Source organism: Motilibacter aurantiacus, from assembly GCF_011250645.1.
Classification (GTDB): Bacteria; Actinomycetota; Actinomycetes; order Motilibacterales; family Motilibacteraceae; genus Motilibacter_A; species Motilibacter_A aurantiacus.
Genome location: NZ_JAANNO010000015.1, coordinates 1 through 57,671, shown reverse-complemented (window position 1 = coordinate 57,671; position 57,671 = coordinate 1). Strand labels below are relative to the sequence as shown.

Sequence of the window (57,671 nt, the reverse complement as noted above, 5' to 3'; positions counted from 1 at the left end):
AGACGTAGCCCAGCGAGTCCGCGCCGATCGACTGGCGCACCTCGTCGACCGACAGCCCGTTGGCGACGAGCTCGGCCGGGCTCGCGAAGTCGATGCCGTAGAAGCACGGCCACTTGACCGGCGGGCTGGAGATGCGCACGTGCACTTCGGCGGCGCCGGCCTCGCGCAGCATCCGCACGAGCGCGCGCTGGGTGTTGCCGCGCACGATCGAGTCGTCGACCACGACGAGCCGCTGCCCGGCGATGACCTCGCGCAGCGGGTTGAGCTTGAGCCGGATGCCGAGCTGGCGGATGGTCTGGCTGGGCTGGATGAAGGTGCGCCCGACGTAGGAGTTCTTGACCAGGCCGACGCCGTAGGGGATGCCGCTGCCCTGGGCGTAGCCGATCGCGGCGGGCGTGCCGGACTCCGGCACCGGGATGACCAGGTCGGCCTCGACCGGAGCTTCCTTGGCCAGCTGCTTGCCGAGCGCGACCCGCGCCGCGTGCACGCTGCGGCCGGCGATGCGGGTGTCCGGGCGGGCGAGGTAGACGTACTCGAAGACGCAGCCCTTGGGCTCGGCCGGGGCGAAGCGCGAGGAGCGCAGCCCGTGCTCGTCGATGACGAGCAGCTCGCCGGGCTCGACCTCGCGGACCAGGCTGGCGCCGACGATGTCGAGCGCGGCGGTCTCGCTCGCGACGACCCAGCCGCGGTCGAGGCGGCCGAGGACGAGCGGGCGGATGCCCTGGGGGTCGCGCGCGGCGTACAGCGTGGTCTCGTCCATGAAGACGAGGGAGTAGGCCCCGCGCAGCTGCGGGAAGACGCGGGCCGCGGCCTCCTCCAGCGGGATGTCGGGGTGCGACGCGAGCAGGGCCGCGATGAGGTCGGTGTCGTTGGTGGCTGAGATCGCGCTCTCCGGCCGGCGCGGGTCCGCCTCGGGCTGCGGCAGCTCCGACACCAGGCGCGCGAGGTCGGCGGTGTTGGTCAGGTTGCCGTTGTGCGCGAGCGCGAGGTGGCCGTCGGCGGTCGACCGGAAGGTCGGCTGGGCGTTGGCCCACGTGCTGCCGCCCGTCGTCGAGTAGCGCGTGTGGCCCACCGCGAGGTGGCCGCGCAACGTCTCGAGGTCGGACTCGCGGAAGACCTGCGACACCAGGCCCATGTCCTTGAGGACCACGATGGAGGACCCGGAGCTCACGGCGATGCCCGCCGACTCCTGTCCTCGGTGCTGGAGGGCGTAGAGCCCGAAGTACGCCAGCTTGGCGACCTCCTCGCCGGGGGCCCACACGCCGAAGACGCCGCACGCGTCCTGCGGCCCCTTCTCCCCGGGGAGGAGGTCATGGCTCAACCGTCCGTCGCCACGACCCACCCGGCCAGTCTAGGGGCAGCGCCCCGACGCCGGGCCAGGCAGCGGATCATTCGCCCGTGCGGCGCTCCAGCAGGACCGCGGCCAGCGCCCCGGCCACCCCTCCGATCGTGGCGAGCAGCGCGCCCAGGTAGATCAGCGCCGTCCCCGCGCCCGTGCCCTCGCCGGACCGGGCGAGCGCGAGCACGAACGCCAGCACGAGGCCGAGCAGGACGCCGGTCCAGATGAAGCGGCCGTAGCGGGGCGTACGCCTGACGATGCTCACGGGTCGACGGTACGGCCTGGCCGCAGGAGCGGCGAGCGCGCGCCGCTCCCACGCTCGGGGAGCGCCGGACGAAGAGCGGGCCAAACCAGCCGGCGATCCCGGCGCCGCGCGACGGGCGATGTGGTGGCACGCGCGGACGCCTCCCGCGGAGGCCGTTCGGAGGCCGCGTCGACAGCGCGCCGGCCCGGGCTCTGGGGGACTCGTGGTGCACCGTCGTTCCGCCGCTCGCCGGCGCCTGACCCTGGTGGGCCTGCTCTGCACCGCGCTCGCCGTGCCTGCGGCCGGCGCGGCCGCGTCGGGCCCCGCCCTCGGCGCGGGTGCGTCCGGGAGCCCGCTGCTCCGCGGCCTCGTCGACGCAGACCGGGACCGGACGGCGGTCGTCGCAGGGGACCGGCTCCGGGTGACGCCCGGCCCGGCGGCCGTCGCGGCGTCCGTGGCGCCGGCGGCCGCGCTCGCCGCGTCGTCCCCCGGCGGGGTCGACGCGCTGGTGACGTACGCGCCGGACGGCTTCGCCGCGGACAAGCGGGACGTCCTGGCCGCCGCACCGGGGGACGCGCGCCTCGTGCGGGACTACCCGCACCTGCCCGTGCACCTGGTCCACCTGGACGACGCCGCAGCACTGGCCGCCGTCGCGGCGTCCGGCGGCGTCCGGAGCGTGCAGCTGCCGCGGGCGTACGAGCGGCAGCTGGACCGGTCGCTGCCGCTCGTCGCGCAGCCTGTCGCCCACGCCGCGGGCGCGACCGGCGCCGGCACGTCGGTCGCCGTCCTCGACACCGGGGTGGACTACCGACGTAGTGCGTTCGGCAGCTGCTCGGCGCCTGGCGGTGCCTGCGCGGTGGCGGACGCCCGGGACTTCGCCCCCGAGGACGGCCTGCTCGACGCCCCCGACGGCCACGGGACCAACGTGGCCGGCGGGGGCATCCCCTCCTCCGGAAGGCGGGCCCGGGGGACAACCCCACCCCCCGCTGGTAGGAGGGCCGGACGTCGAGTTCGGCGGTCAGCAGGAGAGACGCGGGCCCGCCGTCCACGGGAGCGTTGAGGCGTCCGAACGACACCTCCTTCCGGCCCGTCAGCGACGGCCGGGGAACCGCCGGAGACGCCCGATGGAACGTACGACGCCCACCCTTCCCGCCCAGCCCTCGCGCCGTGCCGCCCGCGCACCGCGCGGCCGTGTGACCCGGGTCGCCGCGTGGAGCGCGGCCCACCGCAAGACCGCGCTCATCGCCTGGATCGTCTTCGTCGCCCTGGCCGTCGTGCTCGGCGGTGCCGCCGGCACGAAGACGCTGGAGGGCTCCGAGGACGGCAGCGGCGAGTCCGCGCGCGTGGACAAGATCGTCGAGGGCACGTCCTTCGGCGAGCGCCCCACCGAGAGCCTGCTGGTGTCCCAGCCGGACGGCGGCCAGGTCGGCCCCGAGGCCGAGGAGGCCGCCGCGGCCCTGCGGTCACGGGCCGGGGCGCTGTCCGAGGTGAGCGACGTCGAGGGCCCGATCCGCTCCCCCGACGGCACGACCCTGCTCGTGCGCGCGGTGCTCGCGGTTCCCGCGGACGCCGACTCCGAGCGGGCGGACGAGATCGCCTACGACGCCGTCCCCGCCGTGCAGGCGATGACCGCGGCGGTGCAGGCAGACCACCCGGGGGTCCGGGTGGAGCAGGTGGGCGGCGCCTCGCTGGGCCGCGCCGCGGACGAGCTGATCGGGGACGACTTCAAGCGCGCGGAGCTGACCAGCATCCCGGTGACGCTGGTGATCCTCGTCGTCGTCTTCGGCGCCCTCGTCGCGGCGGCCGTCCCGGTGCTGCTCGCGCTCTCCGCGGTGGGCGCGGCGATCGGGCTCTCCGCACTCGCGTCGCACATCGTCCCCGTCGGCGACCTGCTCGCCAGCGTCATCCTGCTCATCGGCATGGCCGTGGGCGTCGACTACTCGCTCTTCTACGTCCGACGCGAACGCGAGGAGCGCGCACGAGGGGCCAAGCCGCGTGACGCGATCGAGCGGGCCGCGGAGACCGCCGGGCACACGGTCGTGGTCTCCGGCATCGCGGTGATCGTGGCGATGGCCGGGCTCTTCCTCTCCGGCTCCGGCACGTTCGTCTCGTTCGGCATCGGCACGATCATCGTCGTCGCCGTCGCGATGCTCGGGTCGGTCACCGTCCTCCCCGCGCTGCTCGCGCTGCTCGGGGACAAGCTCGACCGGCCGCGCATGCCCTTCCTGCACAAGCGGGCCGGGCGGGCCGCGCGCATCGAGGCACGCCGGAACAGCGAGTCCCGCTTCTGGTCCTTCCTGCTCCGCCCCGTCCTCGCCCACCCGAAGGCCGCGCTGGTCGCCGCGGGAGGCGCGCTCCTCGTGCTCGCGATGCCCGTGCTCGGGCTGAAGCTGGGCAACACCGGGATGGACGACCTGCCGCGGTCGGTCGCCGAGGTCCGGGCGTACGACCGGCTCGTGGGCGCATTCCCGTCCGAGCACGACGCGCACACCGTCATCGTGGCGAGCACCGACGGGGCCCCGCTGGACGAGGCGGCGGTCTCGGCCGCCCTGAACGAGCTCGCCGGCACCGCGTCTCAGGAACCCGACTTCGCCCCTGTCGACGCCGCCGACCGCCCCGAGCCGGAGCTCTCCCGCGACGGCACGGTCGCCCGCATCGACGTGCCGATCGGCGGCAGCTCGCAGGACCGCGAGGGCAAGGACACGCTCGAGGCGCTGCGCGACCGGCTCGGCCCGGCGGCGCTCGGCGGGCTGGCCGGCACGACGTGGGGCGTCACCGGCGACACCGCCTGGACCGTCGACTTCATCGAGGTCCTCAAGGAGCGGCTCCCCGTCGTCCTGCTCTTCGTGCTCGCCCTGACGTTCCTCGTGCTCGTCGTGAGCTTCCGGGCCCCGGTCGTGGCCGCGGTGGCGATCGGGCTGAACCTGCTCTCGGTCGGGGCGGCGTACGGGCTGCTGGTCCTGGTGTTCCAGAACACCTGGGCCGAGGGGCTGCTCGACTTCCGCTCCAACGGGTCCATCGTCTCGTGGATGCCGCTGTTCTCCTTCGTCATCCTCTTCGGACTGTCGATGGACTACACGGTCCTCGTCGTCAGCCGGGTCCGCGAGGCCCTGCAGCACGGCGCCTCGGCGCAGGAGGCGGTCCGCACCGGCATCGTCCGGACGGCGGGCGTGGTCACCAGCGCGGCGGCCATCATGATCGCGGTCTTCGCGATCTTCGGGACGCTGCACCTGCTGGAGTTCAAGCAGCTGGGCATCGGACTGGCCGCGGCGATCCTGATCGACGCCACCATCGTGCGCGCGGTGCTGCTGCCGGCCGCGCTGGCCCTGCTGGGCGAGCGGGCCTGGGGCGGCCCGCGCTGGCTCGGAGCCCGGCCGGTCCGCCCGCTCGCCCCCGAGGGGAGCCGCCCGGGCCCGGAGCTGGTGAGCGCCTGACCCCTCCGCCCCTCCCCTCCCCCGCTGATCATGTCGACGTGGCGGGTTGCCCCCAGGCTGGGGACAACCCGCCACATCGGCATGATCACGCGCCAGGGGGGCGGAGGAGGGGGAGGTAGGGCGTGAGGTCGCTGCGCTCCCCGCTCGCCGACACCTGCGCGGCGGCCACCGCGTCGGCCCAGGAGAGCCCGCCGGTGGCGAGCGCGACCCACGTGCGGGCGTCGGTCTCGACGACGTTGGGCGGCGTGCCCCGGGTGTGCCGCGGGCCCTCGACCGCCTGCACGGCACCGTAGGGCGGGACGCGCACCTCGACGGTCCGGCCGGGCGCCCGGGCGGCGAGCTCCTCGAGCAGGAAGCGCGTGGCCACCTTCAGGTCCGTGGCGGCCGGCGCCTCGGCCGCGAGCACCCGCCCGACGGCGGCACGTCCCTCGGTGGGGTCCGTTCGGCGACGCGGTGGCACGACGACCGAGGCTACGCGCCGTCCCCCGGCTCTTGACGACCGCAACCCCGCGGCCTACGTTGTTGAGAGTTCAACTTCTGGAGGCAGCGGTGACCGACACGTCGACGACGACCACCGCCGAGGTGGGGGCGCGGATGCCGGCGCTCTACCTCGGCCACGGCGCCCCGCCGCTGCTGGACGACGCGCGCTGGTGCGGCGAGCTCAGCCGCTGGTCCGCCGCCCTGCCCCGGCCGGCGGCGATCCTCGTCGTGTCGGCGCACTGGGAGTCGGCACCCCTCAGCCTCAGCGCCTCCGCGCCCGGCACCCCGCTGGTCTACGACTTCGGCGGGTTCGCCGAGAAGTACTACCGGATGACGTACGCGACCCCGGACGCGAGCGCCCTCGCCCGACGGGTCGCCGCCGCCATGCCCGTCACCGTCGAGGTCCACCGGCACGCGAGCCGCGGGCTGGACCACGGCGCGTGGGTGCCACTCAAGGTCATGTATCCCGATGCACGCATCCCAGTTCTGCAGATGTCGCTGCCGACACTCGAGCCGGAGCGCCTGCTCGAGCTCGGCCGCCGGCTCCGGCCGCTGCGCGACGAGGGAGTCCTGATCGTCGGTTCGGGCTTCCTCACCCACGGGCTGCCGTTCCTGCGCGACTGGCGGGTCGACGCGCCCGCGCCCGGCTGGTCGGCGGAGTTCGACTCCTGGGCGGCCGAGGCCCTGGCCCGCGGTGACGTCGACGAGCTGGCGGCGTTCCGCGACCGCGCCCCCGGCATGCCGTACGCCCACCCGACCGTCGAGCACTTCGCCCCGCTCTTCGTGACCCTGGGCACGGCCACGGCGGCCGACGACGCACCGGAGACGACGGTCGAGGGCTTCTTCCTCGGGCTGGCGAAGCGCTCGTTCCAGGTGGCCTGACCCCCGGCGGGGCAACGCGACAGGGCGCCCCCGCGACTGCGGCGGCGCCCTGCCGGTGGTGCGGGCGCTCAGATGCGGAAGCGGGACACCGCCGCCTGAAGCTCACCGGACAGCTGCGACAGGCCGACGGCGGCCTCGCGCGTCTGCTCGACGTTGGTGGACGTCGTCTCGGTGGCCGCGGCCACCCCGCCGACGCTGCGTGCGATCTGCGACGTTCCGTTCGCCGCCTCGGCGATGCTGCGGCTCATCTCGCTCGTCGTGGCGTTCTGCTCCTCGACGGCTGACGCGATCGTCGCCTGGTAGTCGTTCACCTGGGCGATGATGGCGCTGATCTCCTCGATGGCGGAGACCGCGCCCGACGTGTCGGCCTGGATCGCCTCGACGCGGCGCGAGATGTCCTCGGTCGCGCGGGCGGTCTCCTGGGCCAGGTCCTTGACCTCGTTCGCGACGACCGCGAAGCCCTTGCCGGCCTCACCGGCCCGCGCGGCCTCGATGGTGGCGTTGAGCGCGAGCAGGTTGGTCTGCTCGGCGATCGAGGTGATGACCTTGACCACGTTGCCGATCTCCGCGCTGGACTCGCCGAGCTTGGTGACGGTCTCGGTGGTGTGCTGCGCGGCGGTGACGGCGCGGCTCGCCACGGACGCGGCGTCCCCTGCCGACTGCGCGATCTCGCGGATGGCAGCGCCCATCTGCTCTGCGCCGGCGGCGACGGTCTGCACGCTGTGCGAGACCTCGTCCGCGGTGGTGGCGAGCACCGCGGTCTCCTGGGCGGCGTCGGCGGACGCCGCAGCCATCTGCTCGGCCGAGCCGCTCGCGCGCGAGGACGCGTCGGACAGCGTGGCCGCGCTGGCGGCCAAGGTCGAGACGGTGTCGCGCACGGCGGCGACAGCTGCGTTGACGGCCGTCGACATCTCGGATACCTCGTCCTGGCCCTGGGCCTCGGCGCGCACGGTCAGGTCGCCGTCGGCGACGGCCCCGAGGACGTCGCGGACGGCGCCCAGCCGGCGGGAGACGCTGCGCCCGATGAGGTGGGCGAGGCCGAGCGCCAGCAGCAGCCCGACGACGAGCACGGCGACGATCAGGGTGCGCGCGCCCGTGGCCGTGGAGTGGGCGGACGCCGCCGCGGCATCGGCGAGCTCGACGTCGAGGGCGCCGAGGCCGTCGATCGCCTTGTTGACGTTCTCCTCGGCCGCGGTGAGCACCTGGATCTGCTCCTGCGGCGTGGAGCCCGCGTCGATCCCGGCCGGGATCTCCTTGCCGAGGACGAGGGAGTTGACGACCGCCTTGTAGACCGGCCAGTTCTCCTCGAAGAGCCCCGCCAGCTGCTTCCACTCGGCGCTCGCGTCGGGCTGTGTCGCGTACCCCCGGGCGGCGGCGTCGAGGTCGGCCTCGGCCTTCTCGACGGCGGCGGCGTACTCGGCCTTCTCCTCCCCGGTGCTGATCTCCATGAGGTACAAGGCACGGAAGAAGTCGGAGAAGGCGCCCTGCACCTCGACCAGGTTGCCGAGGCGCGAGATGTTCTCGCTGCGCAGGCTGTCGACGTCGTCGTCCAGGGTGCCCATGCGCGACCAGGCGACGGCACCGGTGACCACGGCCACCAGCCCGGAGACGAGGACGGCGAGCATGACCTTCGTGCCGATCCGGCGCCCGGCGATACGCGTCAAGGGTCTGCGTGCGGGTGCGGCCGCGGCGGGTGAGCTGCTCATCAGGCTTCTTTCTGACCCTGCGCGGCCGGTCCGCGCTCTGACCGGTCGTATCGGCACGCGGCGGCCGCAGCTGAACCGCTTCGCAGGGCTCGGGTGCCCACGGCGACCTGCCAGGAGTTCCTTAGCACCTGCCCAGCCCGGTCTTATCGCTCTCCAAGGGTCCGCGCCTCAACTGAAGGCTCAAGCACTGGTGCGACCGAAGGAGACAGCGATGAAGATCACCCGGGCCTCCGGCCTGGTCCTGGCCGCGACGACCGGCCTGGCCGGCGTCGGCGTGGGGGCGACGCTCGGCCCCGCCGCGGCGTCCGCCGCCTCCAGCAGCACGACGGCGGTGGGGGACCGCGTCACCGCCATCAAGCAGGCCCTCGCCGGCCTCGTCACCGACGGCACGATCACGCAGTCCCAGGCCGACAAGGTCGCGACCACTCTCGCGGACGAGCTGCCCCAGCGTGGGCCGGGCTTCGGCGGGCACGGCTTCGGCCGGTTCGGCGCCGGCCTGGACACCGCGGCGAGCGTCATCGGCGTGACCGAGGACGAGCTGCGGACGGCGCTCGAGAGCGGCAAGACCCTGGCCCAGGTGGCCGAGGGGAAGGGCATCAGCCAGGACGCCCTCGTGGACGAGCTGGTGGCGGCGGCGAAGGCCGAGCTCGCCGAGGCCGTGACGGCGGGCCGGCTGACGCAGGCGCAGTCGGACTCGATCAGCGCGGGCCTGGAGGCACGGATCACCGCCCAGGTGACGAGCACCCGCCCCCTAAGCGGCCCGGGCGGGCGGGGCCACCGCTTCGGCGGCGGCCCGAAGAGCGGGACGTCCCCCTCGGCGCCGTCCCCCTCGACCAGCCCCTCGACCAGCCCGTCGGCCGGCGCCACCACGAGCTGACACCCGTACGCGGTCGAGCCGCTGCGAGCCGTCGCCCCGGGCACCGGGGCGACGGCTCGCCGGCGTCACAGCCCCTTGCCTGTCGTGGTGGCCACCGTGAGCCAGGCGACCGCGAGGGCGCCGAGGCAGACGGCCGCAGCGGCGGGGCCGAGCACCGCCCACACGGCCAGCAGGGCGACGGGCACCGCGAGCACGGCTGCGCCGCGATGGCCTGTCACGAGGCGTCCCGTCCGGCCCCGCTGGGCTCGTTGCCGGTCGTCCGGTCCATGCAGGAGCGCTGCTGTCGTCATCCCTCCACGGTTCCCGGGGTACGTGGAAGGGGGCTGGAAGGTCCCTGCCGGCTGGCTGTGGGCTCCGGGCCCGGAGTCGGAGGGGCCGCGGCTCAGCCGGGGTGCGGGCGGTCCGCGGTCATGGCCGCCGCCCCGTTCCCCGTCGCGGCCGCGTGACCCCGTCGCCACGCGCGCTGTGCCGTCAGCGCCACGACGGCGGCCAGCACACCGAAGCCCGCGCCGGTGCTCATGGAGACCGACACGCCGCCGGCGTCGATCACGATCCCGGCGATCGCCGTTCCGCCCGCTGCTCCGGCGGTGTTGCTCATCGACAGCCAGGCCTGGGCCTCGTTGACCCGCGCGCGGGGGGCCAGGACGTCCACCAGGTTCTGCAGGATGAGCAGGGTCGGCGCGATGCACAGGCCCGACACGAAGAGCAGCAGCAGGAGCGGCGCCAGCGGCGGCGGGTCGGCCCGGAGCACGAGCCCCACGGCGGCGAGCCCGCAGGCGATGGCCACGAGGGTGAGGGGGAGCCGGCGCTGCTCGCCCTCGTGTCCCGCCAGGGCGCCGTAGAGCAGCCCGCCGATCGCGCTCCCGCCCGCGATCGCCGCGAAGAGCAGGCCGAGCGTCGACTCGTCGTCGAGGACGTCGCGCGCCGTGGACGCGATCGACGTGTCCACGCAGCCGAAGAGCAGAGCCAGGCACACCCCGACCGTGAGCAGCGCCGCCATCCCCGGGACGGCCAGGACGGGACGGTCACCCCCGGCCGCCGCGACCTGCTCCTCGGCCGGGACCGGGCGCCACGAGCGGGCCGCGTCGGTCGACGCGTACGCGAGCGAGCCGAGCCCCAGCAGCACGGACGTCACGATCAGCGGGACCGCCGGCCCGGTGGTGGTGAGCAGGAGCGAGAGCAGCAGCGGGCCGCCGATGAAGATCGTCTCGACCGCGACCGCATCGAGCGCGTAGCCCGCCCGGCGCCGGCCCTCGTCGGAGAAGATCACCCGCCACGCGGCCCGCATCGCCGGGGAGAGCGGTGGGAAGAAGGCTCCGCTCGACGCCGCGAGCAGGAGCAGCAGCGGGACCGGCGCGTCCGCGGCCGCTGTCAGGGCCAGCACGGCCAGCAGCAGCGCGGACACCACGCCGGTGGGCGCGATGACCCGCGCTTGGCCGAGCCGGTCGAGCGCCCGTCCCCACAGTGGCGACCCGGCCGCGGTGCCGAGGGCGTACGCGCCGGTGACGAGTCCGGCCTCGCCGTAGTCGCCGCGCACCTCGTTGACGAGCAGCACCGCCGACAGCGGCGCCATCGACAACGACAGCCGGGCGACGACCGCGGCGAGGAACGGGCGGGCCGCGCGCCCCGTGCGAAGGACGGAGACGTAGCCGGACAAGCCGCTTGCTGACACGACGGAACAGTGTGCCAAGCGAACCGGGGCGCCCTCACCCGGTCGAGGTACGGGCGCCCCGGGACGCTCAGTGCGCGTTCAGCGGGCTCGCGTCGCGCGCCGGCTCGAAGATCGCCGGCAGCGTCTCCGCGTGGGCGCGGCGCAGCTCCTCGACCGGGACGCTGAACTGGCCCTGCACGTCGAGCGAGTCCCCGTCCACCACGCCGATCCGAGCGTGCGGGAGTCGACGGGCGATGCACATATCGGTGAAGCGAACTTCCTCCGACCGCGGGACCACGACGATCGCCCGCGCCACCGACTCGCTGAAGAGGGCGACGAACGGGTCGATCCCCTCCGGCAGCCAGACCCGCGCCCCCCGCCCGCGGCGGATCGCCATCTCCACGAGCGCGACCGCGAGGCCGCCGTCGGCCAGGTCGTGCGCCGCCTCGAGCAGCCCGTCCCGGGACGCGTTGATCAGCACCTCGGCGAGCAGCTTCTCCGCCGCGAGGTCGACCTTCGGTGGCAGGCCGCCGAGGTGGCCGTGGAGCGAGTGCGCCCACTCGGACCCGCCGAGCTCGTCGCGCGTCTCGCCCAGCAGGTAGACCACGTCGCCCTCGGCGTCGAAGCCGATGGGGGTACGCCGGGTCACGTCGTCGATCACGCCGAGCACGCCGACGACAGGCGTCGGCAGGATCGCGACGTCCGCGGTGGAGTTGTAGAAGCTGACGTTGCCACCGGTGACGGGCACCCCGAGCTCGAGGCACGCGTCCGCCAGCCCGCGCACGGCCTCGGCGAACTGCCACATGACGTCGGGGTTCTCGGGGGAACCGAAGTTCAGGCAGTTCGTGACGGCCAACGGCTTCGCGCCGGTCGTCGCGACGTTGCGGTACGCCTCGGACAGCGCGAGCTGGGCACCGGCGTACGGGTCGAGCCGCGCGAAGCGCCCGTTGCCGTCCGTCGCGATCGCGATACCGAGCCCGGTCTCCTCGTCGACGCGGAGCATGCCCGAGTCCTCGGGCTGGGCCAGCACGGTGCCGCCGAGGACGTAGCGGTCGTACTGGTCCGTCACCCACGCCTTGGACGCGACGTTGGGGGCGGCGACGAGCCTGAGCAGCTCGGCCCGGAGCTCCTCGCCGGTCGACGGCCGCGGCAGCGACTCGGGCCCGGAGGCCTGCAGCGCGTCCTGGTCGGCCGGGCGGGCATACGGGCGCTCGTAGACCGGGCCCTCGTGGGCGACGGTGCGCGGCGGCACGTCGACGATGCGCTCGCCGTGCCAGTCGATCTGCAGCCGGCCGGTGTCGGTCACGCTGCCGATCACGGTTGCGGGGATGTCCCACTTCGCGCAGACGGCGAGGAAGCGCTCGATGTGCTTCGGCTCGACGCAGGCCATCATGCGCTCCTGCGACTCGCTCATGAGGATCTCCTCGGGAGCGAGCGACGGGTCGCGCAGCGGGACGCGGTCGAGGTCGACGAGCATGCCGCCGTCACCGGCGCTGGCCAGCTCCGAGGTCGCGCAGGAGATGCCGGCGCCGCCGAGGTCCTGGATGCCGACGACGAGGTCCTCGGCGAAGAGCTCGAGGCAGCACTCGATGAGCAGCTTCTCCATGAACGGGTCGCCGACCTGCACCGCCGGGCGCTTGGTCGGGCCGGTCGACTCGAACGTCTCGGACGCCAGCACCGAGACGCCCCCGATGCCGTCGCCGCCGGTGCGCGCGCCGAAGAGCACGACGAGGTTGCCGAGCCCGGAGGCGTGCGCGAGCTTGATGCCCTTGCCGTCCTCGCCGGGCTTGAGCACCCCGACGCAGAGCGCGTTCACCAGCGGGTTGCCGGCGTACGTCGGGTCGAACACGACCTCGCCGCCGATGTTGGGCAGCCCGAGGCAGTTGCCGTAGCCGCCGACCCCGGCGACGACCCCCGGAAGCACCCTTCGGGTGTCGGGCGCGTCGGCGGGGCCGAAGCGCAGCGGGTCCATGACGCCGATGGGGCGGGCGCCCATCGTCAGCACGTCGCGCACGATGCCCCCGACCCCGGTCGCGGCGCCCTGGTAGGGCTCGACGTACGACGGGTGGTTGTGCGACTCGACCTTGAAGACCGCGGCCCAGCCGCCGCCGATGTCCACGACGCCGGCGTTCTCGCCGACGCCCACGAGGAGCGCGTCGGTCTTCGGGGCCTTCTCGCCGAACTGGCGCAGATGGACCTTGGAGGACTTGTAGGAGCAGTGCTCGCTCCACATGACCGAGTACATCGCCAGCTCGCTCGAGGTCGGCCGGCGGCCGAGGATCTCGCGGATGCGGGCGTACTCGTCGTCCTTGAGCCCGAGCTCGCGGTAGGGCTGGGGCGCGTCCGGCGCGTCCTCGGCGGACTTGACGGTGTCGACGCTCACGCGCTCACCATCTCCTTCAGCACGGACGTGAAGAAGCCGAGCCCGTCGGTGGTGGGCCCGGTCAGCTCCTCGACCGCGTGCTCGGGGTGCGGCATGAGGCCCACGATGCGGCCGTCCTCCGACGCGACCCCCGCGATGTCGCGGTAGGAGCCGTTGGGGTTGTCGCCGAGGTAGCGGGCGACGACGCGCCCCTCCCCCTCGAGCCGGTCGAGGGTCGCCTCGTCGGCCACGAAGCCGCCTTCGCCGTTCTTCAGCGGGACGACGATCTCCTGCCCGGCGGAGTACGCCGAGGTCCAGGCCGTCGACGCGCTCTCGATGCGCAGCCGCTGGTCCTTGCAGACGAAGCGGCGCACGTCGTTGCGAATCAGCGCGCCCGGCAGCAGGTGCGCCTCGCAGAGGATCTGGAAGCCGTTGCAGATGCCCAGCACGGGCAGGCCGCGCCTGGCGCCGGCGACGACCTCGCTCATGACGGGTGCGAACCGGGCGATGGCGCCGCAGCGCAGGTAGTCCCCGTAGGAGAAGCCTCCGGGCAGGATCACGGCGTCGACCGACTTGAGGTCGGCGTCGCCGTGCCAGAGCGCGACGGCCTCGGCCCCGGCGATGCGTACGGCCCGGCGGGCGTCGCCGTCGTCGAGCGAGCCGGGGAAGGTGACGACGCCGACCCTCACGCGGGCTCCCCCTCCGGCAGGTGCACCGTGTAGTCCTCGATCACGGGGTTCGAGAGCAGCGTCTTCGCCGCCTCCTCGACCTTCGCGAGGACGTCGGGCGTCAGGGGCCCGTCGAGCTCCAGCTCGAACCGCTTGCCCTGCCGGACGCTCGCCACCCCCTCGAACCCGAGTCGGGGCAGGGCGCCGGCGATGGCCTGGCCCTGCGGGTCGAGAATCTCCGGCTTCAACATGACGTCGACGACGACGCGGGCCACGAGCGCTCCTGCGTGGATGGGGGTCGGCGGGTCCCAGCCTACCGGTCGCCCGCGGGGCTCCGACGCGACGAACGCATCGGCCCCCACCCGGCCGTGACTTCGAGCTGGACAGACACGCCGGCGGGGCGGACACGCCGGCCGGACGGAAGCCGCGGGCCCAGGGTCAGCCTCCGAGCTCGCCGCCTCCGGCTCCATGATCAGCAACGGGGTGCGGTTGGACGCCAGCGCCGGGCTGACGACCACCGGCCTCTCCTTCTCCCGCGGCGCTCGCCGCCGGCCATCCGGGCTTCGTCGCGGTCAACGGCAGGCTCAACGGCTCGGTCTCGAGGACGGCGTTCCACCTCAACCGCTCCGGCAGCCTGACGCTCGGCGGCGGCCGCGCGGTCGCGGCGACGTTCGCGATGGGGGCGAGCGCTCCCTCGAACGTCAGCTTCGCCGTCGTGGGCAAGCCCATCGCGCTCAGCCCGCCGTCCACGGGCTTCACGATCGACCGCTGCTACGACGCCTCGGGCAGCAGGTCGGCCGCCGTCCGGTTCCGCTTGTCGACCGACAGCGGCACGAGCTTCTCCTGCACGGCCACGGTCTCGACCTGGACGCGCACGTAGTCTCGCGGTCGACCTGCTGGAAGTGGGGGTTCGTCCCCCACCCCTGCAACTACCGGTGGGTGTAGCAGCCTGGCGAGCATCCACGCCAGCGAGGGCTTCGGCATCGACTCGGCGGCGAGCGGCATGACCGTCCGCATCGCCGGCTCGAACGCCTACATCCCGCTCCGGCTCACCTGACCCGGCCGCGCCCCCTCCTGCTCGCGCCGGCGTCAGCCGCGGTGCTTCGCGAGCCGCGCCCGGTCGACGATCTCGATGCGCCCCCGGCTCAGCGAGACGGCCCCGTCGGACTCCAGCGCGCGCAGCACCTGGTTGACGGTCGGGCGCGCAGCCCCCGCCAGGCCCGCGATGTCGTCCTGGGTGACGGTGAGCGTCACCGGCTTCGCCCCGTCGCCGTACTGCTCGGCGAGGGCCAGCAGCCGGCGGACGACGCGGTGGCGCACCGGGACGTACAACGCCTCGACCAGGTGCCCCGTCAGGCGCCGTACCTGGGCGGTGAGCACGTCCAGCAGCAGCCGCTCGACCCGCGGGTGGGTGGCACGCAGGGAGGCGATCTGGTCCCTGGTCAGGGTCAGCGCCTCGGTCGCCTCCAGCGCCATGACCGTCGCGCTGCGCTCCCCGACCTCCCCGAGCAGGGCCAGCTCCCCCACGGTCTCCCCCGGCCCGACCACCGCGAGCGTGACGGTGTCGCCGTACTCCGTCGTGACCCGCACGGCCACGTGGCCTGCCCGGATGAGGAAGAGGGTGTCGCCGGGGTCGCCGGCGTGGAAGAGCACCTCCCGCCGGGCGAAGGAGCGTGTGCGCGCGGCGGCCAGCACCTCGCGCCGCTCCTGGGGGTTGAGGCTGGCGAGCAGCGGCCACTCCATGAGGTGACTCCAGCACAGGTGGGGCGATGCTGTCAGTGCCTTCTTTCGACAGTCGCCCCATATCGCCACTTCCGGGCCGCATGGGGCATCCGTGCCCGGAGGACAGGGGTTGGGCCCGGCCGTCGCCCAGCCGTGGGAGCCGGCCGGCCGCTAGCATCCGCGCCGGCCATGCGGATGCCGGAGGAGGGTCGGTGAGCGAGGACCTTGTCGTCACCGGGGAGGTCGAGCTCTTCCCCGGCCCGGGCGGATGGCACTTCGTCCGGGCCCCGCGCGAGTGGTCCGGCGACCTCGCCCACCGCGCCCGCCGCGGCCTCATCGCCGTCACCGCGACCGTCGGCTCGACGACGTGGCCCACCTCGCTGATGCCCACGGGCGACGGCAGCCACTTCGTGGCCCTGCCGAAAGCCGTGCGCGCGGCCGAGGACGTACGGCTCGGCGACGACGTGACCGTGCGGGTCAGGCTGCGCGACCGCTGAGCGGCAGCTCAGGGCGTGCCGCTCTCCCGGAGCCGGCGGCGGTCGTCCGGCAGCCGCTGAGTGACCCCGCTGCGGTCCAGCAGCTCGAGGAACGGGACCGCGACGCGGCGGGTGGTGTCGAGGTGCCGCCGTGCCTCGCTGAGCGTGAAGGGCGCGGGCAGGCGCTCCAGCGCCGCCGCCGCACGGGCCGGCGCGTCGGGCAGCAGGTAGACCCCGTCGGCGACCTTGAGCAGGGCACCGACGCGTACGGCGGCGGCGAGCTCGCGGGCGCCGAGCCCGAGCTGGGCGAGCCGGTCGGCCTCGGGCGCCCGGAACGGCGCGACGGCGAGGTCGGCCTCGACCGCGGCCACCGCACGGGCCACAGCGGGCGGGAGCGACGGGGCAGCGGCCGGGAGGGACAGGCGCCCGTTCCGCGCCGGCAGCTGCCCGGCGGCCAGCTCCTCCACCAGGTCGCGGTCGGGAAGGTCGAGCCGCTGGCGCACGACATCGACCGGCGCGCCCGGCTCGAGCGGGTGGTCGGCGAGGTAGCGGCGCACCTCCTCTGCCAGAAGGGCGCGCAGCCCGCGCCACGTCTCCGGGTCGGCCAGCCAGTCGCCCGCGACGGGGCGCCCGGTGACCGGCACGCCCATCGCAGCGAGGTCGCCCCGGCGCACCAGCCCGCGCCGCCGCAGCTCGCCGGCCTCGTCCGGCCGCCCGTCGAGCGAGGCGAGCTCGGCGGCCCGGGCGGCCGCAGCACCTCGGCGGCGCAGGGCCGGGGGGCGTACGTCGAGGACGGTGACGCCGCCGGCCACTGCCCGTCGCCCCGGGTCGCGCAGCAGGGCGCGGTCCCCGATGCGCAGCGGCAGCGCGGCCGTGGCCGCCAGCCGGGCGGTGTCCCGGCCGAGCGGTCGCACGCGCACCGGCACGGCCGCCGAGCCCACGTGCAGGACGAGCATGGCAGGGAGCTCGGCCGCAACGACCCCGCGCACGCGCACGTCGACCACGTCTGCGGCCAGGAAGGCGCCGGGCGTCACGAGCACGTCACCGCGGGCGACGTCGTCCCGCTCGACGCCGCGCAGGTTCAGCGCCACCCGCGCCACGGCGTCCACCTGCTCGCGGGCCGCGCCGAGGGACTGCAGCCCGCGCACGCGGGCGCGCTTCCCGCCGGGCCCGAGCTCGAGCTCGTCCCCCACCCGCAGCGACCCCGCGGGCAGGGTGCCGGTGACGACGGTGCCGCTGCCCTTGATGGTGAAGGACCGGTCGACCCACAACCGCACAGGTGCTTTCTGCTCGGCCAGGGGCAGCGCGCGCACCAGCCGTTCGAGGGCGGCGACGAGGTCGGGCAGCCCGCTGCCGGTCACCGCGCTGACGGCGACGGACTCCACCTCGCCGAGCGTCGTCGCGGCGATCTCGGCCAGCGCCTCCTCGCGGGCGCGCTGCGGGGCGGCCAGGTCACTGCGGGCCACGACCAGCAAGCCGTGCCGCACCCCGAGCGCGTCCAGTGCCGCGAGGTGCTCGGCCGACTGCGGCATCCACCCCTCGTCGGCGGCCACGACGATCAGCGCTGCGGGGACCGGGCCCACACCGGCGAGCATGTTGGGAACGAAGCGCTCGTGCCCGGGGACGTCGACGAACGCGACCTGCGCCCCCGACGGTAGGTCGGTCCAGGCGTAGCCGAGGTCGATGGTCATGCCCCGGCGCCGCTCCTCGGCCCACCGGTCCGGCTCCATGCCGGTGAGCGCGCGGACGAGCGTCGACTTGCCGTGGTCCACGTGCCCGGCGGTGGCGATCACATGCACGGCGATTCCTGTCCCGCTCTTCCGGCTACTGCGAGGACGGCAGCGGCCACGTCGCCGTCGCGGCCGGGGTCGACGCACCGCAGGTCGAGCAGCAGCGCCCCGCGCTCGACCCGGCCGGCCACAGCCGGCTCGCCGAGGCGCAACGGCTCGGCGTACGCCGGAGGAAGCCGCACGGCGTACGACGCGATCTGCACGCCCGGGGCGCCCCCGCCGCCGACCACGGCGGTCGACTCGACGACCTCCGCCGCCACCCCGGCCGCGACGAGCCCCGCCGCGAGCTCCGCACTGCGTACGCGCAGCTGGTCGGCGGGCAGCCGCAGCGCCTGCCAGGTCGGCGTGACGGGACCGCGCAGGGTCGCCTCGAGCGCGGCGAGCGTCAGCTTGTCGACCCGCAGGGCGCGTGCGAGGGGATGCCGGCGCAGCCCCTCCACGACGCCGGACGTCCCGAGGAGCAGCCCCGCCTGCGGGCCGCCGAGCAGCTTGTCGCCGCTCGCCGTCACGAGCGCGGCGCCGGCGCGCAGCGAGGAGGCCGCGTCCGGCTCGTCGGGCAGCAGCGGGTCGGGAGCCAACAGGCCGGAGCCGATGTCGACGACGACCGGCACGCCGAGACCTGCGAGCTCCCCCACCGGGACCGAGGACGTGAACCCGGTGACCACGAAGTTCGAGGGATGGACCTTGAGCACCATGCCGGTGTCCGGGCCGACGGCCGCCCGGTAGTCCGCCACCGAGGTGCGATTCGTGGTTCCTACTTCACGCAGCCGTGCCCCGGTGGATTCCAGCAGGTCCGGCAGCCGGAAGCCGTCCCCGATCTCCACCAGCTCCCCGCGGCTGACGACGATCTCGCGCCCGGCCGCGAGGGCCGTCGCGGCGAGCACGAGCGCGGCGGCGCCGTTGTTGACCACGTGCACGGCCTCGGCGTCCGGCACCGCCGCGGCCAGGGCCTCGATGGCCCCGCGGCCGCGCCGGGCCCGCCGGCCGGTCGCCAGGTCGAGCTCGACGTCCGTGCCGCCGGCCGCCACGGTCAGCGCGTCGACGGCCGCCGGGGAGAGCGCCGCGCGGCCCAGGTTCGTGTGCAGGACGACCCCGGTCGCGTTGAGCACCGGGCGGAGGGTCGTCGCGGTGCGCGGCAGCCCCGCGAGCGCCGTTTCGATCACGTCGCCGGGCGCGATCTCCCCCCGACGGGCCTGCTCCTGCGCCCGGCGGACCGCGTCCCGCACCGTCTCCCGGCCGAGCCGGGACACGGCGGACGCCACCCGCCCGTCCGCGAGCACCGCGTCCGTGCGCGGGATGGCGCGCCGCGAGTCCGTCACCGGCGCACTGTAGGTCGGCGGGGCCGGGCGCGGCAGCCCGGGGTTGCGGCACCATGGGAGCGTGAGCCGAGCCCGGTACACCCTCCGCGCCGCCCGGCCCGTCGCCACCGCCGCGGCCCTGCTGCTGGCCCTGATGACGCCGGTGGCACGGGCTGCGCCACCGCCCGGCCGGCCGGCCGCGGCTGGCGACACGCTCCCCGGCTACAGCTCGTCGGTGAGCCGCATCAGCAACGCCACGCTCGCCCGCATGAAGCACTCGCACCGCGCGGGCTGCCCGGTCAAGGTGCGCGACCTACGGCTGGTCACACTGCGCTACGTCGGCTTCGACGGCAAGGCGCACACGGGCGAGCTGGTCGTCGCCGCCTCGGTGGCCGCCGACGTCACGGCGGCCTTCGGCGCGCTGTACGACGCGCGCTTCCCCATCGCGCGGATGCTCCTGGTCGACGCCTACGCGGGATCGGACGCCCGCTCGATGGCCGCCAACAACACCTCCGCCTACAACTGCCGCAAGGTCGCGGGCACCGGCCGCTGGTCCGAGCACTCCTACGGCCGTGCGGTCGACGTCAACCCGGTGCAGAACCCGTACGTGAAGGGCAGGGTCGTGCAGCCCGCGGCCGGGCGAGCCTACGTCGACCGCTCCCGGGACGCCGCCGGACTGCTGCGCGCAGGGGAGCCAGCCGTGGAAGCCTTCACGGCGAGGGGCTGGGGCTGGGGCGGCAGCTGGCGGAGCTCCAAGGACTACCAGCACTTCTCCTCCACCGGCCGCTGAGCCGTGCGGGTGCCACCGGAACCCGGTTTCACACGATCGTGATCTGACATGCCCCCGCCCGGGCTACCCGCCGACCCGCGGCAGACCGCACACTGACCGGTCGAGGCGGCGTTCGGCAGCGGGGCCGGGCCGGGCCTGTGGAAGGAGCATCGCGGGTGGAACCGAAGCTGATCTACAACTTCGCCGGCTGGATCGAGGTCCGGTCCGACGACCCCGCGTGCATCCAGGAGCTGCATTCGCACGCCGACGCCCACGGCCTGCCGACCGTCGTGGAGACCCGCCGCGGGGACGGCTTCGACCACCTGCTCCGGGTCGAGGTCGCCGGGGACGACCCCCGCGTCATCGACGCGGCGTACGCCTTCGCCCAGCACGTCGACCGGATGGTGGTCGAGTCCTGCTGACGCCACAGCGCGCGGCAGCCGAGCGCGGAGGCGGATGGGAATCGAACCCACCAGCGACAGAGACTGCCGCTCAACGGTTTTGAAGACCGCGGGGGACACCAGTACCCCGAACGCCTCCCCGGTGTCTCCGGGCGGAGTCACCGAGGTGGGAACCCTACCCCGCGCAGCCGCAGGCCCTGGGTGCCTCGGACGTAGGCTCGCCCGCGTGACGGCTCTCGAGACGTACCGGTTGACCCAGTTCGCCCACGGCGGCGGCTGCGCCTGCAAGATCCCGCCCGGCGAGCTCGAGGACGTGGTCGCGGGGCTCGTGGCCGGCTCGGCCAGCACCGAGGACGAGCTGCTGGTCGGCCTGGAGGCCGGCGACGACGCCGCGGTCGTGCGGATAGCGGAGGGCACGGCCGTCGTGGCCACGGCGGACTTCTTCACCCCCGTTGTGGACGACGCCTACGACTGGGGCCGGATCGCGGCGGCCAACGCCCTCTCGGACGTCTACGCGATGGGCGGGCGCCCGGTCGTCGCGGTCAACCTGCTGGGATGGCCGCGCGACGTGCTCCCCTTCGACCTCGCCCGCGAGGTCCTGCGCGGAGGGCTCGAGGTGGCGACCGCCGCGGGCTGCCATGTGGCCGGCGGGCACAGCGTCGACGACCCCGAGCCGAAGTACGGCATGGCGGTGACCGGGCTCGCCGACCCGCAACGGCTGCTGCGCAACGACGCCGGCCGGCCCGGGGTGCCGCTCACGCTCACCAAGCCGCTGGGTGTCGGGGTGCTGAACAGCCGCCACAAGGCCACCGGGGAGCGGTTCGCGCAGGCGGTCGACGCGATGACGACGCTCAACCGGGACGCGTCGCAGCGGGCGCTCGCAGCCGGTGCGGTCTGCGCGACCGACGTCACCGGGTTCGGGCTGCTCGGCCACCTGCACAAGCTCGCCCGCGCCAGCGGGGTCACCGCGGTCGTCGACGCGGCGGCGGTGCCGTACCTCGACGGCGCCCGCGACGCGCTCGCCGCCGGTCACGTGTCCGGCGGCACGCGCCGCAACCTGGACTGGGTGCGGCCGCACGCGGACCTGTCGGCCGTCCCGGAGGACGAGGCGCTCCTGCTCGCCGACGCGCAGACCTCGGGAGGCCTGCTGGTGGCCGGGGAGGTCCCCGGCTACCCCGTCGTCGGCGAGCTCGTCGCCCCCCTCGAAGGGGTCACCGTCATCGTGCGCTGACCGAGGACGGCGCCTGCCGTGCTCCCGGAGCCCGCGTGAGGAGCGGGAGCGCCAGCGAGACGAGGGCCAGCACGCCGATGACGGTGAACGGCAGGGTGTAGCTGTCGCTCGAGTCGTAGAGCACCGAGGTGATGAGCGGCCCCGCGACGCCGCCGATGCTCCACGCGACGAGCATCGCGCCGTAGATCGCGCCCGCGTTGGGCGTGCCGTAGAAGTCCGCAGCGGTCGCGGGCATCGTCCCGAATCCGCCGCCGTAGCAGAGGTAGATCAGCGCCGCGAGGATGGCGAACAGCGCGAAGGCGCTGCTGTGCGGGATGAGCAGGAAGCAGACCGCCTGGATCGCGAGCATCCCGAGGAAGGCCTGCATCCGGCCGATCCTGTCCGAGGTCGCGGCCCAGAGGATGCGCCCGCCACCGTTGAACAGCCCCATGATGCCGACGAAGAAGGACGCGGTGGCGGCGCTGGCGCCGGCGATCTCCTGGGCCGCGTCCGAAGCCTGGGAGACGAAGGCGATGCCGCACGCGGTGTTGAGCGCGAGGATCGCGGTCAGGAGATACCACTGCGGGGTCCGCAGCGCCTCCTTGAGGTCGTACGCCCGGGCGCCGGTCGCCGCCTTCCCTGATGCGGCCTGCTCGTACCCCGGCACGGTGTACCCGGCCGGCGGGTTGCGGAAGAACGAGGCACCGAGCAGGACCGCCACGAGGTAGCCGATGCCGAGGGGCAGGAAGACGCTGGTCTTGTCGTCGGTGTTGTCCAGCATCGACTTGGCGAGCGGGCCGGTGATGACCGCGCCGAAGCCGAAGCCACCGACGGCGATCCCGGTGATGAGCCCGCGCTTGTCCGGGAACCACTTGCCCAGCATCGCGATGGGGGTGATGTACGCGGCACCGAGGCCGATGCCCCCGAGGACGCCGTACGTCAGCACCAGCAGCCACAGCTGGTCCGCGGAATCGACCAGCGACGCCAGCATGATGCCGATGGAGTAGAGGATGCCGCCCACGAGCGCGACGGGGCGCGGGCCGAGCCGGTCCTGGATCCGGCCGCCGACGAAGCTGCCGATGAAGATCGTGCCGATGGCCACCTCGAACGGCAGCACGGCCTCGGTCTTGCTCCAGTCGAACTGCGTCTGGAGGGGCTTGTTGAACACGCTCCAGGCGTACACGGCACCTAGCGCCAGCTGGACGAGGACCGCAGCGACGACGATCAGCCAACGGCCCCCGGGGGGCGAGCCGGCCGCGCGGTTCCCCGTTGCCTCAGTGCTTCCCCGCGTCGTCACGCCCGGCCTCCGGCTGTGCGGTCGATGTCTGCTTGGCCCCGCGCCGGGCGTTCACACGCTCCCGCTGCGGCACGACGGTGTACTTCGGGTCCTTCGCCGACGCCACGCCGCCCTCGAACACCCCGAAGCGGGTCGCCACGCTGCCGGCGAGCAGGCAGGCGCCACCCGCGACGGAGACGACCCTGCTGCGCCCGCCCAGCAGGGCGCCCACGGCGCCGGCGACCGTCAGCGCACGGGCAGCCCGGAGCAGCGTGCCCGGACGGCCCTGCCGGTAGGGCTCGCTCAGCAGGCCGTGCCCCTCCTCCAGCCGGTGCCCGGCGGCGAGCTCCAGCGCCGCGCCGACGAGCGCGAGCCGGCGAGCGGGCGCCGCCTGCGCCACGGGCGCGAGGACCATGCCGGCCCCAGCGCCGCTGGCGAGCGCGCTGCCGCCGAACATGAAGGGCAGCTCCCGGTAGACCTCGTGCCAGGACGGCACCGCGGTGTCGGCGAAAAGCACTGCGGTGTACGTCGCGAGCGCCGGCGCCACGGCGGCCGCGGCGAGCCCGGACGCGGAGCCCGCGACCGGCAGCAGCCTGCGCCCGAGGCCCAGCACCCCCGTGCGCGGCAGCAGGGGCGCTGCCTCGGTCACGGCCGCGGCCCCGGCCAGGCCGCCGAACGAGGAGAGGATCCAGGTGCCCATCGACATGGGGGACGTGGGCTTCGCGACCCGCAGCATGTGGTGGAAGCGCCCGGGCCTGCCGAGGTCCTTGATGAGGAAGAACGTGCTCGCGCCCAGCGCCCCCAGGCAGGTGAGGCGCGAGTTGCGCCGCAGGGTCTCCGCGCCGGTCAGGCTCGCGCCCGCCGCCACCATGGACGATCCGGCCGCGAGGCCCCCGGTGAAGAGGTAGATGGCGATGTCGTGCGTCCAGACCGGCGCCTTCAGCACCGCCCGGCCGTAGTACGACTCGAAGGCCGCGTCCGGCACCATCACGGACTCGTCGCGCTTCCCCCCGCCGCGGGGCTTGCGCCGGCCGTCGCCGCGGCCCTGTTCCCAGCTGAGCGCAGCCTGGTCGCCGTGCGGGACGCGGCCGCCGCCCGGTGGCGTCGACCCGACCTCCCGCTCGGCGGGAACGCCCTCCCCCGTCACCGCCGGCGCCCGAGGGCCGAGGAGACGAAGGCCAGCGCCACACCGGCGACCATCGCCACCGAGGCCAGGCCGGCGTGCCGCCACATGTCCGGCAGGTCCCGCGTGGTGACGATCGGGTCCGGCGGGAGGCCGTAGACCTCGGGGTCGTCGAGGAGGAGGAAGAACGCGCCGTCGCCGCCGACGCCGTCCTCGGGGTCGTTGCCGTAGAGCCGCGCCTCCGAGACACCGGCGCCGTGCAGCTGCTCGAGCCGGCGCTGCGCACGCTCGCGCAGCTCGTCGAGCTCGCCGAACTGGATCGACTCGGTGGGGCAGGACTTCGCGCAGGCCGGGGTCATCCCTGCGCCGAGCCGGTCGTAGCAGAGCGTGCACTTCCACGCCCGGCCGTCGTCCTCGCGCTTGTCGATGACGCCGTAGGGGCACGCCGAGACGCAGTAGCCACAGCCGTTGCAGATGTCCTCCTGCACCACGACCGTGCCGAACTCGGTGCGGAACAGCGAGCCGGTGGGGCAGACGTCGAGGCAGGCCGCGTGCGTGCAGTGCTTGCAGACGTTGGACATCATGAGCCAGCGGAAGTCCGTCCGGCTCTCTGCGCCCGTCCCGCGGCCCGGCGGCTCGGCGGCCGGCATGCCGAGGAACTGCGGCTGCGCCCCGGACGCCTGCCGTGCCGCCTCGGCCACCTCGTGGCTCGACCCCACCCCGGTGCCCAGCCGGTCCTGCTCAGGCAGGGCCCGCACGCCGGCGGCCGTCACGTCGAACGCCGGCCCTGTGCCCGACGGGCCGGTCGGGGTGCTGTCGCTCGCGAACGGCGCGCTCTTGTTGCCCACGCCGTACGGCTGCTCGATGAAGTGCACCGCACGCCACGAGTCGGCCCCGAGCCCACCGGTGTTGTCGTAGGAGAAGCCCAGCAGGTTCAGCCCGTCCTCGGGGACGGCGTTCCACTCCTTGCAGGCGACCTCGCAAGCCTTGCAGCCGATGCACACCGAGGTGTCGGTGAAGAAGCCCACGCGGGGTGGAGCGTCCTCGTAACCCGCGTCGGGCGCCGGGTCCAGCGGGCCGTACAAGCTGTTCTTCGACACCATCTCAGCTCTCCTGCCCGTCCGGTCCGGTGCTTGCGTCCCGGCCACCCTGGCCCGGCCCGTCGGGCCGCTGTCCGCGCCCGGTCGGCGTCTCGGCGGATGCATGCTGCCCGGTCGTCTCCGCCGACTCGCCGTAGCCGACGCTCACCGAGCCCGACGTGGCGTGACGGGAGCGCACCTCGTCGTGGTCCGCCCCGATCAGGTCCGACGTACGAGCCACGGTTCCGGTCTCCCGGGTCACGTGTGCACGCCTCCGGTAGTCGTCGACGAGCTCCAGCACGGCGTGCCCGCGCGGGCGCCGGCCGTAGCGCACGTCGCACGTCCCGGCCTTGCACTCCTGGATGTGCACGTTCGGGTCGAGTGTGAGGTGCGGCAGGTCGTTGACGACGTCGCCGGTCGTGAGGCCGCCCGGCCCCCAGTGGTAGGGCAGCCACACCTGGTGCACGACCTTGTTCTGCACGCGCAGCGGCGTCAGCCGGTCGGTGACGAGGACGCGCGCCTCGATCACCGCACGGGCCGTGATGACGTGCGCCCAGTCCAGGTGCTTGAGGCCGCGCTCGGCCGCCATCTCCGGGGAGACCTCCATGAACAGCTCGGGCTGCAGCTCGGCGAGGTACGGCACGTAGCGGCTCATGCCTCCCGCGGTGTGGTGCTCGGTCAACCGAGAGGTCGTCCAGACGTACGGGAAGTGCTCGCTGCCCTCCTCCGGAGGGCTCGGGTGCATCTCGTTGACGGTGTTCGTATAGATCTCGCGCGTCGGGTTCTGCTGCTGGGTGTAGACGGCGTTGCGGAACGGGGACTCGCCCGGCTCGTAGTGCGCGGGCAGCGGGCCGTCGACCGTCCCCCGCGGAGCGAACAGCCACGCCTTGCCGTCGGCCTGCATGATGAACGCGTCGTCGCCGGCCAGCGCCGCCGGACCCGACGCATGGGGGTCGGGCCGGAACGACGGGGCCTTGTCGACCTGGAAGTCCGGCACGTCGTGCCCGACCCACTTGGCCTGGCCCTCGTCCCACCAGACGAGGGCCTTGCGCTCGCTCCACGGCTTGCCGTCCGGGTCCGCCGCCGCCCGGTTGTAGAGGATGCGGCGGTTGGCCGGCCAGGCCCAGCCCCACTCGGGCGCCAGCCAGTTCTGCTCCTTGCCGGGCTTGCGGCGGGCGGCCTGGTTGACGCCGTCCTTGTAGACGCCGCAGTAGATCCAGCATCCGCCGCTCGTCGTGCCGTCGGCCTTCATCTCGTTGAAGGTCGAGAGCAGGCGCCCGGTCGCGATCTCGTAGCCGTTGACCTCGCGCAGGACGGCGTCCGCGTCCGGGTCCTGCTCCTCGCCGTGGACCGGGTAGTCCCACGTCAGGTCGAGCAGCGGGCGGTCCCGCTCGTCGGTCGACGCCGCCAGCCGCTCCCGCATCTTCCGGCCGAGGTGATAGATGAACCACAGATCAGAGGTGCAGTCACCCGGCGGGTCCAGGGCCTTCTCGCGCCACTGCAGCAGCCGCTGCGTCTGGGTGAAGGTCCCTTCCTTCTCCACGTGAGTGGCCGCCGGCATCAGGAAGACCTCGGTCCGGCACTCCTCGGGCACGATCTCCCCGGTCTCGATCTCCGGCGCGTTCTTCCAGAACGTCGCGCTCTCGATCTGCACGAGGTCCCGCACGACCACCCAGTCGAGGTTGGCCAGCCCGAGCCGCTGGGCCCGGCCGTTCGCGGACCCGACGGCCGGATTCTGCCCGAGCAGGAAGTAGCCGAAGATCTTCCCGCCCTCGATCATGTCCATGACCTGGCTGTAGGTGCCGTGGTCACCGTTGATGCGGGGCAGGTAGTCGTAGCAGAAGTCGTTCTCCGGCGTCGCCTTGTCGCCCCAGTACGACTTCAGCAGGCTGACCATGTAGGCGTCAGCGTTGCCCCAGAAGCCCTTCTGGTTCTTGCCCTTGATGTCGTCGATGTAGGTCGACAGGGAGTCGTGCTCGGCCTGCGGCATGGCCAGGTAGCCGGGCAGCAGGTTGTAGAGGGTCGGGATGTCCGTCGAGCCCTGGATGCTGGCGTGGCCGCGCAGCGCGAGGATGCCCGCACCGGGGCGGCCGACGTTGCCGAGCAGCAGCTGCAGGATCGCGCCGGTGCGGATGTACTGCACGCCCGTGCCGCGCTGGGTCCATCCCACGCTGTAGACGAGCATCGTCGTCCGGTCCCGGCCGCTGTTGGACGCCCAGGCGTGCGCGACCTCGGCGAAGACGTCCGGCGAGATGCCGCAGACCTCCTCGACCAGCTCCGGGGTGTAGCGCGAGAAGTGGCGCTTCAGGATCTGGAAGACGCACCGCGGGTGCTGCAGCGTCTCGTCCTTCTGCACCTGGTGGTGCTCGAGCGCGGCACCGGCACCGCCCAGGCGCTGCCCGTGCTCGGAGTCACGCGACTGGTCGGTCTCGTGACTCTCCTCGCCGCTGTCGCCCTCCTGGCCCGCGTACTGCCAGGACGAGGTGTCGTAGGCCCGCTTCTCGTCGTCGAAGCCGGAGAAGAGGCCGTCGAGGTCCTCGGTGTCCTCGAAGCCCTCGCTGATGATCCACGAGGCGTTCGTGTAGGCCTTGACGTAGTCCTCGAACCACAGGTCGTTCGAGAGCACGTGGTTGACGATCGCGCCCAGGAAGACGATGTCCGTCCCTGAGCGGATCGGCACGAACGTGTCGGCGTGCGCGCTGGTGCGCGTGAAGCGCGGGTCGATGTGGATGACCTTCGCCCCGCGGGCCTTCGCCTCCATCACCCACTGGAACCCCACCGGGTGGCACTCGGCGAAGTTCGAGCCCTCGATGATGATGCAGTCGGCATTCTGCAGGTCCTGCAGAGAGTTCGTCGCGCCGCCACGACCGAACGAGGCCCCCAGACCGGGGACGGTGGCGGAGTGTCAAATACGCGCCTGGTTCTCCACCTGGATGGCGCCCATCGCGGTGAAGAGCTTCTTGATGAGGTAGTTCTCCTCGTTGTCGAGGGTTGCCCCTCCGAGGCTCGCGATCCCCATCGTGCGGCGCAGCGCGCGCCCCTGCTCGTCGGTGTCCTGCCAGCCGCGCCGCCGGGCGTCGATCACGCGGTCGACGATCATGTCCATCGCGGTGTCGAGCTCGAGGTTCTCCCACTCGGTCGCGTACGGCCGGCGGTAGAGCACCTTGGTCTCGCGCAGCGGGTTGTTGACGAGGTTCTCGCTGGCGGCGCCCTTGGGGCAGAGGCGGCCGCGCGAGATCGGGCTGTCGGGGTCGCCCTCGATGCCGATAACGTGCTCGTCCTTGACGTAGACACGCTGGCCGCAGCCGACCGCGCAGTAGGGGCAGACCGACCTGGCCACCCGGTCCGCCGTCTCCGTGCGCGCCACCAGCCGCTTGGAGCCGGCCGACTTGGATGCGGCACCGCGACCCAGCGGGTCCGGACCGGTGAGCTGGCGGTAGACCGGCCAGCCCTCGATCCAGGTGCGTACGCCCATGTCCGCCCCCTCCTTCGCTCGCCCCGGATGCGGGAGTTGCCCCAGTGCGGGCAACGCTAACCCCGATGGGCGGGCTTGGGGAGGTCGGGCCGGGGTACGCCGCGCCGCGGGACCTCGCCGGCCCGTCCGCACCCGGCGGGAGAGGAGAGCACCCGATGGCTGCGCAGCCGGTCGCCCCGCCGCGGGCCGCGCGGCTCGCCCCGCTCGTCGGGCTCCTGGCGTTCGTGGTGCTGGGCAGCTGCCTGCTGCTGTGGGCGAAGTGGTCGCCGTACGTGGCGAAGACGCAGTCGCTCTCCGCGGGGGGAGGCTGGCCCGGGTCGTCGTTGCTGGCCACGGCGGGCGTGGAGCCGGGCTCGGCACCGAGCTGGGCCGCGGCGACGTCGTTCACCCGGGCGTACGCCGACGCCGTCTGGAAGGCCGTGGTCGCGGGCCTGCTCATCGCGGCGGCGGTCCAGAGCCTGGTCCCGCGGGCGTGGCTGCTGCGGGCGATGTCCCGGCGCAGCCCGGCCGCGAGCGCCGTCGTCGGCGGGCTGGTGTCCACGCCGTCGATGATGTGCAGCTGCTGAACCGCGCCGGTCGCCTCGACCCGTCCCCGAGTACCTGGTCGTCGTGCTGGCGGTGGGGGCCTTCAGCGGCTGGCTCTTCCCGCTCGGGGAGTCGGCCCGCTCGTGGGGCGTCCTCGCAGCCCTGGTGGCCGTCGTGCTCGGGACGCTGCTGGTGGTCCCCACCGCCGGCGAGATCCCGATCGCGCAGGGCCTGCGCGCGGCAGGGCTCGGCAACGGCGCGGTCGGGGCCCTGCTGATCGTGCTGCCCGCCGTCAGCCTGGCGTCGATGGTCATGGTCGCTCGCGCCCTGGGGTGGCCGGTGACGCTGGCGACCGCCGCCGTGGTGGCCGCCGGCGGGGCCGTGGCCGCGGTGCTGCTCCCGGCCCTGCTGCTGCTCTGACGCGCCAGGGCCCGCACGGGCCCTGCCGTGCGGTCGGCGAGCGCCAGCCCGGTCAGCCCGGTCAGCCCGCCGGCCGTGCCTGCCAGGCCTCCCACGCGCTGGCGATCATGTCCTCGAGGTCGCGCTGCGCTCGCCAGCCGAGGCCGGCGTTCGCCTTCTCCGGGCGGGCGACCACCCGCGCCGGGTCGCCGGCGCGGCGCGCCACCACGTCGTACTCGAAGTCGATGCCCGTGACCTTGCGGGTCACCTCCATGACCTCCTTGACCGTCGCCCCCTCGCCGCGCCCGATGTTGTAGGCCTCGGCGAGCGGCCCCTCGGCCAGCTTGCGGGCGGCAGCCACGTGCGCGTCGGCCAGGTCCACCACGTGGATGTAGTCGCGGATGCAGGAGCCGTCACGTGTGGGGTAGTCGTCGCCGAAGACCTTGGGGCGCCGGCCCTCCGTGATGGCCTGGAACGTCAGCGGGACGAGGTTGAAGACTCCGGTGTCACCGAGCACCGGGCTGCCCGCCCCCGCAACGTTGAAGTAGCGGAGGCTGGCCCAGCGGGTGCCGGTGGCCTTGCCGAAGTCCTCGATGACCCACTCGCCGACCAGCTTGGTCTCGCCGTAGGGGCTCACCGGGCGCTGCGGGTCCGTGACGACGACGTCCTCGACGACGTCCTCGGTCTTGGGCTCGCCGTAGACCGAGGAACTGGAGGAGAAGACCAGCTGCTCCACGCCCTCGTCGTGCATGGCGCTGAGCAGGCTCTGCAGCCCGGTGACGTTCTGCTGCCAGTAGAAGAGCGGCCGCTCGACCGACTCCCCCACGGCCTTCTTGGCCGCGAGGTGGACGACGCCGGTCACTTCGTGCTCGCGCAGCGCGCGGCGCACGGCAGCGGTGTCGAGCACGTTCGCCTCGACCAGCGGGATGTCCGGGCCCAGTCGCTCGCGTACCCCGGTGGACAGGTCGTCCAGGACGACGGCGCCGAGCCCCGACTCCTGCAGGGCCAGCGCGATGTGTGCCCCGATGTAACCGGCTCCCCCGGTCAGCAGCCACGTCATGGGGCGACAGTACCGAGCGGCCTCCCGGTGATGCGCGCGTACGCCTCCAGGTAGCGCTCGCGGGTCCGCTGCACGACGTCGTCGGGCAGGGGCGGGGGCGGCTCGCCGCTGTCACGCCGCCAGCCCGAGGCCGGGGAGGTGAGCCAGTCGCGGACGTACTGCTTGTCGAAGGACCGCTGGGGCCGGCCCGGCTGCCAGCTGTCCGCCGGCCAGAAGCGCGAGCTGTCCGGCGTCAGCACCTCGTCGCCCAGCACCACGGTGCCGTCAGGGCGAGCGCCGAACTCCAGCTTGGTGTCGGCGAGCACGATGCCGCGCTCACGAGCGATCTGCTCGCCGACGCGGTAGACCGCGAGCGTCAGCCGGCGCAGCTCCGCCGCGACGGGCGCGCCGATCGCGCGCTCGACCGCCTCGAACGACACGTTCTCGTCGTGCTCGCCGACGGCGGCCTTCGTCGCGGGAGTGAAGATCGGCTCGGGCAGCGCGCTCCCGTCCTCGAGCCCCGGCGGCAGGGGGTTGCCGCAGACCTGTCCCGTCGCCCGGTAGTCGGCGAGGCCGGAGCCGGTGAGGTAGCCGCGCGCGACGCACTCGACCGGGAACATCTGCAGCCGCTCGCAGACCATGGCGCGGCCGGCCCACTCGGGCGGGGCCTCGGCCGGCAGGTCGGTCGTCAGCAGGTGGTTCGGGACCACGTCCGCGAGCCGCTCGAACCACCACAGCGACAGCTGGGTGAGGACGCGACCCTTGTCCGGCACCGGGGTCTCGAGCACGTGGTCGTACGCGGAGACCCGGTCACTGGCGACGACCACGAGACGGCCGTCGTCGAGGGCGTAGAGGTCACGGACCTTGCCGCTGTGCACGTGGCGTAGCGCGTCGCCCACGGGTCGTTCCCTCCCGGCCCCGGGGCCGCACCGATCGATAGAGATCGCCCAGAACAGGCATGCCGGGCATGGCAGCGGGTACTTCCGCTCCCGACCAGACGACAGGGCGCCACCGGAACCGCAGATTAGCGCACACGGGTGGCGCGCTCACGGAAGGAAGACCATGACCGACGCGAGCAGCTCGGGCAGTACGCCCGGCCAGGTTGCATCCCGGGCAGGCGAGGTGGCCGGGGTCGCCAAGGACTCGGCGGCCGAGGTCGGCACCACCGCCAAGGACGCCGGCACCCAGGTCGCGACAACCGCGGTCGAGCAGGGCAAGCAGGTCGCGGCCGAGGCGAAGGCCCAGGCGCGCGACCTGCTGGGCGAGGCCCGTACCCAGGCCAGCGCCCAGGGGATGGCCCAGAAGGACAAGGCCGTCGGGGGGCTGCGCGCCCTCGCCGACGAGCTCGGCAGCATGGCCGAGGGCGGCGGGCAGAGCGGTGTCGCCACCGAGCTGGCCCGACAGGCCTCCAGCCGCGCCCACGAGGTCGCCGACTGGATCGAGAGCCGGGAGCCGGGTGACCTGCTCGAGGAGGTGCGCGACTTCGCGCGCCGCCGCACGGGCACGTTCCTGCTCGGCGCGGCCCTCGCGGGCGTCGTCGCCGGACGTCTCACGCGCGGCGCGGTCGCCGCGGCGCACGACGAGAGCGGCAGCCCCTCCTCCGGCCAGCAGGCGCCCGCCGCCCTGCTCGACGCCGAGCCCGAGAGCTACGGCACGGGCTACGGCACGAGCTACGCCACGGAGAGCGGGACCGGCTACGCCGGCACGACGACAGGCGCGACGACCGGCACCGGGTACGCAACCACCGCCGCCACCGCGGCGGGCGCAGGCGCCGGTGCGACGTACGCCGCCGGCAGCGAGCTCGGCAGCGGCACGCCGATCGCGGACGAGATGAGCGAGGCCTACGGCGCGCACGACGCCGGCATCCCGGCCGCCTCCGCGGGCAGTGCCGACCTCGGCTCGACCTACACCGACCTCGGGACGGCACCGGGCTCGCTCGTCGACCCCGACACGATCGACGTCCGCCCGTCCACGACCGAGGCCCGGCCGTGACGACCGCGCCCGGCATGCCGGGTGGCGGCGCGTCGGCCGCCTACGGCGACGACCGGCCCCAGGTGCAGACGACGTCGTCCCTCGGCGAGCTGCTCGGCGAGGTGACCAAGGACCTCTCGACGCTCATGCGCCAGGAGGTGGCGCTCGCCAAGGCCGAGATGAAGCAGGAGGCCACGAAGGCGGGCAAGGGCGCCGGCATGCTCGGCGCGGCCGGCTTCGCCGGCTACATGGTCCTGCTCTTCCTGTCCATCACCCTGCTGTGGGCGCTGGACAACGTCATGGACACCTCGCTCGCCGCGCTCATCGTCGCCGTCCTCTGGGCGGTCATCGGCGCCGTCCTCTTCGTCCTCGGCCGCGCGCAGATGAAGAAGGTGCGCGGGCCGGAGCAGACGATGGAGACCGTCAAAGAGGTGCCGCCCGCGTTGAAGCCGAACACCGGCCGCTAGGCCGCCGACCACCACGCCGGCCGAATGGCCAAGGAGGAATTCCCGATGAGTGACGACCCCGACAAGATCCGCCAGGACATCGAGCGGACGCGCGCGGAGCTGAGCTCCGACGTCGACGCGCTCGCCGACAAGGTGAGCCCGTCCTCCATCGCGCACCGCCAGGTCGAGAGCGCCAGGAGCACCCTGACGGGTGTGAAGGAGAAGGTCATGGGCAAGGCCTCGGACGCGAAGACCGCGGTGCAGGAGCGCACCCCCGGGCTGCACTCGTCCGACGACCCGTACACGAACTCCGGTCCCGGAATCGGAGAGCGTGCGTCCTCCGCCGTCTCGAGCGCCCAGGGTGCCGTGCAGCAGGCTCCGGGCGCCGTCCGGCAGCAGGCCCAGGGCAACCCGCTGGCTGCGGGCCTGATCGCCTTCGGCGCCGGCTGGCTCGTCTCCTCGCTGCTGCCCGCGTCGAGCAAGGAGCAGCAGGCCGCGTCCTCCCTCAAGGAGAAGGCCACCAGCGGGCCGGTCAAGCAGAAGCTGACCGACGCGGCGCACGAGGTGCAGGACACGCTGCGCGGCCCCGCGCAGGACGCCGTGCAATCGCTGAAGTCCACTGCGCAGGACGCGGTGGCCAGCGTCAAGGACGAGGCCCAGTCGGCCACGTCCGACGTGCAGGACTCCGCCATGCAGGCGAAGGAGACGGTGCAGTCCAACGCCACGCGTTGATCTCCTGCGCACCGCGGCGCGCATCCCGCTCCGCAGCAGGACGGCGGGCTCTCTCCGGAGGGCCCGCCGTTCTGTTGTCCGTGCACGTTCCCGACGTCAGCTGCAGCGCCTGCAGGAGATTCGCTCCGACAACTGTAGGATGCGCGCCGGCTCGGCGGCTCCTTAACATACGCGGAACTCGCCGTAACCGAGCTGAGACCCGACGAACGTACGGTTCCGGCGACCCACCGGCGGTCGGCTCCCTAGAGTGCGACGCGAAGTGGACATTCCGACGAACTTCACGGATCGAGGACACAGGATGCGGAGCAGGGCCTGGAGATCGGCCGCTGTGGCAGCTGGGCTCGTCGCGAGCCTCGGGCTGACCGCCTGCGGCGGGGGCGACGACGACGAGAGCGGCACGGACGGCGCGGCGGCGACGCCGCAGTCGAGCGCGGGCGGCTCGTCGAGCGAGTCCGTCGTCCTCGGCACCACCGACACGGTGACCAGCACCGACCCGGCCGGGGCCTACGACCTCGGCTCGTGGACGCTGATCTACAACATGTACCAGAACCTGATGAAGATCCAGCCCGGCTCCGCGACCCCCGTCCCGGACGCGGCCGAGAGCTGCGACTTCACCAACCCGACGACCTACACCTGCACCCTGAAGTCGGGGCTGAAGTTCTCGAACGGCAGCGACCTCACCTCCGAGGACGTCAAGGCCTCCTTCGACCGCATGGTCGCGATCGAGGACGACTCTGGCCCGTCCTCGCTCTTCGCCAACCTCAAGTCCACCGCCGCGCCGGACCCGACGACCGTCACGATGACGCTCAACAACCCCGACGCCACCTGGCCCTTCGTGCTCACGACCGGCGCCGGCGCCATCGTCGACTCCGAGGTCTACCCGGCCGACTCGCTGCTCCCGAGCGAGCAGGCGGTGGGGTCCGGCCCGTACAAGCTGGCCAGCTTCCAGTCCGGTCAGCAGGCGGTCTTCGAGCCCAACGAGAGCTACACCGGCGACGTCGAGCTCAAGAACAACGGCTTCATCGTCCAGTACTACACCGAGGCCTCGGCACTGAAGCTCGCGATCGAGGAGGGCGACGTCGACGTCGCCTACCGCAGCCTCGCGCCGACCGACATCGAGGACCTGCGGGGCGAGTCCGGCCAGGGCGTCCAGGTCGTCGAGGGCAACGGCACCGAGATCCGCTACCTCACGTTCCAGACGGACCAGGCGCCCTCGAACAACAAGGCGGTGCGTCAGGCCATCGCGCAGCTGATCGACCGGCAGGCGATCGCGGAGCAGGCCTACGACGGCACCGTCACCCCGCTCTACTCCATGATCCCGCAGGGCCTGGACTACCACACCGAGGCCTTCCAGGAGAAGTACGGCGAGCCCGACGTGGAGAAGGCCAAGGCGCTGCTCGGTGGCGTCAGCACGCCGGTCGACGTGACGCTCTGGTACACCCCCACCCACTACGGCCCCAACGCCGCCGACGAGATCACCGAGATCCAGCGCCAGCTCGAGGAGAGCGGCCTGTTCAAGGTGACGATCGAGAACACCGAGTGGCAGCAGTACCAGACCGACTACAAGGCGGGCACCTACCCGCTGTACCAGCTCGGCTGGTTCCCGGACTTCCCGGACCCGGACAACTACTCGGCTCCCTTCCTCGACGGCAAGGGCGGCTACTTCAACAACGGGTACGAGAACCCGCGCCTGACCGAGCTGATCGCGCAGGAGCAGGGCAGCACCGACGACGCCGAGCGTGAGGCGGCGTTCGCCGAGATCCAGGAGATCACCGCCGAGGACGTCCCCGTCCTGCCGGTCTGGCAGGGCAAGCAGATCGCGGCGGTCCGCGACGGCGTGACCGGTGTCCAGGACACCTTCGACCCGTCCTTCACCTTCCGCTTCTGGCTGGTGAGCAAGCAGGGCTGACGCCCGCACGGGGGAGGCGCGGGGGTTTCCCGCGCCTCCCCTTCTGTCTTTCTCGTCGAAGGAGTTCGTGTGGGCTCGCTGGCGCGCTATGTCGGCGTACGGCTGCTGCTCGTCGTCCCGATGGTGCTGATCCTGCTCAGCGTCGTCTTCCTGCTCATGCGCGTGGCGCCCGGAGACCCGGTCAGCAGCGCGCTCGGCGGCCGGCTCTCCGCCGAGGAGCTGGCCGAGCGACGGGCCGCGGCGGGCTTTGACGTGCCGGTCTGGCGGCAGTACGTCGACTACCTCGGACAGGTGGTGCAGCTGGACTTCGGGCGCACGATCACCGACAACCGGGCCGTCAGCGAGATCGTCGTCGACAACGGCGGCGCCACGCTGACCCTGACGGTCGCAGCCGTCATCGTCGCGTTCCTGGTCGGCCTGCCGCTGGGCCTGTGGTCCGGCCGTCGCCGCGACCGGCTCGACGACGTCGGCATCCGCCTCTTCGGCATCGTCACCTTCGCCGCGCCGGTCTTCTTCGTGGGGCTGCTCTTCCAGCTCTTCTTCGGCAAGAGCCTCGGCTGGTTCCCGACCTCGGGGCAGGCGAGCCCGCGCATCCAGGCCTCGATCCCGGAGAAGACCCACATCCTGCTCGTCGACGCCCTGCTGGCCGGGGACATGACGGCCTTCCGCGACGCGCTGCACCACCTCGTCCTGCCGGCCGTGACGCTCGGGCTGCTCGTCGTCGGCGTCCTCATCCGTCTCGTTCGGGTCAACATCATCCAGACGCTGCAGAGCGACTACGTGGAAGCGGCCCGCGCCCGTGGCATCGCCGAGGGACGGGTCGTCCGCAAGCACGCACTGCGCAACGCCCTGGTGCCCGTCATCACGGTCATGGGCCTGCAGGTCGCCGCCCTGCTCGGCGGCGCGGTGCTCACCGAGCAGACCTTCAACTGGCCCGGGATCGGCAACGAGCTCGTCGGCTACCTCAACGACCGCGACTACACCGCGGTGCAGGGCATCATCACGATGTTCGCGCTCATCGTCGTCGGAGTGAGCCTGCTCATCGACATCGTCAACGCACTGGTCGACCCGAGGATCCGCTACTGATGGCCGCCGACCCCCTGGCCCTCCAGGCGCCCACGACACCTCCCGCCCCGTCGGCGAAGCGGCGCGGCCGCGTCCTTGCCCCGCTCCGACGCGCACGCGGCGTGCCCCGCTGGCTGCTGATCGGCGGCATCACGGTCACCGCGTTCTTCGTGGTGCTCGCCCTCCTCGCGCCCTGGATCGCGCCGTACGACTTCGACCAGTACCGCGACGCGGACGCGCGCTTCCCCAAGCTCGAGGGACCCGACGGCACGCACCTGTTCGGGACCACGGTGCAGTCGCTGGACGTGCTGTCGCGCACCGTGTACGGCGCACGCACCGCACTCGAGGTGGTCGCCCTCGCGGTCGTCTTCTCGGTCGTGGTCGGCGTGCCGCTCGGGCTCATCTCCGGCTACCGCGGCGGCTGGCTCGACCGCGTGCTCGTCCTCTTCATGGATGCGCTCTTCGCCTTTCCCTATCTCCTGCTCGCGATCGTCATCGCCTTCATCCTGTCCGACACGTGGATCGGCGGCGGCGTCTGGACCGCTGCGATAGCGATCACCGCCGTCTACATCCCGCAGTACTTCCGAGTGGTGCGGGCGAGCACGCTCAGCGCGCGGGAGGCGACGTACGTCGAGGCGGCACGCGCGATCGGCGCGAAGCCGCGCACCATCGTGATGCGCTACCTGTTCTCCAACGTCGTGCACAGCGTGCCGGTCATCGCGACGTTGAACGCCGCCGACGCGATCCTCACGCTGGCCGGGCTCGGCTTCCTGGGCTACGGCATCCAGCCGACCGAGGCCGCCGAGTGGGGCTACGACCTGCAGCGGGCCATCTCGGACGCGGGCGCGGGCATCTGGTGGACGGCGCTCTTCCCGGGACTCGCGATCACTGTCCTGGTCGTCGCGCTCACGCTCGTGGGCGAGGGCCTGAACGAGATCATCAACCCGACCCTGCGGCGGCGCATCGTCACCACCGTGATGATGCCGGACGACACCGACGACGGGTCCACACCGACACGACGCACAACCGAGGAGGTCGGCCCGTGAGCGCGCTCCTCGACGCCTCGCCGGCGCCCCAGCACGCAGGCCCCGTCATCTCCGTCGACGGGCTGCGCATCTGGTACGGCAGCCCGCGCGGCCCCGTCAAGGCCGTGGACGACGTCGACCTCGTCATCAACGCCGGGGAGTCCGTCGGGCTGGTCGGCGAGTCCGGGTGCGGCAAGTCCACGCTCGGCCGCGGACTGCTCGGGCTGCTGCCCGAGGGCGCCCGGATGACCGGCAAGGCCCTGCTGCGCGGGGAGGACGTCGTCGCCCTCCCTCCGGACCGGCTGCGGGCCATGCGCGGCAGCGAGCTCGGGCTCGTGTTCCAGGAGCCGATGACCCGGCTCAACCCGCTCATGCGGGTGAGCGACCACTTCGACGAGCTGCTGCGCACCCACGAGCCGTCGCTGTCGAAGGCGCAGCGGGAGGAGCGCGCCCTGGAGGCGCTGCGGGCCACCGGCATCCCGCCGTCCCGGCACAAGCAGTTCCCCCACGAGTTCTCCGGCGGCATGCGGCAGCGCATCATGATCGCGCTGACCCTTGTGCTGAAGCCGGCGCTGATCGTCGCGGACGAGCCGACGACCGCCCTCGACGTCCTCGTCGAGGCACAGGTGCTGGCGCTGCTGTCGGACCTGCGCAAGACCTCCGACACCGCGCTGCTGCTCATCACCCACAACCTCGGGATCGTGGCGGAGGCCTGCGACCGGGTCGCCGTCATGTACGCCGGCAAGATCGTCGAGCAGGGCGACGCACGGCAGGTCTTCAACGACCCGGCCCATCCCTACACGCGGTCGCTCCTGGCCTCGACGATCTCGCTGGAGACCACCGAGCTGACCTCCATCCCGGGCGCCCCGCCGGACCTCGCCAACCCGCCCACCGGCTGCCGGTTCCACCCGCGGTGCCCCGACGCCATGCAGGTCTGCCCCGCCCGCGACCCGGGCGACGCGGTCGCCGAGGGCGGCCAGCGGGTGAGCTGCTGGCTGCACCGCCTCGACGAGCTCTCCGCGGCCGACCGTGCGCCGCTCCAGCGCGAGGAGATCAGCGTTGCCGACGAAGCCTGACCTCGCGTTCTCCCAGGCCGGCGCCGCCGGCGGCGAGCCGGAGGCGATGCTGACCGTCGAAGGCCTGCAGGTCCACTACCAGCTGCGCGCCGGGGCGTTGTCCCGCGTGCTCGGCCGGACGCCTCCGGCGGTGAAGGCCGTCGACGGGATCGACCTCACCCTGCGCCGCGGTGAGGTGCTGGGCCTCGTCGGGGAGTCCGGCAGCGGCAAGACGACCCTCGGGCGGGCCCTGCTGGGGCTGGTCCCCGCGACCGGGGGCAGCATCCGCTACCGGGACCAGGAGATCGTCGGCCTGCCCGAGAGCCGGCTCCGGCCGCTGCGCCGCAAGCTGCAGATGGTCTTCCAGGACCCGCACGCCTCGCTCAACCCGTCCATGGACATCGGCACGGCGGTGGGCGACCCGCTGCGCGTGCACGGCATCGGAGCGAACGAGGAGGAGCGCCGGGCGCTGGTCCGGCAGGCGCTCGAGACCGTCGGGCTGGCCCCGGCAGAGCGCTTCATGCCGATGTACCCGTCGGACCTGTCCGGCGGGCAGAAGCAGCGTGCGGTGATCGCCCGGGCGATCGTGCTCGAGCCGGATCTGCTCGTCGCCGACGAGCCGGTGTCCATGCTGGACATGAGCGTGCGGGCCAAGATCCTGCAGCTGATGATGGACCTCGGCGAGCGGCTGGGCCTCACCTACGTCTACATCACGCACGACCTCGCGACGGCGAAGCTCTTCTGCGACCGCGTCGCGATCATGTACCTCGGCCGCATCGTCGAGATCGGGACGTCGGAGGAGATCTTCGACAACCCGCGCCACCCCTACACCAAGGCACTGCTGCGGGCGGTCCCGACGCCCGGGCTCATCCGCGACGTGCCGCACGACCTCCCGCGCGGCGAGGTGCCGGACGCCGTACGCCCCCCGGCCGGCTGCTCGTTCCACCCGCGCTGCCCCGCGGCGTTCGCGCCCTGCGGCTGGGAGGCCCGCGACCTCCGGTCCACGCTGGAGGACCGCTGGTCCCGGCTGGACGCGGCGGCGTACCGGGAGGAGAGCGCGCTCTTCGCCGACCTCAAGGAGCTGGACGCGCCGGGCCCGTCCGTCCGCATCCGGCCGGCGTCGGGCAAGGGCAGCGAGCTGCTCGCGCTGCTCGAGGGCATGCGGTCGGGAGCAGCGGAGGACCGGGTCTGGCGGGGCGTGAGGGCGGTCCGCGAGGACGCGGGGGCGGTGGTGGTGGACTTCCGCGACCAGGTCGACCCTGTACCCCTCGCGGTGGGCACGTCCCGCGTCGAGTGCCACCTGTTCGACCCGGAGCTCAGCCCGCTCAGCGAGGAGGCCCGCGGCTGAGCGCGGCGACGCTCAGCGTTACGGGTCATCCGTTCGACCGGCGGCGCCGGCGGTGGATGCTGGACTCCCGGACGGCGAGCTCCGGCTCGAAGACCACCTGCCGGTGCTCGTGGGCCTCCGGGTCGTTGATCTCCTCGAAGAGCAGCTCGGCGGCCGTACGTCCGAGCAGGTCGCGCGGCTGTCGGACCGAGGACAGCGGGACGGCGGCGGCCGCCGCGTAGTCGATGTCGTCGTAGCCCACGATCGCGACGTCCTGGGGGACCCGCAGCCCGCGGCGCGTCATCTCCTGCAGGACCCCGAGCGCGAGCAAGTCGTTGGCGCAGGTGACCCCGGTGGGCCGCTGGGACGCGGGAAGCTCGGCGATCCGCTCCCCCGCGGCCCGCCCGGCCGTGACGGTCAGGCTGGGGGTCTCGAGCACCCGCAGCGCGACGTCGGCATCCGCGGCCGCCTTTGTCGCCCCCTCGAGCCGGTCGGCGACCTGCCGGATGCCGGCAGGGCCTCCGACGAACGCGATGCGGCGGTGGCCCTGCTCGGCGAGGTGCGTGGCGGCCAGGCGACCACCCTCGACGTCGTCGACCGCCACCGAGCAACGGTCGTCGCCGGCCGGGCCGCGGTCCACCAGGACCACCCGCATGCCGCGCTCGACCAACTGGTCGAGCCGCGGGCTGGTCGCGTCCACCGGGGTGACGAGCAGCCCCTGCACGCGTTGCTCCTCCAGGCGCTCGAGGTGGCGCCGCTCGCGCTCGGGGTCGTCACCGCTGTTGCACAGCGAGACGACGCTGCCCTGCTCGTCGGCCACTGCCTCGGCGCCGCGGGCGACGTCGGTGAAGAACGGGTTGGCCACGTCGAGGACCACGAGGCCGACGGTCCGGCTGCGGCCGGACCGCAGCGCGCGCGCCGACTCGTTGCGGACGAAGCCCAGCTCCCGGATGGCCGCCTGGACCTTCTGCCGGGTGGTGGCGGCGACCACCTCCGGCCGGTTCAGGACGTTGCTGACCGTGCCCACCGAGACACCGGCGTGCTGGGCGACCTGCTTGATGCTGGTGGTGGACATGGCCCTCCCCATGACTCTCTGTGCGATCCGGTGGGGCAGCGGTTCGACGAATGCGGGCTCGTGCAGGCCGGCGCGTTCTGAAACGTATCAACCCGCGGGGGCGGCGGCTCCTGCGCACGTCATGGGCTGTGGCTTCCCCGGGCGCTCGGCGCGATCGCGAGGGGGCTGCCCGAGCTGCGCGCCCTCATCCGGCAGACCAGCGCATGAAAGACGTATCCGCCCAGCGACGACCCGGCGGGCTGGGCGCGGCGGAGCGACGCCTCTGGCCGTGACCGACCCGGGGCGTCAGGGCGTGATCGTGACCGTCGCGGTCTCGGTGTAGAGCTCCTTCGCGGCCAGGCCCTGCTCCCGGGGGCCGTAGCTCGAGCTCTTCGTCCCGCCGAACGGGGCGTGGAAGTCGACGCCGGACGTCGGTGCGTTCACCTTGACCATGCCGGTGCGCAGCCGGGCGGGCAGCTCCAGGCCGCGCGCGAGGTCGCGGGTGAAGACCGCGGCGACCAGCCCGTGGCGTACGGCGTTGGCCTCGGCGACCGCGGCGTCGACGTCGGGGGCGCCGACGACGGCGCACACCGGGCCGAAGACCTCCTCGCGCAGCAGCCGGTGCCCGTCGGGCACGCGCGCCACGACCGCGGGGGCCACTGCCCAGCCCGGCCCGGAGGCCGTGCCGCCCGTGAGCACCCGCGCGCCCGCCTTCTCGGCCTCGGCGACCGCGCCGACCACGGCGTCGCGCGCCTGCGGGGAGATCACCGGCCCGAGGGCCGTGCCGGCCTCCGCCGGGTCGCCGAAGCCGAGCGCCTCGACGGCGGTGGCCAGCCGCTCCGCGAAGGCCTCGGCGTCCCCGACGACGACCACCCGGCTCGTGGCCGTGCACTTCTGCCCCGCGTAGCCCATGGCCGCGCCCGCGATCGCCGCCGCCGCCGCGTCGAGGTCGGCGTCGGGCAGGACGACGGACGCGTTCTGCCCGCCCATCTCGCACTGGGCCGGGACGCCGCGCTCGGCCGCCGCGCGCCGCACGACCGCCCCGACCGCCTCGGAGCCGGTGAAGGAGACCACGTCGGCGACGCCCACGACCGCGGCACCCGTCTCGCCACCGCCCTGCAGGACGGTGAGGACGTCGGCGGGCAGCGACGCGGCGAGCAGCTCGGCCAGCCGCTCGGCGCAGGCGGGCGCCTCCTCCGCCGGCTTGAGCAGCACGGTGTTGCCGTACGCGAGGGCGGGGGCCGCCTTCCAGACCGGGATGGCGAGCGGGAAGTTCCAGGGCGTCAGCAGCCCGGCCACGCCCCGGGGCCGGCGACGGGTGTGCAGGAGCGACCGGCCGTCGGGAGCGGGCAGCACGTCGCCCTCGGGCAGCAGGGCGGCCTGCGCGTAGTAGCGCAGGATGCCGACGGCCCGGGCGACCTCGCCGCGCGCCTCGACGACCGGCTTGCCGACCTCCCGCACGACCAGCGCGGCCAGCTCGTCGGCGACGGCCTCGACGGCGGTCGCGGCGGCGGTGAGAGCGGCCCCGCGAGCGCTCGCCGGGGTCGCGGCCCACGACGCGTACGCCGTGCGGGCCCGCTCCGCCGCGGCGAGCACCGCCTCCCGGCCGGCAGCGCCGGTCTCGAGCACGACGTCGTCGGGGTCCTGCGGCGAACGGCTGATCACGGTCACGCGGCACGTCCTTCCGGGAAGCGGCGCAGCGCATCCTCGCAACCGCTCGACCCGTGGTCCACCGACCGCGGACGCAGAAGCTCGCACCACCGTCGGACATCTGTCGACAGTGGCGGCAGTGCGATCGGGGCCCGTTTCCGAGGCGGGACGCAGGAACGCTCATGGCAGCCGGTAAGGAGACCCCGATTCGAGGACCAGCCGAGCGGACCTTGCGGCGAATCCTGAGCTTCGGGGCACCGTTTGACGCCCCGCCTCATGGAAACGGTTTTCATCTGCCCCACCGACACTAGCGGGTGGGGCGATGGACGGCAAGCACTGCTCCCGTCAGCGCTCCTCCCTGAACTCCACGTGCCGCCGGACGACCGGGTCGTACTTGCGCAGCGCCATCCGCCCGGGGTCGTTGCGCCGGCTCTTGCGGGTGACGTACGCGTAGCCCGTCCCCGCCGTCGAGCGCAGCTTCACGACGGGCCGCAGGCCGGTGGCGCGCGCCATCAGCCCCACGTCCCCGGCCGACCACCACGCGTGCTTTGCATCTCCGCCTCCTGTCGATAATGATTGTCGTTAGCGTACTGCTCGAGGAGGCCCCGTGAAGCGAGACATCCACCCCGACTACCACCCCGTCGTCTTCCGGGACCGGGCGGCGGGCATGTCGTTCCTGACCCGGTCCACGGCGACGAGCCGCCAGACGGTGATGTGGGACGACGGCCACGCCTACCCGGTGATCGACGTCGACGTCTCCTCCGCCAGCCATCCCTTCTGGACCGGGCGTGCGAGCGTGCTGGACAGCGAGGGACGGGTGGAGCGCTTCAACCGGCGCTACGGGGCCTCGGGCACCGCGAAGGGCACGCCCCGATGAGCTCCCCGGCCGTCGTGGTCCTGTCCTCGATCGACCCGGTGCTTCGGGGGGTGGCGGCCGCTGACCTCCTGTGCGACCTGCCCGGGGCGCTCGTCGTGCAGCACGACCTGCTGCCCGACGGGCTGCGCCGCGTGGTCTACGGCAGCGACGGCGTCCGCGAGGACGTCTGGGTCCCGCTCGAGCACGCCTGCCTCTCGTGCGCGCTGCGCGAGGACGTCCTGCCGGCCGTGCGGCGGGCGCTGGCCACGGGCAACGGAACGCCGGCCGTCGTCCTCGCCCTGCCGGTCTCGGCCGAGCCGCTGCCGGTGGTGCACGCGCTCGTCCGCGCCCGGGTGCGCCTCGGGCCCCTGGTCAGCGTGCTCGACGGCCTGTCCGCGGTGGACGACCTGCTCGGTGACGACCTGCTGAGCGAGCGCGGCCTCGCACTGACCTCCGAGGACAACCGTGCTGTCGGTGAAGCGCTGGCGCACCAGCTCGAGCTCGCCGACGTGCTGCTGCTGCCCGGGTTCGCCCCCGCGCAGGCCACAGCGCTGCTCGAGCACCTCGCGCCGGCGGGGGCGCGGCACTGCCTGCTCCACGCCAACGGGCTGTCCGGCAGCGCGCTGGCCGAGGACGTGGCGGCCCGGCGGGCCCGACGCGAGGAGCTGTTGCGCCGCGGCGACCCGCGCTGCCTGCCCTCCCGGGCCCCCGACGACCGGGCCGGGGTGTGGACGCTCGACCTGAGGTCGTGGCGCCCCCTCCACCCGGCCCGGCTGCTCGAGGAGATCGAGGCGTTGGGAGCGGGCCCCCTGCGCGGGCGCGGCTGCCTCTGGCTGCCGACGCGGCCCGACGTGGTCGTCGCCTGGGACGGCGCCGGCGGGCAGCTCAGCATCGGGGGCATCGGCAGTTGGTCCTCGCCGACGCACGCAGGGCCGACGGCCGAGCGGGAGACCCGGCTGCTCGTCACCGCGGTCGACCACGACCCGGCCCTGCTGCGACGAGCGTTCGACACCGCCCTCATGACCGACGCGGAGCTGGCGTCGGGGCTCGAGCGCTGGGTGGGGCGCGACGACGGCTTCGACGCCTGGCTCGGCCCGCTGGAAGGGGTGGCGTGAGCCGAAGCGCCCGGACCGGGACGGGCGGCGCCCGTCTCGTCGTCGGCATCTGCGACGGCCACCGGTGCCGGGCGCTGCGCGGCCTGGCGTCGGAGGACCCGCTGGTCGGGTTGGGGGACGCGGTCCGCCGCTCGTCCGGAGCCGTGCTCCTGCGCCTCGACTGCCCCGGGCTCTGCGCGTACGGCGCGGTCGGCCTGGTCGGGGCACGCGGCTCCGCAGGGCAGGTCGGCACGTGGCTCGCCTGCGTGCAGGGCGACGAGCGGCGGGCAGCACTGGTGCGATGGGTGACGGGCGCGTCGGTGGCCGGTCCCGTCCTCCCCCGGCTGCCGGGCGTCCTGGCCGAGTCGGTCGTGCCCGGCGGGTGAGCGGGCATTCGCCCGCAGCAGAGGACGCTCGCGGTGCGGCGCCCCGATGCCGTCCTCGGAGGCGGCCCCGCCCTGGACATCGACAATGGTTGTCGTTACGGTCCAGCGGCGCTCGGCCGACACTGACGCCAGACAACGGCCGGCGACCCGCGCGCGACGCCCGGACAACGGGCCACCACGACGTCGACAGGAGCCCGCATGCCCCCCACCCGCCATCGATCCGTCGCCTGTCCCGTGGCGGCGGCACTGGCCGTCTCCGCCGCGGTGGCCGGCGCGCCGCTGAGCGCTCCGGCCGAGGCGGCCCCGGAGCAGCCGCGCTACTCCCTCGTCGACCTCGGGCCCCTCGGCGGCACCGCGGCCTTCGGGCTCGGCGTCAACAACCGCGGGGTGGTGGTCGGCACCTCCCGCACCACGACCGAGAGCCGCCCTCAGATCGCCTTCCGCGCGACAGGCGGCACGGTCTCGAGCCTCGGCACCCTGCCGGGCAGCACCTTCAGCCGCGCCTTCGAGGTCAACGTGCGCGGGGAGGCGGTCGGCGAGGCTTCCACCGCGTCGCCGGAGGTGTCGCGCGCGGTCTTCTGGGACGCGAGCGGGAAGCTGACGGACCTGGGCACCCTCGGGGGTGCGTCCGCGGTCGCGAACGACCTCAACGACGAAGGCACCGTGGTCGGCTCCGCGTCCACCGCGGCGGGCGCGAGCCGGGCCTTCCGCACCGGCCACCGCCGGGCGATGACGGCCCTCCCGCTGCCTTTCCCCGGGCTGACGGGGGCGAGCCGGGCCACCGCCGTCAGCGACGGCAACCACATCGTCGGCCGCGCTCCGGTTCCCGGTGGCGTCTCCCAGGCGATCCTCTGGCGCGCGGGCAAGGAGCCCGTGGTGCTGGGCGCGCTGGTCCCGGGCCGGTACAGCGAGGCGCTCGACGTCAACAAGCTGCAGACCGCTGTGGGCGAGTCGGTCGTCGGCGAGACCGCCACGGGCACGCCGATCTACCACGCCACGGTGTGGAGCGGAGGGACGGCGCGTGACCTCGGCACCGTCGACGGGCTGCGCAACAGCCGCGCGGCCGCGGTCAACGACGCCGGGGACGTCGTCGGTCACGCGTCCGGCTTCTACAACTTCCCCACGATCGACGGCACCGCGGTGCTGTGGCGAGGCTCCGCGGGCTACGACCTCAACGACCTCGTCGTGGGCCTCCCGACGGGTTGGGTACTGCGTACCGCGGAGAGCGTCAGCGGCAAGGGGCAGATCGCCGGGTACGCGACGGTGAACGGGCAGACCCGCGCGTTCCTGCTGACCCCGTACAAGGGCTGACCCGAGGAGCGCGCCGAGCGATGCACAAGGGCGGTGGAGTACTCCACCGCCCTTGTGCGTCGGAGCTCGCCACTCAGACGCGGTAGCGGACCAACCTGGTGCTGTTGCCCGCGACGGCGATCGACGAGGCGTTGTGCAGGATCGCCGCCGCGACCGGGGACAGCGCGCCGCCGGCGCCGACGAGCAGCCCGAGCCCGTTGACCGCGATGCTCATGCCGTAGTTCTGCCGGATGACGCCCAGCGTCCGGCCGCCGAGGTCGCGCAGGTCGAGCAGGCGGGTCAGGTCCTCGCCCATCAGCGCGACATCGGCCGTCTCCAGGGCGACGTCGGTCCCCGAGACGCCCATCGCGATCCCGATGTCGGCGAGGGCGAGCGCGGGCGCGTCGTTCGTGCCGTCACCGACCATCCCGACGACGTAGCCCTCGGCCTGCAGCGCGCGGACGACGTCCTGCTTCGTCTCCGGCATCGCCTCGGCCGACCACTCCACGATGCCGAGCTCCGCGGCGACGGCGGCCGCCGTGGCCGGCGAGTCACCGGTCAGCATCACGACGCGGCGCACACCGGTGGCGCGAAGCCGGTCCAGCGCCTCCCGGGCGTCGGGGCGGACGGCGTCCTTCAAGCTCACGAGGCCGACCAGCCGGCCGTCCACCGCGAGCAGGAGCGGGGTCTCGGCCGCGTGCTGCAGCCGGTCCAGCCACTGGCGGGCCTCACCGCCCACGTCCACGCCCTGCCGCTCCATGAGCGCCAGCGAGCCGAGCAGCAGCACGCGCCCGTCGGCCTCCGTCCGCATCCCGAGCCCGAGCAGCACCTCGCACTCCTCGTGCGGCGGGATCTCCAGCCGGCGCTCCTCGGCGTTGCGGATGACGGCCTGCGCCAGCGGGTGCCGGGAGTGGATCTCGGAGCTGGCGGCGTAGGCCAGGACCTGCATCGGGTCCCAGTCCTCCGCGAACGAGATGACGTTCGTGACCACCGCCTTGCCGAGGGTCAGCGTCCCCGTCTTGTCGATGACGAGCGCGTCCATCCGCCCGGCGGCCTCGAGGTGCGACCCGCCCTTGATGAGGATCCCGCGCCGTGCGCCGTTGCCGATCGCGGCGCTGATCGCGGTCGGGGTGGACAGCCCCACTGCGCACGGGCAGGCGACGAGCAGCATGGTCATCGCCCGGCGTACGTCCCGGGTGACGAGCAGGGTCGCCCCCGCCAGCGCGAACGACGCCGGCACGAACCGGCGCGAGAACCGCTCGCCCACCGTCTGGACGGGGGCGCGGTCCTCCTGCGCCTGCTCGACTCGCGCGATGATCCGGCCGACGGCGGTGTCGCGCCCGGTGGCCGTGGCGCGGACCACGAGCCGCCCCCGCAGGTTCACGCTGCCGGCGTGGACGGTGTCACCCGTCGCCAGGGAGACCGGGAGGCTCTCGCCCGTGATGGCGGCCTGGTCCACCACGCCCTGCCCGTCGACGACCACGCCGTCGACCGGGATCGTCGCCTGCTCGTGGACCACGACCTCGTGGCCCACCCGCAGCCGGTCGATGGGCAGCTGCTGCTCCACCCCGTCGTGACGGACCCACGCGGTCGTCACGGTCCCGGCCAGCAGCTCGGAGATGGCCTTGCGGGTACGGCGCAGCGTGAGGTCCTGCAGGAGCTCGCCGATGTTGAGCAGCCACAGCACGGTCAGCGCGACGACGTTCTCCCGGAGCAGCAGGCTCGCCACGGTCGCCGACGTGACGAGCGCGTCGGTGCCGGCGGCCCGCTCACCGGCGAGGCTCCTCACCGCTCCCCGGAAGAACGGGTAGCCGGTGAAGACGGCGACGCCCGCCGTGACGCCGCGGGCCTGCGGCCCGAGCAGTGGCGGCCGGCGCAGGACGTACCGGCGCCCGCCCAGCAGGACGAGCGCGGCGGCACCGGCCACCAGCCGGAGGACGTCGCCGTCCGGGACCTCCGCGGAGCGGGCCTGGCGCGGAGCCACGGCCAGCGCGTCGACCTGCTGAACCGACTCGACCGCAGCCAGGACCGTCTCGGCCCCGAGCAGCTCGGGGTCGTACCAGACCAGCACGTTGCCCGTGCGCGGGTAGGCCCGGCAGGCCAGCACCCCGGGCGTCCCGTCGAGCAGGTCCTCGAGCGCCACCGACCGCGCCGTCGACCCGCGGAGCAGGTCCGCCTCCACGCGCATCCGGCCGGCGGCGTCGGACACCACACGTACAGTTCCTGAATCCTGCTGCTCCTGCACGGTCGCCGTCACCGTCGGCCCCTTCCGCTCGTCAGTGCTGGTGACCGTCGTGCCCGGTCGCGGAGGTGCCGGGCACCGGTGCCTGCTCGCCCATCTCCTCCCGAGCCTGCGCCGCCACGTCGCCGGCCGCGAGCCGGGTGCGCTCCACGCCCTCGCCCAGGGCACGCCCGCCACGAATGCCGGCCTTCGTCACCTCGACGGCGACCCGGCGAGCGGCCGGGGCACCACGGCGCTCGGCGAGGCGCACGACGGCGACGCCGACCACCCCGGTCACGACGGCCCCGACGCCCTTGCGTACGACGCCTGCTCCGAAAGGCAGTGCCACTGCCGACCTCCACTCCCGGCTGCGCCTCGCGCAGCGCCTCGTTGCCCGCACCATCGTGCATCCGCGGCGGGTCGGCCGCATCCGCCGGCCCTCTCCCCTGCTGAATGAAACCGTAATCGTTCTCGTCTACAGTGCTCGGTGTCATCGGCCGAAGGAGGAGGGATCAGGACGTGCCCCTCCTCGACGTCCGCGCACTCCGCGTCGACAGCGCCGACGGCCGTCTGCTGCACGGGGTCGACCTCGTGGTCGAGCCCGAGCGCCGGGTCGGCGTCCTCGGCGCCTCCGGGTCGGGCAAGTCCCTGACCGTCGCGGCGGTCCTCGGGCTGCTGCCACCCGCCCTCCGGGCCACCGGCAGCGTGCGGCTGGCCGGCGCCGAGATCCTGGGGCTCCCCGCGGCCCGGCGCCCGCCGGACGCCCGCCCGGGTGTGGTGCGTCAGGACTCCGCCGGGGCCCTGCACCCGCTCCAGCCCGTCGGCCGCCAGCTGGCCCTGCCCCTGGGCGGCACCCGTGCCTCCGCCCGCGCCCGCGTCCTCGACGCCCTCGGGTCCCTGGGCTTCCGCGACCCCGGACGCGTCGCGGAGGCGCTGCCGTCGGAGCTGTCGGGCGGCATGCGGCAGCGCGTGTGCCTCGCCCTGGCCCTGATGACCCCCTCGCCGCTGCTCGTGGCGGACGAGCCGACGACCGCGCTCGACGTGGTCACCCAGGCGGGCGTCGTGAGCCTGCTCCGCGAGCGGACGGGGCGCGGCACCGGCCGGGCCCTGCTCTTCGTCACCCACGACGTCGCCGTCGCCGCGAGCCTCTGCGAGGAGCTCGTCGTCCTCTCCGACGGCCGCGTCGTGGAGCACGCGCCGGTCGAGGACGTTCTCGCGAGCCCCCGCCACGAGCGCACGCGCGAGCTGGTCGCCGCTGCCCGAACGGTCGGGGCCCACCTGTACGCGGCGGCGGAGGCGCGATGACGCTGCTGCGCTGCGAGGGCCTGTCGCTGCGGCTGCTGCGCGACGTCGACCTGGCCGTGGCCGACGGAGAGCGCCTCGGCGTCGTCGGCGAGTCCGGCGCGGGGAAGACGACGCTGCTGCGCACCCTGCTCGCCCTCGAGCCGCCCGACGCCGGCACCGTGACGTGCCACGGGCGGCAGGTCCGCCCCGGCTCCCCGCGCCGGCTGGGCTGGTTCCGCCGCCTCGTCCAGTACGTGCCGCAGGACCCCGCCTCCACGCTCGACCCGCGCAGAACGGTCCGCGAGCTCGTCGCGCTGCCCGTGCGACGCCTGGGCACCCCTGACGAGCGCCGGCGTGAGCGCGCTCTCGTCGACGACGCGCTCGACGCCGTCGACCTCCCGGGCGGCCTGCGCGACGCCCGCGCTCCCCAGCTGTCCGGCGGCCAGGCGCAGCGGGTGGCCCTCGCCCGGGCACTGGTCCTCCGGCCCTCCCTGCTGCTGGCCGACGAGCCGGTGAGCGGCCTTGACCTGCCCCTGCGGGCCCAGGTCCTGGCCTCCCTGCGCGCGGCGTTCGAGCGTCAGGGCACCGCCCTGGTGCTCGTGTCCCACGACGTGGCAGCAGTCGCCGCGCTCTGCGCCCGCACCGTCGTGCTCGCCGAGGGCCGGGTCGTCGAGGACGCGCCCACCCGGCAGCTGCTCCGCGCCCCGCAGCACCCGTCGTCCAGAGCTCTGGTCACGGCCCTGCCCGCCCTGCCCTGAGCTCGCCCCACCCGCTCCCCCTCGTCCGGAGGACTCCGTGAACTCCCGCTACGCCCTGCCCGCGATCGGCATGACCGCCCTGCTCCTCAGCGGCTGCTTCTCCTCCTCGGCGGACGAGCCCGACGGCGCCGCTCCCACCGCGTCGGGCGAGCGCATCAGTGTCGCCATGCTGCAGCCGCCCCGCTCCGGGCTCACCCCGTTCAGCGACGACGCGTTCAAGCTCTCCCGCTGGTCCACCGCCGAGACGCTCGTCGTCCTCGACGAGGCCGGGGACGCGCAGCCCGCGCTCGCGACCGCGTGGGAGCAGGTCGACCCCCGTACGTGGCGCTTCGAGGTGCGCCAGGGCGTGACCTTCCACGACGGGACGCCCCTGACGGCAGAACACGTCGCCGCCGTGCTCACCGCCGCGACGAAGGCGAGCCCCAAGCCGCGCATCCTCGACGGTGTCGAGCTCACGGCGCAGCCCGACCCCGCCGCGCCGGGCGAGGCGGTGCTCGTCCGCACCGGCGATGCCGACCCGTTGGTGCCGCAGCGGATGTCCAGCCCCCAGCTGTCGATCCTGGCGGCCGCCGCGTACGGGCCGGACGGCACCGTCGACCCGGTCGGCCACGGGACCGGGCCCTTCGAGCTGGTGGCCGTCGACGGGACCGTGGGCGCGACGCTCAACCGGTTCGACGGCTACTGGGGCGAGCGGGCCAGGGTCGCGGGCATCGACGTCGACTTCGTGCCGGACGGCACGGCGCGCGCCGCAGCACTGCGGACGGGGGCCGCGGACGTGGTCGAGGCGGTCCCGGTCTCGCAGGCGTCGCTGCTCGAGCCCGAGCAGGTGTTCGAGGTGCCGATGCCCCGGACCAACACGCTGTACCTCAACACCGAGCGGGGCGTCTTCGCGGACGCCGGGATGCGCGCCGCTGCCCGGGGCGCCGTGCAGCGCGAGACGATCGTGGAGAACGTGTACGAGGGCCGCGCCGACGTGGCCGAGGGGCTGCTGGGGCCGGCGCTGCCGTGGGCTGCCGAGGGGCGGCCCGCGCGCAGCGAGCGGCCCGCCGCCGACCCGGCCGGCGCCGAGATCGTCCTCGCCACCTTCACCGACCGGGCGGAGCTGCCGGAGGTCGCCGTGCAGCTGGAGCAGCAGCTGGAGGCCGCCGGCTTCCGGGTGCGCCAGGAGGTGCGCGAGTACGCCCAGATCGAGGCCGACGCGCTGGCCGGCGACTTCGACGCGTTCATCCTGTCCCGGGCCACCGTGCTGGACTCCGGCGACCCCGTCGCGTACATGTACTCCGACTTCGCCTGCGACGGCTCCTTCAACATCGCCCAGCTGTGCGACCCCGAGATCGATGCCGCGCTGCGCAAGGCGTCGGCCGCCGGTACGGGCGACGCGCGCCGGGCGGCCACCCTGGAGGCCGAGCGGCTGATCCTCGAGTCCGACGCCGCGATCCCGATGCTGCACGAACGGGTCATCCAGGGCGAGTCCGGCGACTTCTCCGGCGTCGCCCGTGACCCGCGCGAGCGCCAGCTCATCACGGCCGAGACCACCGCAGGGTGACCCCCACGGTGCCCGCGGTCACGCTGCCTCCCGCGGCGAGCCCCCCGTCCCGGACGATGCAGCCGCGCCGACGCGAGCGACGGGCCGCGTCGGCGGTCCGGCTGCTGTCCCGGGTGCTGACGGTCCTCGCCGTCGTCGCCGTCGTCGGGCTGCTGCCCTGGCTCTCCGGACGCGACCCGGCCCTGACCGTGCTGCGCGGGCGCTCCGCGGACCAGGAGGCCACGCCCGAGGCGCTCGCGGCCGTGCGGGAGCAGCTCGGGCTCGCGGACGGGCCGCTCGCCCTGCTCGGGCGTTGGGCCTCCGACGTGCTGCGCGGCGACTTCGGCACGTCCTGGGTCAGCGGGGCGCAGGTGCTGCCGGGAGCGCTCTCCGCCCTCGGCGTGTCGGTCACGCTCATGGCCTTCTCCTTCGTGGTCGTCCTCGCCGTCGCGGCGCTGCTGGTCGTGCCCTCCCTGCGCGGCGTCCTGCGGGGCGCGCCTCGCCGCACCTCCGGTGCCGTCGCCGCCGCGCTGACAGCGCTGCCGGAGTTCCTGCTGGCCACGGCGTTGCTCGTCGGGGTGTCCGTCTGGCTGGGGCTGCTGCCCCCGTACGGCTGGGACGGGCCGTCGAGCGCCGTCCTGCCCGCGCTGGCGATGGGCCTGCCTGCGGGCGGCCTGGTCGGGCGGCTGGTCGCGGACGCGGTCGCGACCAGCGGCGCCGAGACGTGGGTGACCACCTGGACGGCGGCAGGAGCGCCGCGGGCGGCGCTGGCCCGCGGGCTGCTGCTGCGCGCCGTCCCCCCCGTCCTCCCTCAGGTCGGGCTGGTGGTCGTCGGGCTGGTAGGTGGAGCGGTCGCCGTCGAGCGGGTGTTCGCCATCCCGGGGCTGGGGCGCGCCACCCTGGGCGCGGCCCAGACCCAGGACCTGCCGGTGCTGCAGGCCGGGATGCTCCTGCTCATCGCCCTCGGCGCCCTGCTCGGTGTCGCGACCGACGTGACCCGTCGGGCGGTGCTGGGCCGAGCGGCCCGGGCGGGCGGGCTGGTCATCCCCTCCTCCGGCCACGTCGTCCGCCGCCGTGACCGGCTCGTCCCGCTGACCGCGCTGCTGCTGCTGGCCGCCCTGGTCCTCGGCGGGCTGGCCGGCGACCCCTACGCCGCTGACCGCGGCCGGCTGGCCGGCCCGTCGGGCGACCTCCTGCTGGGGGCGGACGCGTCGGGACGGGACCTGCTGGCCCGGCTGGGGCAGGGGGCGGGCTCCACCATCGCCACCGCCGTCGCCGTGTGCCTCGCGGCGTACGTCGTGGGGCTGCTCGCGGGCCTGCTGCCGAACGTCACCGCCGGGCCGGTCGAGGTCGCCAACGCCGCGCCCCCGGTCCTCGCCGGGCTGTTCGTCGCCGCGCTGACCGGGCCGTCGTCCACCGGCGCGGCGGTGGCCGTGCTGCTGGTCAGCTGGGCGCCCCTGGCCTCGCACACGGGCGCGCTCGTCGCCGAGGCCGTCGCGCAGCCGCACGTGCGCGTGCTCCCCGTGCTGGGAGTCGGCAGGATGCGGGTGCTGTTGGCCCACGTGCTGCCGATGGTGGCCGGGCCGGTGCTGCGCAACGCCTTCCTGCGCCTGCCGGGCGTCGCGCTCGCGCTCGCCGGGCTGGGGTTCCTGGGGCTGGGCCCGCAACCCCCCACCCCGGACTGGGGCCTGGTGCTCGCCGAGGGCATGCCCTACGTCGAGCGGGCTCCGTGGGTGGTGGTCGCGCCGGCCCTGTCGCTCGTCGCCCTGTCGGTCCTGGCGGTGAGCGCCTCCGCCCTGGCACCGGGCCTTCCTCGCCGCTGGCGCTCCCGCTCAGCGGGTGCCGAGCTCCAGGGACCGCAGCAGCCGTGACAGCGCCAGCGCGCTGACCAGCGGCAGGGCGCCGGCGACCAGCCAGGGAACCGGGCTCCACGGGCCCCCGTCCGTCGACTGCACGAGCGCACCGATCCCCGTGCTCGCCCCGAGCACCGCCACGCCGGACAGCGAGGACAGGACGCCGAAGTACGTTCCCAGCCGGCGCTCCGCGGCCAGCCGGGGGACCAGGTCCCGGGCGAACGGCAGCGCGACCATCTCCCCGACCGTGAGCAGCACGACGAACGCGGCCGCCGGCAGCAGGCCCACCCAGCCCTGCCGCTGCGCGGACACCGTCGCCGCGACGACTGCGAACGCGGCCGCCATGAGCAGGAACCCGCCGGGCAGGACGCGGCCGAGGGGCCGGCTGCGGCACCAGGCCGTCACCGGCAGCTGTGCGAGGACCACGAGCACCGAGGACGCGGCGAACAGCCACCCGAGGGGCGCCTGCGAGCCCCACGCCCGGTCGACCTCGAGCGGGAGGAGCAGGTAGAGCTGGTTGTACGCCACGAGCTGGGTGCTGTACGCCAGCGCGAAGAGCAGGAACGCGCGATTGGCGAGCACCTCGCCCCACCCGTCGAGCAGGCGCTCGCCCTCGTGGGCCGGCGGGGCGGCCGGGAGCCAGCGCGCGTGGGCCAGCAGGATGAGGACGAAGACGCAGGCGGCGACGGCGCAGGCCGCCCGGAAGTCCACGAGGAGCAGCACGGTCCCCAGCAGCGGCCCCGTGAAAGCGCCGATCTGCCCACCCACCGAGAACAGCGCGAAGGCGTCGACCCGGGAGGTGCCCCCCGCGGCCTCCGCCTTGCCGCTCTCCAGGGCGAGCGCGGACTCCACCGCGGGCGAGAACAGCGCGGCGGCGAACCCGGTCAGGGCCGTCGCGGCGAAGACGGCCGGTGCCGAGTCGGCGGCCGCGAGCCCGGCGAAACCGGCCACCCGCAGGCCGCATCCGACCAGCACGACCGGCTTCACGCCGTACCTGTCCGCGAGCGTGCCTCCGACGACGAAGAGCCCCTGCTGGCTGAAGGTCCGAAGGCCGAGCGCGAGCCCGACGGACGCGGCCGCCAGCCCCAGGTCGTCGCTGAGGTGGACCGAGAGGTACGGCAGGACCATGAAGAAGCCGACGTTGAACGCCAGCTGGGTGAGCACCAGGAGGCGCACCACGGGCTCGGCCGCGCGCAGCTCGCGGACGATGCCCCATCGGGCCAGCCCTGCCGGCGCCGCGCTCGTCCGCCGGGCAGCCGTCACACGCGCTCCTTCTGCCCGCTCCGTGCCGGCCCTGCCCTCGTCGACCGGCCCGCCGTCCCCGCATCGTACGGGGCGGCCGGGCCCGGGAGGAGACGCGCGGACCGAAGCACGCACGATCGTGCAGCAATGCGCTCTTCAGGTATCACGCTTCAGCCGACGCGTGTCCGTGCACGCTCGGGACGCGGCTTCACCGTCCGGGTGGGCGACAGGGAGGACGCGGTGCCGGCCGCGTTGGCCACGACCACTCGGCAGCGGATGCGGTGCCCTGCGTCGGCGGCCACCAGCCGGCGTGCCGAAGACCGCCCCTGGACGGCCCTGCCGTCACGCAGCCAGCGGTAGGAGCGCACGGTGCCGCCGGAGAAGGCGGGCCGGCACGTCAGACGGGACCCGACGACGGGCGTCCCGGTCAGCCGGGCGCGAGCCAGCACGGCCGGGCGCGGCTCGCGGTCCTGCACGGTCACCGGCGGCGGGGTGACGGCGGGCGCCGGGGACGGAGGTGCCGGCGGGGACCCGGCCACCGCAGGGGCAGGGGGCGGCGGCGGGGTCGAGGCTCCCGGGCCGGGCTGCGGGGACGGGGTGGCGGAAGCGCACGGCCCGACGAGGAAGGTGAGGGTGGCCGAGGTCGAGGTCTCACGGCCGTAGGACGTCGCCGTGTAGGTGAACGGCACCGAGTAGCGGCCGGGAGCCGTGAAGGCCCACGTGCCGTGCGAGTGCGTGGCGCGCGAGATCGTCGTCGTCGCGGGCCAGCCGGCGCCCGTGCCGAGCAGCGGCAGCACGCTGCCGAAGGCGTCGGACTGGAAGAGGTAGACGTCCCCGGGGCCCGTCACACGCGCCCGGTCCATCCGCCAGCCGATCTCGTCGCCGACGGCGTCGGTCAACGTGACGTCGTCCGTGCTCCACCCCAGCCAGGGGACGCCCGCCTGCTGGGTTTGGCCGATCGTCCACACCGGGTCGCCGGGACGGCCGAGGAAGGACAGGGAGGCACGGGGGGACACCGTCCCGCGCGCCGCCGCGTCGAGTCTGAAGGCCACCTGTGACGGGCCACGCCACACCGCGGGGACGGCTCGCCCGTCCTTCACCTGGGCGACGAGCTCTCCGTCGTCCCGGAGCCGAAGGGCGAGGTCGGCATGGCCCTCCGTCATCACCTCGACGCCGTCCTGGGCACAGGCGTCACCCGCGGGCACCTGCCCGGAGCCGGGCTCGCGGACCCGGACGTTGACCGGCGCCGACACGGCCACCACGTCACGGTGCCGGTCGAGCAGCGAGACCCGGTACTGCGTGCCGTCGTCGGCGAGCCGCGCGGGGAAGCCGTACGTCCCGGAACCGCTGAGCAGCACCGAGGAGAAGTCGGCGGCGCCGGGCCGGCGCGACTCCCACATGTACTCGGTCAGCTCGGTGGCGGGCTGCTGCAGCGCCTCGAGCGCGACCTGGTCGCCCGGTGCGTAGGTCACGCCCGCCCCGGCGATCGAGAGCGTCGTCGGGGGCGGCGGGGGCTGCTCGGCGGGCGTTCCCACGACGAAGGTGTACGTCGAGGTGGGGCTGACGAGCGCCCGCCCGTCCACCGTGGTCGCCTTGGCCCTGACCCGCAGGGTGTAGGTGCCCTGGGAGGTGAAGGCCCAGTTCGTGTGCACGTGTGAGCCGACGTTCGTCTCGATGTCGTCCGGCCAGTCGAAGTTGCCGTCGACGTACACCCGGGGGGCGCCGGCGCCGCTGGAGTACGCGAACAGCTTGCCCGGGCCCTCGACGTCCACGTCGAGCACGACGAAATCGTCCTGCAGCAGCCCGCCCGGCACCGTCTCGGCGCCCCAGCCCGGCCACGGCTGGCGGATGCCGTCGGCGTTGCGCCCGTTCTGCTGCAGCACGTAGATCGGCTGGCCCGCGGCGCCCAGGAAGCCGTAGTCGGGGTCGACGGGGACGGTGGTCGTGGTGATGGCGGGGTCGACCGGGATCACGACGTCCTCGGGCTCGCGCAGCACGGCGGTCTCGGCGTACAGCTTGGTGTCGTCCTTGACCCGGAGGTCGAGGTTGCGCGCCTCGGCGTCGTAGGTCACGTCGAAGAGGTCGATGTGACCCCTGTGCAGCAGGAGCGGCGCGTCCTCCGCGGCCGATGCAGCCGACTGGAGCCCGGCCGACAAGCCGGTCAGAGCCAGTGCAAGGCCGATGAGCCGGCGCGTCAGGCGCTCTCGCCGCACGGTGGGTCCTCTCCTCGGGGCCGTCCTGCCAGTGGCCGAGCCTAATGGAAACGGTTGTCGCTGTCTTTGGTTTTTCCGGGACGTGCAGGGGACGACGGAAGGGCCGCCGGCGGTGCCGGCGGCCCTTCCCCCGTGGCCCTCAGTGGGTCACGCGACGTTCTCGGCGTCCTCCATCGCCTGGTAGTACGCCAGGAGGAGCGCCGCGTCGGCCGTCAGGGCGTTGCGCGCAGCGACGTCTGCGGCGTCGCCCTTCACCTGGTTCTCGACCCGGGCGATGAACTGCTCGAGGAACCCGATCGCCCGCTCCTCGCTCCCGGCCCGCGCCGCTGTCTCGGCGCGGTCGAGCCGCTCGAGAACGTTGGCCGCGGTCTTCGCGCTCGTGGTGCCGTCGGCGACGTAGGCGTTCACCGCCGCGCGGATCTTCGCGAAGTACCGCACGTCCACGACGTCGACCTCGACCGTCACGGCCTCGGAGGAGATGTAGGTCGCG

At 74.1% G+C, this 57,671-nt stretch carries 51 protein-coding genes, 1 tRNA gene and 1 pseudogene (1 of these 53 running past the window's edge); 26 read left to right on the top strand and 27 right to left on the bottom strand.

The genetic code is table 11. From position 1 onward, the window contains the following. Positions 1–1,342: the 5' portion of an amidophosphoribosyltransferase gene (gene purF, locus G9H72_RS18665; protein ID WP_166173944.1), read on the bottom strand. Its footprint begins 233 nt before the window's first position; the window shows 1,342 of its 1,575 coding nt (coding positions 1–1,342); its start codon is at positions 1,340–1,342; its stop codon lies off the left edge, out of view. Positions 1,343–1,388: 46 nt separating this feature from the next. After that, a complete protein-coding gene (locus G9H72_RS18660; protein WP_166173942.1) occupies positions 1,389–1,604 on the bottom strand; it encodes a hypothetical protein in 216 nt (71 codons plus the stop codon). Between the two features lie 205 nt (positions 1,605–1,809). Between G9H72_RS18660 and G9H72_RS18655 the strand changes: the two genes are divergently transcribed. Together G9H72_RS18655 and G9H72_RS18650 are read left to right on the top strand one after the other, a co-directional pair. Beyond that, complete coding sequence (locus tag G9H72_RS18655) at positions 1,810–2,643, top strand: S8/S53 family peptidase (protein WP_166173940.1); 834 nt, start codon at positions 1,810–1,812, stop codon at positions 2,641–2,643. A gap of 64 nt (positions 2,644–2,707) precedes the next feature. Continuing rightward, positions 2,708–5,017 carry an MMPL family transporter gene (locus G9H72_RS18650; RefSeq protein WP_166173938.1) on the top strand — a complete coding sequence of 770 codons (2,310 nt, stop codon included), beginning with the start codon at positions 2,708–2,710 and terminating at the stop codon, positions 5,015–5,017. Between the two features lie 85 nt (positions 5,018–5,102). On the opposite strand, the gene G9H72_RS18645 is transcribed toward G9H72_RS18650, so the two are convergent. Next, positions 5,103–5,477: a sterol carrier family protein gene (locus G9H72_RS18645; protein WP_166173936.1), complete on the bottom strand. Its 375-nt coding sequence runs from the start codon at positions 5,475–5,477 to the stop codon at positions 5,103–5,105. A 134-nt stretch (positions 5,478–5,611) separates the two neighbouring features. Here G9H72_RS18645 and G9H72_RS18640 point away from each other — a divergent pair, with 134 nt between their 5' ends. Further along, entirely contained in the window at positions 5,612–6,379 is a 768-nt protein-coding gene (locus tag G9H72_RS18640) for a dioxygenase family protein (RefSeq protein ID WP_166173988.1), read from the top strand. Positions 6,380–6,447: 68 nt separating this feature from the next. On the opposite strand, the gene G9H72_RS18635 is transcribed toward G9H72_RS18640, so the two are convergent. Continuing rightward, positions 6,448–8,043, bottom strand: a complete 1,596-nt coding sequence (locus G9H72_RS18635) for a methyl-accepting chemotaxis protein (RefSeq protein ID WP_231127455.1) — start codon at positions 8,041–8,043, stop codon at positions 6,448–6,450. Positions 8,044–8,296: 253 nt separating this feature from the next. Here G9H72_RS18635 and G9H72_RS18630 point away from each other — a divergent pair, with 253 nt between their 5' ends. After that, on the top strand, positions 8,297–8,962 hold the full coding sequence (locus tag G9H72_RS18630) for a hypothetical protein (protein ID WP_166173932.1): 666 nt from the start codon (positions 8,297–8,299) through the stop codon (positions 8,960–8,962). Positions 8,963–9,027: 65 nt separating this feature from the next. On the opposite strand, the gene G9H72_RS18625 is transcribed toward G9H72_RS18630, so the two are convergent. From G9H72_RS18625 to G9H72_RS18600, 6 genes are all read right to left on the bottom strand, one after another. Continuing rightward, entirely contained in the window at positions 9,028–9,180 is a 153-nt protein-coding gene (locus G9H72_RS18625) for a hypothetical protein (RefSeq protein ID WP_166173930.1), read from the bottom strand. Between the two features lie 164 nt (positions 9,181–9,344). Further along, positions 9,345–10,634 carry an MFS transporter gene (locus tag G9H72_RS18620; RefSeq protein WP_166173928.1) on the bottom strand — a complete coding sequence of 430 codons (1,290 nt, stop codon included), beginning with the start codon at positions 10,632–10,634 and terminating at the stop codon, positions 9,345–9,347. A 67-nt stretch (positions 10,635–10,701) separates the two neighbouring features. Next, complete coding sequence (purL, locus tag G9H72_RS18615) at positions 10,702–12,996, bottom strand: phosphoribosylformylglycinamidine synthase subunit PurL (RefSeq protein ID WP_166173926.1); 2,295 nt, start codon at positions 12,994–12,996, stop codon at positions 10,702–10,704. After that, positions 12,993–13,664, bottom strand: coding sequence for a phosphoribosylformylglycinamidine synthase subunit PurQ (purQ, locus tag G9H72_RS18610; RefSeq protein ID WP_166173924.1), 672 nt, complete (start codon positions 13,662–13,664; stop codon positions 12,993–12,995). Before purQ ends, purL begins: the two co-directional genes overlap by 4 nt. Then, the gene (gene purS, locus G9H72_RS23225) at positions 13,661–13,918 is read right to left on the bottom strand and encodes a phosphoribosylformylglycinamidine synthase subunit PurS (RefSeq protein WP_166173922.1); all 258 of its coding nucleotides are present in this window, start codon (positions 13,916–13,918) and stop codon (positions 13,661–13,663) included. The genes purQ and purS overlap by 4 nt, the downstream gene beginning before the upstream one ends. 814 nt (positions 13,919–14,732) lie before the next feature. After that, positions 14,733–15,386, bottom strand: a complete 654-nt coding sequence (locus G9H72_RS18600; RefSeq protein ID WP_166173920.1) for a Crp/Fnr family transcriptional regulator — start codon at positions 15,384–15,386, stop codon at positions 14,733–14,735. A 191-nt stretch (positions 15,387–15,577) separates the two neighbouring features. Here G9H72_RS18600 and G9H72_RS18595 point away from each other — a divergent pair, with 191 nt between their 5' ends. Further along, complete coding sequence (locus G9H72_RS18595) at positions 15,578–15,862, top strand: DUF1905 domain-containing protein (protein ID WP_166173918.1); 285 nt, start codon at positions 15,578–15,580, stop codon at positions 15,860–15,862. Positions 15,863–15,870: 8 nt separating this feature from the next. Here G9H72_RS18595 and selB read toward each other — a convergent pair whose 3' ends face one another. Both selB and selA read right to left on the bottom strand, forming a co-directional pair. After that, a complete protein-coding gene (gene selB / locus G9H72_RS23220) occupies positions 15,871–17,640 on the bottom strand; it encodes a selenocysteine-specific translation elongation factor (RefSeq protein ID WP_166173916.1) in 1,770 nt (589 codons plus the stop codon). Further along, entirely contained in the window at positions 17,631–18,950 is a 1,320-nt protein-coding gene (selA, locus tag G9H72_RS18585) for an L-seryl-tRNA(Sec) selenium transferase (RefSeq protein ID WP_166173914.1), read from the bottom strand. Before selA ends, selB begins: the two co-directional genes overlap by 10 nt. Positions 18,951–19,011: 61 nt before the next feature. Here selA and G9H72_RS23215 point away from each other — a divergent pair, with 61 nt between their 5' ends. Together G9H72_RS23215 and G9H72_RS18575 are read left to right on the top strand one after the other, a co-directional pair. After that, positions 19,012–19,719 (top strand): M15 family metallopeptidase, encoded by a 708-nt coding sequence (locus G9H72_RS23215; RefSeq protein WP_166173912.1) that lies wholly within the window; start codon positions 19,012–19,014, stop codon positions 19,717–19,719. A 155-nt stretch (positions 19,720–19,874) separates the two neighbouring features. After that, complete coding sequence (locus tag G9H72_RS18575) at positions 19,875–20,120, top strand: hypothetical protein (protein ID WP_166173910.1); 246 nt, start codon at positions 19,875–19,877, stop codon at positions 20,118–20,120. 24 nt (positions 20,121–20,144) lie between these two features. On the opposite strand, the gene G9H72_RS18570 is transcribed toward G9H72_RS18575, so the two are convergent. Then, a tRNA-Sec gene (locus tag G9H72_RS18570) sits at positions 20,145–20,238 on the bottom strand. Between the two features lie 87 nt (positions 20,239–20,325). On the opposite strand from G9H72_RS18570, the gene selD reads away from it, so the two are divergent. Beyond that, the gene (selD, locus tag G9H72_RS18565; RefSeq protein WP_166173908.1) at positions 20,326–21,330 is read left to right on the top strand and encodes a selenide, water dikinase SelD; all 1,005 of its coding nucleotides are present in this window, start codon (positions 20,326–20,328) and stop codon (positions 21,328–21,330) included. Here selD and G9H72_RS18560 read toward each other — a convergent pair. The 4 genes and pseudogenes from G9H72_RS18560 to fdh form a co-directional block, all read right to left on the bottom strand. Next, the gene (locus G9H72_RS18560) at positions 21,317–22,606 is read right to left on the bottom strand and encodes an L-lactate MFS transporter (protein ID WP_331272416.1); all 1,290 of its coding nucleotides are present in this window, start codon (positions 22,604–22,606) and stop codon (positions 21,317–21,319) included. The two genes, selD and G9H72_RS18560, sit on opposite strands and share 14 nt — an antisense overlap. Continuing rightward, positions 22,584–23,732 (bottom strand): NrfD/PsrC family molybdoenzyme membrane anchor subunit, encoded by a 1,149-nt coding sequence (gene nrfD / locus G9H72_RS18555; RefSeq protein WP_331272415.1) that lies wholly within the window; start codon positions 23,730–23,732, stop codon positions 22,584–22,586. Before nrfD ends, G9H72_RS18560 begins: the two co-directional genes overlap by 23 nt. Beyond that, positions 23,729–24,811, bottom strand: coding sequence for a 4Fe-4S dicluster domain-containing protein (locus G9H72_RS18550; protein ID WP_166173906.1), 1,083 nt, complete (start codon positions 24,809–24,811; stop codon positions 23,729–23,731). Before G9H72_RS18550 ends, nrfD begins: the two co-directional genes overlap by 4 nt. A gap of 199 nt (positions 24,812–25,010) precedes the next feature. Next, positions 25,011–28,262 (bottom strand): annotated as a pseudogene (gene fdh / locus G9H72_RS18545) (formate dehydrogenase); the annotation flags it as partial. Positions 28,263–28,417: 155 nt separating this feature from the next. On the opposite strand from fdh, the gene G9H72_RS18535 reads away from it, so the two are divergent. Both G9H72_RS18535 and G9H72_RS18530 read left to right on the top strand, forming a co-directional pair. Beyond that, a complete protein-coding gene (locus G9H72_RS18535) occupies positions 28,418–28,828 on the top strand; it encodes a hypothetical protein (RefSeq protein WP_166173902.1) in 411 nt (136 codons plus the stop codon). 43 nt (positions 28,829–28,871) lie between these two features. Continuing rightward, positions 28,872–29,207 carry a hypothetical protein gene (locus tag G9H72_RS18530; RefSeq protein ID WP_166173900.1) on the top strand — a complete coding sequence of 112 codons (336 nt, stop codon included), beginning with the start codon at positions 28,872–28,874 and terminating at the stop codon, positions 29,205–29,207. Between the two features lie 61 nt (positions 29,208–29,268). Here G9H72_RS18530 and galE read toward each other — a convergent pair whose 3' ends face one another. Both galE and G9H72_RS18520 read right to left on the bottom strand, forming a co-directional pair. Then, positions 29,269–30,246 (bottom strand): UDP-glucose 4-epimerase GalE, encoded by a 978-nt coding sequence (gene galE, locus G9H72_RS18525; RefSeq protein WP_166173898.1) that lies wholly within the window; start codon positions 30,244–30,246, stop codon positions 29,269–29,271. Further along, positions 30,243–31,124: a phosphoribosylaminoimidazolesuccinocarboxamide synthase gene (locus G9H72_RS18520; protein ID WP_166173896.1), complete on the bottom strand. Its 882-nt coding sequence runs from the start codon at positions 31,122–31,124 to the stop codon at positions 30,243–30,245. Before G9H72_RS18520 ends, galE begins: the two co-directional genes overlap by 4 nt. Before the next feature lie 163 nt (positions 31,125–31,287). Between G9H72_RS18520 and G9H72_RS18515 the strand changes: the two genes are divergently transcribed. From G9H72_RS18515 to G9H72_RS18480, 8 genes are all read left to right on the top strand, one after another. Further along, on the top strand, positions 31,288–32,217 hold the full coding sequence (locus G9H72_RS18515) for a hypothetical protein (RefSeq protein WP_166173894.1): 930 nt from the start codon (positions 31,288–31,290) through the stop codon (positions 32,215–32,217). A gap of 14 nt (positions 32,218–32,231) precedes the next feature. Further along, positions 32,232–32,663, top strand: a complete 432-nt coding sequence (locus G9H72_RS18510) for a phage holin family protein (protein ID WP_166173980.1) — start codon at positions 32,232–32,234, stop codon at positions 32,661–32,663. Positions 32,664–32,708: 45 nt separating this feature from the next. Beyond that, a complete protein-coding gene (locus tag G9H72_RS18505) occupies positions 32,709–33,374 on the top strand; it encodes a DUF3618 domain-containing protein (RefSeq protein WP_166173892.1) in 666 nt (221 codons plus the stop codon). Positions 33,375–33,702: 328 nt separating this feature from the next. After that, entirely contained in the window at positions 33,703–35,283 is a 1,581-nt protein-coding gene (locus tag G9H72_RS18500; RefSeq protein WP_166173890.1) for an ABC transporter substrate-binding protein, read from the top strand. Between the two features lie 69 nt (positions 35,284–35,352). Beyond that, entirely contained in the window at positions 35,353–36,369 is a 1,017-nt protein-coding gene (locus G9H72_RS18495) for an ABC transporter permease (RefSeq protein ID WP_331272413.1), read from the top strand. Beyond that, on the top strand, positions 36,369–37,394 hold the full coding sequence (locus G9H72_RS18490) for an ABC transporter permease (protein ID WP_166173888.1): 1,026 nt from the start codon (positions 36,369–36,371) through the stop codon (positions 37,392–37,394). The genes G9H72_RS18495 and G9H72_RS18490 overlap by 1 nt, the downstream gene beginning before the upstream one ends. Beyond that, positions 37,391–38,449 (top strand): ABC transporter ATP-binding protein, encoded by a 1,059-nt coding sequence (locus G9H72_RS18485; RefSeq protein ID WP_166173886.1) that lies wholly within the window; start codon positions 37,391–37,393, stop codon positions 38,447–38,449. The genes G9H72_RS18490 and G9H72_RS18485 overlap by 4 nt, the downstream gene beginning before the upstream one ends. Further along, complete coding sequence (locus G9H72_RS18480) at positions 38,433–39,776, top strand: ABC transporter ATP-binding protein (protein ID WP_231127452.1); 1,344 nt, start codon at positions 38,433–38,435, stop codon at positions 39,774–39,776. Before G9H72_RS18485 ends, G9H72_RS18480 begins: the two co-directional genes overlap by 17 nt. A gap of 25 nt (positions 39,777–39,801) precedes the next feature. On the opposite strand, the gene G9H72_RS18475 is transcribed toward G9H72_RS18480, so the two are convergent. The 3 genes from G9H72_RS18475 to rpmG all read right to left on the bottom strand — a co-directional run bounded on the left by G9H72_RS18475 (position 39,802) and on the right by rpmG (position 42,972). After that, positions 39,802–40,830, bottom strand: a complete 1,029-nt coding sequence (locus G9H72_RS18475) for a LacI family DNA-binding transcriptional regulator (RefSeq protein ID WP_166173884.1) — start codon at positions 40,828–40,830, stop codon at positions 39,802–39,804. Between the two features lie 285 nt (positions 40,831–41,115). Further along, on the bottom strand, positions 41,116–42,480 hold the full coding sequence (locus tag G9H72_RS18470; RefSeq protein ID WP_166173882.1) for an aldehyde dehydrogenase family protein: 1,365 nt from the start codon (positions 42,478–42,480) through the stop codon (positions 41,116–41,118). 324 nt (positions 42,481–42,804) lie between these two features. Further along, positions 42,805–42,972, bottom strand: coding sequence for a 50S ribosomal protein L33 (rpmG, locus tag G9H72_RS18465; RefSeq protein ID WP_166173880.1), 168 nt, complete (start codon positions 42,970–42,972; stop codon positions 42,805–42,807). A 94-nt stretch (positions 42,973–43,066) separates the two neighbouring features. Between rpmG and G9H72_RS18460 the strand changes: the two genes are divergently transcribed. From G9H72_RS18460 to G9H72_RS18445, 4 genes are all read left to right on the top strand, one after another. Continuing rightward, positions 43,067–43,336 (top strand): type B 50S ribosomal protein L31, encoded by a 270-nt coding sequence (locus G9H72_RS18460; RefSeq protein ID WP_166173878.1) that lies wholly within the window; start codon positions 43,067–43,069, stop codon positions 43,334–43,336. Next, positions 43,333–44,430 carry a GTP-binding protein gene (locus G9H72_RS18455; protein ID WP_166173876.1) on the top strand — a complete coding sequence of 366 codons (1,098 nt, stop codon included), beginning with the start codon at positions 43,333–43,335 and terminating at the stop codon, positions 44,428–44,430. Before G9H72_RS18460 ends, G9H72_RS18455 begins: the two co-directional genes overlap by 4 nt. Beyond that, the gene (locus G9H72_RS18450; RefSeq protein WP_166173874.1) at positions 44,427–44,795 is read left to right on the top strand and encodes a hypothetical protein; all 369 of its coding nucleotides are present in this window, start codon (positions 44,427–44,429) and stop codon (positions 44,793–44,795) included. Before G9H72_RS18455 ends, G9H72_RS18450 begins: the two co-directional genes overlap by 4 nt. Positions 44,796–44,993: 198 nt before the next feature. Continuing rightward, a complete protein-coding gene (locus tag G9H72_RS18445; RefSeq protein WP_166173872.1) occupies positions 44,994–46,106 on the top strand; it encodes a hypothetical protein in 1,113 nt (370 codons plus the stop codon). 73 nt (positions 46,107–46,179) lie between these two features. Here the strand turns inward: G9H72_RS18445 and G9H72_RS18440 are convergent, their stop codons facing one another. Together G9H72_RS18440 and G9H72_RS18435 are read right to left on the bottom strand one after the other, a co-directional pair. After that, complete coding sequence (locus G9H72_RS18440) at positions 46,180–48,273, bottom strand: heavy metal translocating P-type ATPase (RefSeq protein ID WP_166173974.1); 2,094 nt, start codon at positions 48,271–48,273, stop codon at positions 46,180–46,182. 88 nt (positions 48,274–48,361) lie between these two features. Next, positions 48,362–48,655 carry a DUF1490 family protein gene (locus G9H72_RS18435; protein ID WP_166173870.1) on the bottom strand — a complete coding sequence of 98 codons (294 nt, stop codon included), beginning with the start codon at positions 48,653–48,655 and terminating at the stop codon, positions 48,362–48,364. Positions 48,656–48,825: 170 nt separating this feature from the next. Between G9H72_RS18435 and G9H72_RS18430 the strand changes: the two genes are divergently transcribed. The 4 genes from G9H72_RS18430 (at position 48,826) to G9H72_RS18415 (ending at position 53,744) form a co-directional block, all read left to right on the top strand. Further along, positions 48,826–49,611 (top strand): ATP-binding cassette domain-containing protein, encoded by a 786-nt coding sequence (locus tag G9H72_RS18430; protein WP_166173868.1) that lies wholly within the window; start codon positions 48,826–48,828, stop codon positions 49,609–49,611. Then, complete coding sequence (locus G9H72_RS18425) at positions 49,608–50,348, top strand: ABC transporter ATP-binding protein (RefSeq protein WP_166173866.1); 741 nt, start codon at positions 49,608–49,610, stop codon at positions 50,346–50,348. Before G9H72_RS18430 ends, G9H72_RS18425 begins: the two co-directional genes overlap by 4 nt. Before the next feature lie 70 nt (positions 50,349–50,418). Further along, complete coding sequence (locus G9H72_RS18420) at positions 50,419–51,894, top strand: ABC transporter substrate-binding protein (RefSeq protein WP_166173972.1); 1,476 nt, start codon at positions 50,419–50,421, stop codon at positions 51,892–51,894. Next, positions 51,891–53,744, top strand: coding sequence for an ABC transporter permease subunit (locus G9H72_RS18415; RefSeq protein WP_331272410.1), 1,854 nt, complete (start codon positions 51,891–51,893; stop codon positions 53,742–53,744). Before G9H72_RS18420 ends, G9H72_RS18415 begins: the two co-directional genes overlap by 4 nt. On the opposite strand, the gene G9H72_RS18410 is transcribed toward G9H72_RS18415, so the two are convergent. From G9H72_RS18410 to G9H72_RS18400, 3 genes are all read right to left on the bottom strand, one after another. Beyond that, positions 53,706–54,989, bottom strand: a complete 1,284-nt coding sequence (locus G9H72_RS18410; RefSeq protein ID WP_331272409.1) for an MDR family MFS transporter — start codon at positions 54,987–54,989, stop codon at positions 53,706–53,708. The genes G9H72_RS18415 and G9H72_RS18410 overlap by 39 nt on opposite strands. Positions 54,990–55,138: 149 nt before the next feature. Continuing rightward, on the bottom strand, positions 55,139–57,181 hold the full coding sequence (locus tag G9H72_RS18405) for a TIGR03773 family transporter-associated surface protein (RefSeq protein WP_196791380.1): 2,043 nt from the start codon (positions 57,179–57,181) through the stop codon (positions 55,139–55,141). 147 nt (positions 57,182–57,328) lie between these two features. Beyond that, positions 57,329–57,671, bottom strand: a 343-nt coding sequence (locus G9H72_RS18400) for an FIMAH domain-containing protein (RefSeq protein WP_166173864.1), incomplete at its 5' end; no start/stop codon positions are given.

Coding starts and splice junctions, on each gene's coding strand:
- G9H72_RS18600 (WP_166173920.1), bottom strand. CDS start 15,386: ATGGAGTGGCCGCTGCTCGCCAGCCTCAACCCCCAGGAGCGGCGCGAG.
- G9H72_RS18475 (WP_166173884.1), bottom strand. CDS start 40,830: ATGTCCACCACCAGCATCAAGCAGGTCGCCCAGCACGCCGGTGTCTCG.
- G9H72_RS18550 (WP_166173906.1), bottom strand. CDS start 24,811: ATGGTGTCGAAGAACAGCTTGTACGGCCCGCTGGACCCGGCGCCCGAC.
- G9H72_RS18420 (WP_166173972.1), top strand. CDS start 50,419: ATGACCGCCCTGCTCCTCAGCGGCTGCTTCTCCTCCTCGGCGGACGAG.
- G9H72_RS18510 (WP_166173980.1), top strand. CDS start 32,232: ATGCCGGGTGGCGGCGCGTCGGCCGCCTACGGCGACGACCGGCCCCAG.
- galE (WP_166173898.1), bottom strand. CDS start 30,246: ATGACGTGGCTGCTGACCGGGGGAGCCGGTTACATCGGGGCACACATC.
- G9H72_RS18640 (WP_166173988.1), top strand. CDS start 5,612: ATGCCGGCGCTCTACCTCGGCCACGGCGCCCCGCCGCTGCTGGACGAC.
- G9H72_RS18505 (WP_166173892.1), top strand. CDS start 32,709: ATGAGTGACGACCCCGACAAGATCCGCCAGGACATCGAGCGGACGCGC.
- G9H72_RS18440 (WP_166173974.1), bottom strand. CDS start 48,273: ATGCGCGTGGAGGCGGACCTGCTCCGCGGGTCGACGGCGCGGTCGGTG.
- G9H72_RS18490 (WP_166173888.1), top strand. CDS start 36,369: ATGGCCGCCGACCCCCTGGCCCTCCAGGCGCCCACGACACCTCCCGCC.
- G9H72_RS18515 (WP_166173894.1), top strand. CDS start 31,288: ATGACCGACGCGAGCAGCTCGGGCAGTACGCCCGGCCAGGTTGCATCC.
- G9H72_RS18535 (WP_166173902.1), top strand. CDS start 28,418: ATGGCTGCGCAGCCGGTCGCCCCGCCGCGGGCCGCGCGGCTCGCCCCG.
- rpmG (WP_166173880.1), bottom strand. CDS start 42,972: ATGGCGCGCGCCACCGGCCTGCGGCCCGTCGTGAAGCTGCGCTCGACG.
- G9H72_RS18650 (WP_166173938.1), top strand. CDS start 2,708: ATGGAACGTACGACGCCCACCCTTCCCGCCCAGCCCTCGCGCCGTGCC.
- G9H72_RS18425 (WP_166173866.1), top strand. CDS start 49,608: ATGACGCTGCTGCGCTGCGAGGGCCTGTCGCTGCGGCTGCTGCGCGAC.
- G9H72_RS18630 (WP_166173932.1), top strand. CDS start 8,297: ATGAAGATCACCCGGGCCTCCGGCCTGGTCCTGGCCGCGACGACCGGC.
- G9H72_RS18445 (WP_166173872.1), top strand. CDS start 44,994: ATGCCCCCCACCCGCCATCGATCCGTCGCCTGTCCCGTGGCGGCGGCA.
- G9H72_RS18455 (WP_166173876.1), top strand. CDS start 43,333: ATGAGCTCCCCGGCCGTCGTGGTCCTGTCCTCGATCGACCCGGTGCTT.